Here is a 57,671-nt window from a genome sequence, read left to right as displayed (position 1 = left end):
AGGATTTTACCCGGTTTCAGCAGTTTTGGCTGATGACCATATCATGGAAGTAATTAAACCTGGACAGCATGGTTCTACCTTTGGTGGTAATCCGCTTGGTACCAAGGTCGCCATGGCAGCTTTAGAGGTGGTGAGGGACGAGAAACTGGCTCAGAACGCTCGAAGGCTGGGAGAGATTTTCCGTGAAAGAATGGAAAAACTCGTAGAAAAGTATCCCATTGTAAAACTCGTAAGAGGTAAAGGTTTACTGAACGCGGTAGTAATTAATGATTCAGAAGATAGTAGCACGGCGTGGGATATTTGTGTGGCACTTAAGGAGAACGGCTTGCTGGCGAAGCCGACTCATGGTAATATTATTCGTTTCGCTCCTCCATTGGTTATGACTGAAGATCAGCTTCATGAGTGTTGCGATATTATTGAAAAGACAATTAAGAATTTCTAATTAAAAGGAGCCGAAAGGCTCCTTTTTTACTAATGCGCTATGATTGAAGCAGTGATTTTTGATATGGACGGGGTTATTGCCCATACCAACCCTTATCATTCCATTTCTTTTAAGGAGTTTTTTGCCAGATACGGGATATATCCTAGCGAGGAGGAGTTTAGGGATCACATGTACGGGAAGAACAATGGGTATATTTTGAGTCATTTTTTTGGGAGAGAAATAATCGGTGAAGAACTGAAAAGACTAGAGGCCGAAAAGGAAGGGATGTTTAGAGAAATCTATTCTGAACATGCTACATCTCTTCCAGGATTAATTCAGTTTCTGGAGGAACTCCAGGAGGGTGGTATTAAAATGGGAGTGGCTACTTCAGCTCCCAGAGCAAACCTGGATCTGATTTTAGATAAGCTTCAGATTAGAGATAAATTCGGGTCCTTACTATCTGAAGAAGACGTAGAGTCACATAAACCTTCGCCAGAGGTGTATTTGAAATCAGCAAAAAATCTGAAGATTTCTCCTGAAAATAGTTTCGTCTTTGAAGATTCTTATTCAGGGGCCAGTGCTGGGCTTAATGCAGGCATGAAAGTAATTGGCGTTCTCACTACCCACTCCAAGGAAGAATTACCAGACTGTGATATTTATATTAATGATTTCACAGGGATGACTATCGACAAGCTGGTCACCATTTAATTTGAGTGGAAAAATTATTTGATGATAATTTTATCTCCTGTCTTTTTAATTAAATATAAAAATATGGGTTTTAAATATAAAAAAACGAATCCTATTTTGAATTTTAAATATTTTCCATTGAATTTTAATAAATAAATACATTTTTTATTCGGTCAGTTTCTTTCAATTGTAAATGAAAGTTGCTAATTTCTAGGCACTTATATTTTTATCGTGAACTGGAATCCATTTTTTGTATGGCCGATATTAAGCATCCCTTCAATTCTCTTCTGACTGAAACTGGTATTGGTCAACTCAAAAGCAAGGTTGATGACATCCTCGCTGACCCTACAGATACCTTGGTTTTAGTATTTGATCATTTTGAAGATCAAGCCAACCTACCATTCGAAATCCCTGTCGATGTCAAAAAGGAAGGAGCCAAGTACATCATCGAACTTGCTGCTGACCTCACAGACGAAGCCAAGGATTTCAAATTGCAAAACTTACCCTCAGAAATTGAGCAGCTAGTACTTTCTATAAGAGAGGCGACCAATGAGATCGAATCTCTGGTATTAGATGTAAAAAGCGAATTGGAGTCTTTACGCGATCGAGTGCAGGATGAGCTTGCAAAGATTCCTTACAGGATCGAAATCCAAGATGATAATGGCACCAAAAAATTCCATATTGTACAGACGGCTCTAATTGAGGCTAAGCTCCATGGAATGGATATTGACCTCAAGAGCTCAAGCATAACTTTTGATACTTCACAGATAGATCAGCTGGAGATTTCAGCAGATCTTTTGTTTCCAGGTCTTAAGGCTGAAAATGGAATCGATGATCACAAAGTCAGTTTAAGTCTTAATTGGGATGGTACTACCTTTACTGGGAATGCTCAAAATATTCCGGCCGCAAGACTTCAAGGATTAAATGCCACCATTGCTCAACTAAACCTAGTCATATCTGGGGGTAACTTTCAGTCTGGCACTCAAATAAGCGGGGAGTTTGTTTTTGATTTTCTGGATCCAGGTCAGAATGGTCCTGGAACAATCAACTTCCAGATCGAACTTCTTAATAATGGTGATGTTCGCTATTTTGCTGAAAATCCAGAACAGCAAGAACTTCGGAAGGGTCCAATTCAGATTTTCTTCCAGGAAATCGAAGTTGTCACACATACCAATGCTCCTATCGACGTCACGATAAATGGTTGGTTACAGTTGGAGGGGGTTAATAATTCCTCTGGTCAACCAGTCAAGACAGATTTTTCTCTTCAGTACGCAGATCCCGTTTTTGATTTTGTTGTTTCAAATCTCGCTCCGGTTCCCTTAGGATTTGGCATAGTCTCTTTTGAAACCATAGCTCTTCAAATTCATAAAAATGGTACGCTTCAACAAAGCCAATGGGAAGGAGATTTAAGTTTTCCATTTTTCGATAATGGCTCCGTTGATTTCAATGTGCAGTTTCTAGATCCACAAACCGATGAGTTAAAAATATCTGTTTCTAATGATGCTGAGGAAGTGATAAAAAAGGGAGATTTTGAGCTTCTTTTAGACCAGTATGATATGCATTATCAGAATGGTCTTCTACAAAACATTACAGGAAATGGTGAACTCAAAATTCCTCAGGTTAATAATGGTGAGGAGATAGAACTCGGTATTTCTTTTGTCCGGAGCGGACAAAATGAAACGCTGAAAATCGAAGGGGGTAATTTTGGAACTCCAAGCATAGTAGGTTTAGAAGTCAATTTTTCAAAAATCCTTTTCCAATTCCTGAATGGAAATTTCCAGGAAAGCGATTTGGAAGGAAGGATTAAGCTTCCTGATACCACAGATGGGGCAGGACTTGCCTTTGATATAGAGATTCTTAATGAAGGCAATGATTATAACATCAACTTAAAAGAGGATGTACCTGATAACGAGTTGGTCTTCGGACCGATTAAACTAGAAGTAGAGAGTTTTCTACTGAGTGTCGTATCCAATTCTGTTAATCAAGTTAATGGAGCAGGTAAATTAGAGTTACCTGGGTTAAGTCAGAAGTTTGATTTTTCTTTTGATGTCACTATTAATGGTGAGACTACGCTATACAGAATTGAAATCAACAATGTTCAGGCTGAGCTGAGTGGTTTTGAGATAAGTTTCACACAGATTGTTTTATCCAGTCAAGGCGGAAACCAGTTTACCGCGAGTGCAGTCGGTAGCCTAGTCCTTCCACTCTTCAATGAAGGAGGAGATCTGGATTTTGATATGACTTTCTCCAGGGGAAATTCTTATCAGATCCAAATTCAAAGCAGCCAGGATTTTGTCAAGTTTGGAGACTTTGAATTGAAGGAAGTTGCGATGGATATGGAAGTAGTATCCGGAAGTCTTCAAAATTTCTCAGCTACCGCAAAATTACTCATTCCATCTTTTGAGGATTCCGTAGCCGTATCCTTTGACTACACCGCTCTGGATGAGAGATACCTGATAAGTTTATCGAATCCCGTGCAGCAAGAGATTTTTGGTGGTGAGATAAATGTGGATTCACTTTCAATCGATGTAAGAGAAGGCAACCTTCATGAGGGTACTGCCAAAGGCTCTTTCAAGCTCCCTGAATCAACTGGTGGGGCCGGTATAAAATTCGAAAAGACCATCGGTTCTAATGGGAAGAATTTCACTCTTTCTTTGGATGGTACTGCAGGGGAAAGCACAATTGAATTTGGGGAGCTGAAGCTTGAGTTTTCCAGTTTTGATTTAGTAGTTCAGAACGGTGATCTTCAAAGCCTCTCCGGAACTGGTTCTTTAGAAATCCCTGGAATGGATCAGCCATTTAGTTTTTCTATTTCGTTCTTGAAGGATGGTCAAGACACCCTGTTTGTCATTGAGGTTGAGGAGGCGGTAGCCAGTTTGGAAGGTTTTAGTCTCGATTTTGAATTGATAAAAATTCAAAGTAAGTCAGGAGATTTTTCAGCAGAATTAAACGGGGATGTGACACTACCGGTATTTGACGGAAACCCGTTTGGATTCGATATTTCGGTTGATCCGAGTCAGTCGAATTATTCTTTTGAAATAGATGGTACTGGTCAAAGTGCAGAGTTTGGCATGTTTGTCCTGAGTGATTTGGTACTTGGTGTAGTGGTCCAGGGTGGACAAGTCAATAATGCCAACGGAGCAGCTAAAATCCATATTCCTGAACTCACAGAACCCAATACTCCTTTTGCTATTAGTGTAGCCTACAGCAAAAATTCACCGGAGGTTTTTGAGCTTACAGCCAATTCTCTTCCTGAAGTAGATCTGGCAATATTCACCCTCGCGATTCAAACTTTAAGTTTCCGGATCGAAGATGGAAGTTTCGATTCAGGAAGTCTTACTGGAAGCATGACTATGCCGGTCTTTTCTGGTGGTGATTTGAACTTTGCGGTGGTAGTGGCAAATAATGGAAATTCCTATGCCGTTAATATTAGCTCTAATGGTACCTTGTCAGGAGGTTCTTTAGAGTTGAAAGATGTCTCTTTGGCTATTGCGGTAGTCAATGGTAGTCTACAAAGTTCAAGTGGCTCGGCGAAATTTAAACTTCCGGCAGCTGAAGACTTTACATCGGTTTCGGTAAGCTACGCCAAAGCCAATGACAAAATCACCTTCTCAGCACAATCTCCTCCTCCTCTCACTTTAGGAGATCTAACGCTAACCTTCACTCAATTCGGGTTTTCCATTCAAAATGGAAACTTGACGGATGCTGACTTTGCAGGAAACCTGCAATTCCCAGCCTTTGATAATGGTCATAACACATTGGCGTTCAATTTTGAGTTGAGCGAAAGTGATACGTACACCATTCAGGCCAATCCGGGGAGTCAAGTGACCGAATTAAAAGCTGGAGACATTATCGTTTTGGTGGAGAATTTTGATCTGCAAATCCAAAATGGGGACTTGGAAAGCATAAGTGCTGAGGCGGGTTTAAGATTTGAAGGAATAGATAATTCGGATGGCACTGAGCCCGCTGAACTTTCTATCGATTTTTCCTATGAAAAGAGTTCAGGGAAATATGAAATAGGAATTGAGAATAATCAGGAAGTAAGTATTGCTGGATTTGAACTCACCATCGAACAATTGACCTTGGCTTTTACAGCCGATCAAATTACGTATCCATTTGTATTTGCCGGGAAGTTGAAAATCCCTGGATTTGAGGATGGTGATGGAGAAGATGCTGTAGTCGGGGTAGAATTTGAAATCACGTCCGATTCTAATTGGTCTGCATCAATTGAAAACAATGCGGTTATCAATCTGGGCTCTATTAAGGTCACAATTAGTGAAATTGAAATTTCGAAGGATCAGGGAAAACTGAAGATTGAATTGAAAGGAACTCTGGAACTAGAGGGTCTGACAGGTATGGGAGGAGATCCAGCCGCCATTTCAGTGGATATCATGGTAGATAGTGAGGGGGCTTTCCATGTGATTGGAGAAGTTCCCGATAATAATGCCATTAAGGTGGTGGATGCACCAAATATTGTACGGATTTATCTCAGTAAAATTGGTCTGAGTAGATCTGCCTCTAATGATTGGGACTTCCTACTGGGAGGTTTGATCCAGAATGAGATAGTTATTCCTGGCATGGATGATCTTTTGCCAAGTGAGCTTCTACTTCGGGAGTTGGAGATTGGTTCGGATTTCGGGGTGGATATGGACATCCGCTGGCCTTCTGGAATGAGTATTTCATTTGGGTCTAGCGAAGGTGAATTTCTGATTCCTGTAAATGGCAAATTTGGTAATGCTGTAAAGCTTGATGCCTTAAAAATTACATTCCAAGACAAGGGAGCAAATGGTTTGGATTTTGGCGTTTCCTTCTCCGGGGCGAGCATAACTCTTGGGCCTGTGGCAGCATCGGTGGAAGGGCTTGGAATTGAAGCAAATATCAAAAAGGCTGTCATTAATAATGGTATCCCTCAGGGGAATGCCAATTTTGGAATAGTAAATATTGATATTTCCTTCAAGCCACCTACAGGTCTGGGAGTTTCTTTAGATACCCCAGTCTTTACAGGCGGCGGATATTTGTTCTTTGATAGCGAAAAGGGAGAGTATGCTGGAGCAGTAGAGCTCTCCTTCATGAAAATGTTTGCTGTTTCGGCCATTGGTCTGATTAATAGCAAAATGCCGGATGGCAAACCAGGTACTTCAGTATTGTTTATCGTATCTGTAGAATTTTCCCCAGGAATAGCGCTTGGTTTTGGCTTTTTCATCTCAGGTCTAGGTGGGATTCTGGGAATTCACAGAACCATTCAGGTGGAGAGACTCAGAGATGGTGTCAGAACCGGAACCATCCAAAACATCCTTTTTCCGAAAGATATAGTAGCAAATATCAGTAAGATTCTTACCGATATCCGTGAAGTTTTCCCAGTCAAGCGAGATCAGTTTGTATTGGGTCCAATGGCAGCCATTACTTGGGGGGTACCCACTATCTTAAGGGTGGACCTTGGGGTGGCGATAGAGTTTGCAAACCCTGTTCGTTTTGGAATTTTGGGTGTTTTGCGGGTGATTTTACCAGATGAAAATGCTGCCTTGATCAAGATCCAGGTGGCATTCTTGGGAATGATCGACTTTGAAAAAGGGATGCTCAGCTTTGACGCGAGTCTCTTTGATTCGAAGGTGCTTACCTTCGGTCTCGAAGGAGATATGGTTCTAAGAATCGGATGGGGAGCAAAGCCTGATTTCGTGCTTTCTGTGGGTGGTTTCCATCCAAGATTTAATCCTCCAACCCATCTGCAGATCCCGCCGATGAAGCGTTTGACCCTGAAAATTCTTTCAGGTAATCCAAGGCTTACGCTAACATGCTATTTTGCCGTGACCTCAAATACCGTCCAATTTGGAGCGGGAATAGACTTTTATTTTGGGGTAGCAGGATTCAAGGTGGTTGGTGAATTTGGATTCGATGTACTATTCCAGTTCTCTCCATTCAGGTTCATAGCCGATGCAAGAGCTAGGCTAGCTGTAAAAGCTGGAAGTACAACCTTGCTTAGTCTAAGTCTTGAATTCTCTCTGGAGGGACCAACTCCTTGGAGAGCGAAGGGTACAGCTAAATTCAAGATTTTGTTCTTCTCTGTAAAAGTAAGATTTGATGTTACTTGGGGAGATAAAAAGGATACCAAACTACCAGATATCGCAGTGCTTCCATTAATTGAAGAGGCACTCAATGATGATCAAAACTGGAGAAGTATTGTAGTTAATGGCTCTCCGGGTATGAGGATGAAGGGCATAAAGGCTGATGAAGGATTGATTTTGACTGCAAATGGATCCATCGAGCTAAATCAGAAGATAGTTCCTTTAAAAGTAGAGATTACCAAGTTTGGTCAATTTAATCCTGCGGACTACTCTCATTTCGAGGTGATTGAGGTGAAAATAGGGGATACAACTATCCAGACAAAAGATGTCAAATACATCAAGGACACCTTTGCTCCTGCTAATTTCTTAGATCTCAAAAATGATGAGAAACTTGCCCTTCCTTCATTCAATGAACAAAATTCAGGAGTCTCACTGGAAGGAACAGATCAACTCAAAACAGGAACGGTGGTGGATCGTCAGGTTAAGTATGAACAACTAATCATGGACGAGACAATAACGAGGTTACAAGCTTTAAAAGGAATGTCACCTTCTCATATGACTTTCTTTAGTAAAAGAGGTGCGGTGGCGCAGTCTGCCCTTTCATCTTACATGTCTAAGGTCGTTAATCCAAATAAGGTGGTTCTTCAGAAACCCGGTTTCGCCGTTGTAGGAACAGATGATTTGAATCCTCTCGAAGAAGCAACGAATCTCAGTTATATGGATGCTGTGCAAATGGCAAAGACCTCCTCCATCACTGGTCGTGATAGTGTACAAGTAGTAAGTAGTGACGTTTTAGCCCTTTGATTTATGTCGGACACTTTAGCTAATTATTCTTTTTTACCCTGGGTACGATTGGGACTGGGAAATGAGATTCTCGAATCTGATTTTTTAGGTGGAACTATTCCAGGGAATGCCTCAAAAGAAAGACCCGAAATTCAGGTCAAGGTCAAATTAGAAGCTTCCAAAGAGGGAAATAGTACCACCAAGGATGTCAGCAAGACGGTAAAGGTTCAAGGCCCAGGGGACGTTTTGGGGATAAATTCTCAGTCAGTTATCCGAGCTCATCCCAAAAGAGGAGTTCGAAACTTTGAAACAAATAATCTGGCCTATCTGGAATTTTATGAAGAAGATTTACCCTGGAGATTCACCCCAGCAAAACCAGTAGGTCAAAAACTTCGACCTTGGTTATATCTTGTTTTGCTAAGAGAAAACGAATTTCAAAAAAGCAATGGAGGGACACCGACACCTTATATAAACATCGAAACTGAAGCACTTTCAAAAGTCTTCTGTAATGAAAGGGACACCTATGTACTGGCTCATGTTCATGTGCTTGAGGACCTAGGAATAAATAGCGGTGATGCCTCTTCACAGCTTTCTTCAAAATTGGCAAAGGATCCTGATTTGGCTTTATCACGGGTTCTTTCTCCCAGAAAACTTGAATTCACAAACCCTGATCCAAGCCTTGATTATGACCCCAATGTCTATCATGGGTTTTTGATTCCGGCTTTTGAGACAGGAAGGCTTGCAGGTTTAGGTCTTGACACAAAAGATGTTCCTGCCCAACAATCTTCATGGACTAAGGCAAAAATCCAGAATGGTACCAACCCAGGGACTTACCCATATTATTATACATGGTCGTTCAGAGTTGATAGTGGAGGAGACTTTGAGACTCTGGCTGAATTACTTACTGCCAGAGAACTGCCTGAAGATATTGGGAAAAGAGAGATGGATTTAGGTGATATGGGCTATGGAATCAAGCCTATCGGTGATGACGCTATTGGCTATGTGGAAGGCGCCATGAGGCATCCGGATTATGTCACTGCGCCTTGGCCTGTAAGTGATATCCAACTAAAAGATCAACTCCTCGAAATCCTAAACTTATCTGCCAATCTTCAGGATACCTTCGACACCTTCAATGATAGCATTTTTTATTCTCCTGCGGCTCAGCAGGACCCTATTGTGGTGCCTCCAACTTATGGGCAGTGGCACAATGGGCTTAGAATTTTGAATGCTAATAACCAAAACTGGATTCACAAGCTCAATCTTCATCCAAGTAATCGAGCTGCAGCAGGACTTGGGGTGCAGGTAGTTCAGAAGTATCAGGAAAAATTTATGGAAATCGCTTGGGAGCAGATTGGGGAGATCAATGAAGCCAACCAGAAGATTCGAGAGAGTGAATTGATGAAGAGAACTACCAAAGCCCTGGCTGTTAAAAAAGTCTTTAAACTAGGTCAATTCGACTTAATCAATGCAGCAGGAAAATCTTTTGAAACGCTGAAGTTTGATGATTCTGGAACGATTAAAAAGTTACTAAAATCTTCTACGGTACCTACCGCCATAAAATCTGGTACCTTTCTAAAGGTTGCAAATAATTTTACACCCACAGTTTTGATGTCAAAGGATGGAAAAGATGGTGCTCAAGAGATTTTGAGCACAGCATTTTTTCAAAAATTGAACCTGCCAGATGATGACGAGAATAAAATCTCGGCCGCTCCTAAAAAGAAAGAACCCTCAATGTTCTTGCCAGCTTCAGTTGCGATGCAGGCAATCACAACCATTCTAGAAAACCAGAAAAAATCCTTCATGGAGGACCTAACTGATGGGATTTTAGCCGTGAATAAAGTTCCTTTTACTACTCCAGAAGTTATAGCCAAAATGAGCCCTGAAATTCTGGCAGAACAAAAAGAAAGAGCAGAGGATATTCTAAATAATATTGTTACAAATGGTGTTAAATCAGGAGTAGATCATCACCTAGAAATTACGATCAAGGCTAAAACATTTGAAGAAAGGATAAGCGAAGATTTTAATCAGGCAAGTTACGGTTCACATAAGAAAATCCTTTTTAAGAAGGGCGAAGAATTGAGCCAGATAGTTTTTCTGAATCATAGTCTGGTTATAGAAAATAGAAATTTATACAAGACAACATTCAAAAATAAGTTTGTTGTGGAAGCCCAGCCCGGGATTTTTAAAGCAAAAATTTTTAAAAAACCTGTCAGGAAACTGCTCCCTGTAGACCTTGATGTAAGTATTCGATCGAAGCTGAATCCTTTTCCAAACTTCAATAGAAAACTGGCTTCTTTCTTTGCTCAAAACCGGGCCAATAATGCCAAGCCTATAATGGCTTATCCTAGATTTCCAATTCCAATGTATGACTACCTTAAGGAGATTTCTCCTGATTATATCATACCGAATGTTAGTGATATAGAGCCAAATACCATCACACTGATGGAAACCAATCGGGAGTTTATAGAATCCTTTCTGATGGGTATGAATCACGAATTTTCGAGAGAGCTGCTTTGGCGTGAATTTCCTACAGATATGCGGGGTAGCTACTTCAGACATTTTTGGGAATATGATAACGATCCGGATGCAGAAATTCAGCCAGGTGAAAATGTAGAAGATTACGTTGATAGAATTATTGAAGATCAAAATTTAAGATCTGACATTAAAGAAATTCATCAATGGAATAAACCACTTGGTCAAAATGAGGCTAAGCCTGGGCCTGATTTGGTGCTTTTGGTCAAAGGAGATTTACTCAGGAAGTACCCAAATACATTGGTTTATGCCCAAAAAGCAAAATACCCCGGAAATGTCCTGACGGCAGAAAGAGAGTTGGATGATTCTGTTCCTGTAATGTGGCCAATTGTGACCGGAAAGTTAGAACCAGATGTTTATTTCTTTGGGTTTGAACTGTCACAGGAGGAAGCCAATGGAGACAGGAGTAAATTAAATAAACCAGGTTGGTTCTTTGTTTTAAGAGAGCGTCCGGGGCAAATAAGCTTTGGCCTAGATGACCTAGGGAATGAAAGTCTGAATATGACGCCTGATAATTGGGATAATGTGACCTGGGAGCACCTTACAGGAAACCCAAACCAGCAACCCAAAACACTAAAAGTACATGGTGTAAATATTTCTCTTAGTAATTCCGGAAGTGGCCCTAGAACTGCGACTTGGGGTGCCAGTAGCAGTGATATGGCTTATATTCTTTATCAATCACCTATACTTTTTGCACGTCATGCTTCGACCATGCTAAATGACCAGTAATCATGCCGAACCCACATTTTATAGCTAAATATAACGACCCTATTTTTCATCAAATCAAGACCTCTTTTAACAATCGGTCGGATGATTACCCCGTTTTGATGCTTCCTGTTAGGCTTGAGACTAGGTTTATGAAATATTCGAGGGTTGTCCCCGCCCTAACTCCATCTCACGTCAAGGTCCAGGATATTATCCAGGATATCTACAAGCTAAGTTTCGATATTCAGCTCTATTTTGATGTACCTGAGGACCCTGAGAACCCAGATAGAATCAAATTCTTTTCAGATAGTGAAAAACCGAAGCATAAGTCAAAGTTGCTAGGGTTTAGGGACTCTACTTATGGTATTATCTCAAAGATTGAGAAGATCCCAGAATTACAGAGGATGGATAAGTCGGTTTTGAGAGATGCTGGTAAGGACCTCGCCTTCATCGGAGATTCAGTTCCTGAGATGACAGGATTAAAATCGAATAGAAATTTTCTGATTACAGCTATTAACTCACTTATTTCCAAAATCGACAATATCAAGGCACCTTCTCTAAAGGTTCCAAATATTGGGAAGGATTACCTGTCTTTATTGGGTGAACTTCAGAAAAGTATTGAAAAGATCTTTGTGGTCACAAAGGTGAATGCAAAGACGCTTGAGCCTGAATTGGAAAAAATCGACACAATACTAGGGGAAATTGATAAGCTAGCTGAGTCACCATATTTTGAAGCCACAGATGCTACCATAAAGAAAATCGAGAGTCAGATTACTTTTATTAAAAAGCAGCATAAAAGCGGGAATGTAAGACTTCAAGATTTCAAAAATGGATTTACAGGAGAAAAGGACTTGCGAGCCGAAGAACATGCTTTGCGAAAAAAGATCAATGATCTCCAGAAAAAGATTAAGGAGACTCATGCTCCAGCCCTTGAGGCAAATAAGCAATTGAAGAAATTTCCGGTTTCTCAATTACATGCCATGATTACCAAGCTCACCCGTCTGTTGATGGCACTCAACCGCAAGAAACTGTCATCAAAAACCTACCTGAGTCAACAAAAAAGCATCGTAAACCAACTGAAGCAAATCGAGGCTAAGGCAAAAATTCCACTTGATGGGTCCGTAGAAGAAATGAACAAAATGAAATCTTCCTACGGAAGTTTGAAGAATCAGGCAGTCAGCTATCAAAAGAGAGCAAGCAAAATTCCATTGATCAATCCAACTGAGAAAAGATCAATGACCATTTTGAATAACTCCATCACACAGCTTTTAAACTCCCTTCGAGAACTAGAACCAGGAAGGATCAAGCTGGATACTCAAATCCTAGGCACTGAAGCTTTGAAGAGAAGTGCCATAGCTGGTTTTAATACCAGAAACACTATGATCACGGCGAGGAATCGAATCAAGAAACCTACTACAGATCATAAGAAGCAGCTGGAGGTATTGAAGAAAGAATTGGCTGAGGTTCAAAAGAAAATCGAGACTTCTGCTTCCAAAACTCCTATTCTACCTAGATCTCAGATGAACAAAGTAAAAAGTTCATACTTCAGCCTTAGGGATCAGGTAAATAACATTCTTGAAGCCAATCCTTTGCCATCTGCTCAGGAGACCAAAGAGCAAACAGATGAAATGCTTTCAAGAATTGAAAACAGCATTTTGGATCAGTTGACTGATGTAAATGATCCTAAGGATAGATTTCATTCAGTTTTAAAGGACAGGGTGGTTTTTGTTCCCAAAACAGTTGAGGTAAATGAGCTTTGGGTAAGGATTTACCCGGATGATGTAGCTATTGATAATCATGACGAGCGAATCACTAAAGAAGAAGAATCGATAGCTAAAGATTTCTATTATGAAGTATATCGCAATACAGGAAGTGCAAGGGATGAAGCGAAAATTGGAGCTTGGCGAGCCGCTGCTACAAGTCTGGGAGTTCGGAGAGGCGCTTACATCATTAAGGCCATGGAACCGGATGAGGTGAAATCTGATAAGGTGCCAGTAATCCAGAATGAGTTAAAAGAATTCTTTTTTGAATCTTTAGATCTAAAAGGGAAGGAATTTCCTGTGAGAGACCCAGGTGATTGGTTAAAAGAGACAAAGAAACGATTTAACAGTTCAGCAGAAAGAATCAAAAAAATCCTCAAATCGAATAAATTCTCTCCTTGCCTTGAGAATAAAGCTACCCTTGACGAGGGATTAGAATATTTGCGTCTGCTTTTGGATCACCTCAAAAAATTGGCGATGAGTTCAAAAGATCGTTTGATCATTGAAGAGGCAAAATCATTGGCTGAGATGGTGAATAAATCGGGGAAGATTATTTACGAATACTATCAAAATAATCTTGAGAGTTTAAATCTTCCTTTTAAACCAGAATTGACTTTCCCGAAGTCTCCAAAGATTGAAATCAAAGAGAAGAGCTGGGATAAAGGAGCAACAACCGACGCCCTTCCAGACAGGTTTGTAGTGGTGACAAAGCGAGGAGGTCATTATCAGCACGTAGTTACCGGAAAACTAATTCCAAACCCCTTACCCATTGGGTTGGACCCTAGCAAGGATCAGGTCGAAGGGTTTAAGCACTTGCCAAATGGAGATTTAGAAATTCCTGATAAAATCAAGTGGATGTTTGATTTTGAAGAGGCGGTAGAAGCAGGAATGGCAGTTAAGATTCCCTTAGATGCGGATGACCTGGCAAATGGCTTTGACTTCGTGATGGCTTACGGTGTTCAAGATACTACTGCGAATGAGGGGCAGAAAAAGATCGATGCACTATTTAATGGACATTTATATAGCGACGGAGGACTTGAATTTTTACCAACTGGAACTGCTACAAACAATACAGACCAGGTTAAATCTCCATACAAAACATTGGACAATGATTTGGATGGAGTGTTTGAAACGTTCTTTGGCCAAGAAAAACTTGATCATCCTAATAGTTTCATCGATGATTTTGAGCTCAGTATAACAGATGGCCAGTTTTTTAAAGAAGGACTAGGGCTTCCAAAAGATCTCACGGATAATATTCGAAATCATACCAAAAAAGATATTTGCGAGGGAAGAGCTATGAATAGGGCGCTTTATTATAGCACTTTGAATTATTTCTTCTCGGTTTTAGCACCTGAATTATTCAATAATACGGACAAAATCGAGACCATGCTTTTCATGCTACATCACGTGTCGGCTTTTGGGACTCTTCCTATTTTCAGAGTTGATAGTCAGCCCTATGGAGTGACTCCAGTGAGTCCGATTAAACAATTCCGTATCAGCGGAACTACAAAAAAAGGTAGCGAAGGAAGTTATCTCAAGAATTTGTCATGGTTTCTAAAGCAGACTAAAGCAGCTTTTTTAAATGACAAAAAGGTTGAACCTGCATTAAGTGTGACAAGTGGCAAATACTCGAAAGATCCTCAAGCAGAGTTTATGAGGGTTTTGGGACTAGAGCCTTATTCTAAAGAATTCTTTTTTCGCTTCGGTGCAAATGCAGCTAATCGCTGGCTAGAGCCTGAAACTGAAGGTAATGAAGAGCACAAAATCAATTGGGATAATATTAGCAAAGTCTATAGCCCAAGTGAACTCGCCAAAACCTATAGTCAATTATTGGTAGGGCTTGGCCATAAAAGCACATCTACCCAAACCGCTGCAATATCAAAAACCGGAGTTTATAAAAACCGATATAATGAAGGAAATTTTGTGTTGGGAGATTTGGTTCAAGATCCAAGTCTTTCGAAGGAAGGATTGGTTGAAACAGATAAGGGAAGTAATTATCTGGAATGGTTAAAAACTCAGAATACTCTGGCTGCAGCTACTAATTTAACTTTCGAAGATCTTCCGAAAGTAAATATAGATGGAGAAAATAAAACCCAATATACCATCTTGCTTACCTTGGTGAGAGGTGCCTTAGTTTATGAAAAAAGTAGAAGTTTTGCAGATAAGGCACTAGATGTCATCAAGGATCTAGATGTTCCTACCCTTGAGAGACTAGTTTCTTCGCATTTGGATTTAATCAGTTACAGATTGGATGCGTGGCTTACGGGCTTGTCAGATTTCAGACTTCGAGAGCTAAGAAAGAAAAAGGCAACAGGTACCTATTTAGGTGCATACGGTTTTGTCCATGATTTGAAGCCTGAAGTAAATGACGATAAAATTTCGGAGGTGAGTAATCCGCCAGAAGGCTTAGAATCACCTAATGGAAATTCAATTAAAAGAAGAGATAGTAATCAAGGGTTTATTCATGGTCAAAGTTTAAATCACGCGGTAACTGCTGCGGTGTTGAGGGCGGGTCATAATTCTTTAATTGGAAAAGGAGAGAATGAAAACGCCCTCGCTATAAATCTCACCTCTCAAAGAGTTCGAAAAGCGCTACATCTTCTTGAAGGTGTAGGAAACGGACAGGAAACAGGGGCCATGCTTGGTTACATGTTTGAGAGGGCTCTTCATGAAAAATACAAAACCGAATCAGGCGAGCCGCTTGAGATGGACGTTTATATTTATCGGCTAAGAAGGAAGTTTCCTACCTATTCTGACGCTGATGTAGACCCTACCAAAGTAGCCCAATCCGAGTCGTTAAAAGCGGCTAATGTGGTCGATGGATTAGCCATGATTGATTATTTTCAGACTAAAGCCAAAGGTATTCCCAATTACGATGAGGACAAGACCTTAGTGGATAATCTTGTCGTAGTAAATAATAATAGTGTAAGCTTTAATGGAGCACCTTGGGATCTTGCACAGCAGCTTCCAAACCCTTCGAATCCCCCACAAGGTTCAACTCCGAATTTAGAGAGAAAGAAGTTGAGAGCAATTATCCATGAGATTGATAATATGGCAGATGCTCTAGATGCCCTTGGTGACCTGGTTACTGCTGAAGGGGTTTATCAGCTTGTCAGAGGGAATCATGTAAGGGCCAGTGCTGTATTCAATGCCATTGCTGAGGGTAAGGTGCCTCTTGATCCAGAAATTATCCGCAGCATGCGTGAAGGGTCAATGGTAACTCACAGGGCTATTGTTCAAATTCCCAAAATAACCAATACCGATAGTCCTTGGACGGGTGTTGATCCAAGTCCCAGAAGTGTGATGGAACCTTCCCTGAATAACTGGCTTGCCGCAAAAATCGGTGATCCCACAAAAATCAGTTGGATGCTGAGCCATGGAAATTCGGAATCTCCCATGACTCTTGTCGACTTGAATATGCAGCCAATAGATTTGGTTCTTTTGATTACCACTGGAGGAGAGGAAAGTCAGGAAGAACTCAACGCTAGATGTGTCGACTTTTTGAAATCCTTGCATCCAGGAGAAGATGGAGATATTGAAATTAAGTTTAATACCTCTGCAGCCTCAGGTGATTTAAGTTTTGGTGAGACAATTTCCCTAATTCAGCATTTGGGTAAATTAATTGGTTCTGCTCGATCCTCTGATGCCCGAGATTATAAAATACCTGAGGATGAAAGTAATTTCGGTCCGACAGCTCCTGGGATTGACACCACAGAACTTAAAGGAAGAATAACCCAGGCATTAACTGAGTATTCTTCGATTTTAGATTCTTTGGCTCCTTTTGAAATGGGCAAAACAAGCTATTCTGAGTCTGAAGAAACTTTGGCAGTCAATTCTCTTATCACCTTGGCGGGTTGGGGTTTTGCTGGTTATTATCCTAGCGATCGAGAGGAAAATATTTTGGGTATGGCCCAGCGTCTCATTGCCGCAAAAGGTAAAATGGCCGAAAACATTGCCTTCGCAGAGGAGGGCCTTGCTGCTCTAGAATTTGAACCTGATCATGGAAAATGGATTAATTTCAGTGTGGAATTCGGCACCAAATTTTTTGGTAGTGGCTTTAAAGTCATGACCCATGTGACTGTGTCGAATCATTCAAATCTTAATGATCAATTGAATATGCCATGGTCGGAAGGACCACTTAGACATCATGATGAGAATTTTCTTCAAGATTGGCTATCGAGTGTATCACTAGTTAGAGACAGACTTTCAAATGTAGATTCTATCGGGTTCCTCACTGAAATATTTGGGACTGAAACGATCAGCTTTAAGCCTTTGCAACTTCCTTTTGATCCATCCAATCAGCCACCTGTTGCGGAAAGGGAATATTGGTTAGGAGCTGAATACCCTGATTCTTATCAGCCAGAAGGAGATCGTTTGTCTCTTTTGATTTTTGAAAAAGAAAACCTTCAAGGCCAAGCCTGTGGATTAGTCCTTGATGAATGGATGGAGATTATTCCACAGAAAAATCAAACTACTGGCATCGCTTTCCATTACAACCAACCCGACTCACGGGCTCCACAGAATTTACTGCTTGCTGTTCCTCCTGAAAAGAGAGGTAAGTGGGATTTTGAAGAGCTGGGTTTATGTGTCGAGGAGGCATTTGAGTTAGCAAAAATCAGAGCAGTGGAGCCAGATCAGCTTGATGAGTCTATGTATGCCCAAGTGCTTCCTGTAACAAGTGCTTTAGCATTTGGAGATACAGAGTTTGCTAAAAGGCTAGCCCAAGATAAGCCTGAAGGTGCCGATCTGGATGAATTGGAGGATGAGGAGACAAAACTTGGGTACTTTATTGATTATACACACTTAAACACTGGTCACGAACCAGAGGAGGAATAGTATGTCTAAGGATCTTATAAATTATCATCCCTGTGAGCCCTTTAGGGCTTACAATCGGCTCGAAGGAAGGCCCAGGGAAGAGGAGCTTGATGATTCTCTTGCAGCCAAGATAAATGACCCACTCTGGATGTTGGCAAGGCAATATCAGTTTGGTGAGTTGAAAGGAGAGGATGCCGGTTCGGCGATTTTTGCCAAAGTAGCGATTAATACTATTCGCATGACCTCCTATAAAGGAGGTAAAACAAAAAAAGAGCCCTATTCAGATGATATTCCATTAGAAACGAGGGTGGAACGAATTTTCCCAAAGTTTGATCTAAAACAAAGTGCGCGCTATGGGAGAAAGTTTTTACAACTCTTGGATGAAGAGGGAGCCAAAGCACAATTAAGTTTAGGTTATTCAGAGGGCATGTATAAAGATGCATTTATTGCGAAGTTCCCTTTTGAAATACCTGAGGTGGATCCAAATCCTGAGAAAGATAAACCAGAAAAAAGTATTCCTTCCGCCAGAATGCTTAGCCTTCAGCAAGCCACGTCATTTTTAAGATCACTTTCAGGGCGTGCATTAAATGGTGCCAATCTATGGGCATTTTTAGAAGGAGAAGATTCAGTATCTTCTAGTTTAGTTTTGGCAGCAAATCAGAATCCAACGAAGGACAAGTTTGTGTTGATAAAACATAAAAGTCTTTTGCAGAATGCTTCAAAAAGATGGATCGAATTTCTTCGCAAGGAGCTGAATCTTCCAATGACTGAGAACGAGTCCAGTTGGTTTCAGGAAAGGCTTGAGTATAGTTTTGAAGCAGAACTTGATGAAGGTGATGATTCTAAAACGACCCTAACCGCAGAAGAATATTTTCATGGCCATTTGGATTGGTATTCATTTGACATCAAGGAGCTTTCGGATAGTGGTGACGGGCCTAAAAATATAACGACAGTTCCCGCAGACCCTACAATTAAGAAACGAGAGGTTTTGACGGGGATTCCTACCGAGGCAAACTTTGCAGGAATGCCAAACTCAAGGTGGTGGGAGATGGAAGACGGGTCCATTGATCTGGGTAACTTAAAGGCCTCGGATACGGACATAGCAAAAATTTTGGTAACCCAGTATGCGCTTCACTATAGCAATGATTGGCTTTGTATTCCCTATGATGTTCCTACCGGAAGTTTTGCGGAAGTGGAAGGAATTCTAGTTACCGATACCTTCGGTCAGAATCTTCTCGTAGAATCTGCACATAAGAATGGAGATAACTGGAATGAGTGGAATATGTATTCTCTGGTATATGATCAGGAAGAGTTTAGTCCTCCAAGGTTTGATAAAAGATTACTTCTTCCACCATCAGCTGCAAAAACTCTAGAAAGTGAGCCTTTGGAAGAGATAAAGTTAATTCGGGATGAAATGGCAAATATGGTTTGGGCTATTGAATCTCGTATTCCAAATGGTTTGGGTGGAGGCCTTGATGGGTATGAAGCCGCTAGGAATTTAGAGCACGAACTGAAAAGGCTTGTAGAAGAAAGCCAACCTGAATCTGAAATAGCTTTGCCAGAGGTAAACCTGAACCCAGAAGTCAATAGAGCTACTACTTATAAAGCCCAATTGAGGTATCAACTTGGGAATTCGGTAAGTGAAAACTGGATACCTTTTGTGCCAGTGCACCAAAATGGCTCGAATCGAGAAATTCATTTTCAGCGTGCCTCCATGCCGAGAATCACTGAGTTATTTGATCCGCATGCAATTAGGCCAAGAACTCAGCTTTTAAGAGAAGGGATTGATGAAGAAGATGATCAGAAAACTCCCTTTTATATCAATGAAGAGGAGGTTCCCCGAGCAGGTGTGAAAGTGATTGGGACCTATCAGAGAACTAGGTGGTACAATGGAAAAATCGTCTCCTGGTATGGTAGACGTAAACGAACAGGACGTGGTGAAGGAAGCAGTGGATTACGATTCGATGCAGTCTTGGATAATGATTGATAATTTCTTATTTTAGATAGAGAAAAAAAGCGCATTAAGCGCCTAAAGATAAAAGTTCGAATGAACGAGGATTCTGCAAATGAAGAGAAGAAACATGGAAATTGAAGCCTGATATAGCGGTGCGAAGAGTAACGCAAGTGACGATCTTTTAAGCAGTGGCGTCTTCTACGGGAGACGTATTTCCTTTTTAGGGGTATTTGGTTTTAAGTGTAGCAGCTATTTTTTCAGGATCAACTTCACCTATTATTTCAGCATAGCGATCATTATCCTCCATCTGATAAGATTCCCCCTGATCAAAATAATCTATCAATCCTTCCGCCACCAGAGCATATGCTTTCTTTTCCAAGTTAGTAATTAGCTCTTCTGCCTTATCATGCCCTAATTTGTTTCTCAGCCGGGCTATTTCTTCCTTTATTCTTTCATCTCGTACTCCAAAGTATTCCTTAACGATTCGTTTCACACGAATTTCTTTTGGTGGGTCCAGCCAGATTCTTTTACCTGAGGAAACATTTTCCATTAGGTTTAATGGAAGTAGATTTTTACCCAAACTGAAGCTTTCTGCCTCAACGAAAATAGGACGTTTGGGATCGAACCTAGCTAATGAAAAAGTAATTTGTAAATCAAATTCTTCTTGACTCGGTTGCTTGTTGTCTCTGAGGTTTCCAAAACCAGAACCCTTATGCCTTGCGATTCTTTCCAGGTTTAAGGCTTGTGCCCCTTTTTCTTCAAGATTTTCCAGTACCTCAGTTTTCCCTGAACCAGTTTTCCCATAAAGTACAATGAAATTAAATTTCTGCTTAAAAAACTCTTGAGCCTCCCTTAGCAATGCATTAATCCCTCCATGGTATATATAGATTTCATAGTTAGGCTGGAAATGAAGCCAAACAGTTTTTGCAATTAGTAGTTTCCCTTGATCCATGAGGACAAGAGGCTTCTTGCTTAATTTCAATTTATCTAAGCGATAAATTCTTTCCATAATGGCTTTCCCCACAGGGTCATTAAAGCCATTTGACTTTAGCCTTTTAAATTCAGATTTGGTACAAATTTTAATATTTGGAAATCCAGGGAGCTCTGAAATGTCATGATTAAAAGGCCTGACATCTAAGATTTCAAGGGAAGAGAATTGATCAAAAATGGAATGGAGGAATTTTTTCAAGGCTTTATCGATTTAGTTAAAAATAATAACTTTCCAGGTTTAGAATGGCTTTAAGATTTTGGAATTTCATTGGTTAGAGAGTTCAGTGTTGTTTGTACCTTTGAAAAAAAATAACTGACTATGCTACAGAGACCAAGAAGAAATAGAAAATCAGCTGCAGTGAGAGATTTGGTAAGGGAAACTAACCTTAGTACGGATGATTTTATTTTCCCTCTATTTCTGGTGTCTGGAAGTAAAAAGAAAATAGAAGTGGACTCCATGCCTGGGATTTTTCGTTTCTCAGAAGATTTAATGCTCAAGGAAATTGAAGAGTGCCTTAAGCTAGGAATTAAGGCATTTGATGTTTTCCCTGCTTATCCAGAAGAGCTCAAGGATAGCTTAGCAACTGAGAGTTATAATCCGAATACTTTTTATTTAAAAGCCTTAAAAACCATAAAGCAAACCTTTCCAGAGGTTTGTCTTATGTCGGACGTGGCAATGGACCCGTATAACAGTGATGGACACGATGGTATTGTGAAGGATGGTAAAATCCTTAATGATGAAACACTTGAAATTTTAGCCCGGATGTCTCTTGCCCAAGCGGATGCTGGGGTAGATATTCTGGGACCTTCTGATATGATGGATGGAAGAGTGGGGTTCATTAGAGAGGAGTTGGACAATGCAGGGTTTATTGACACTTCCATAATGTCCTACACGGCAAAATATGCCAGCAGTTTCTATGGCCCTTTTAGAGATGCTCTTGATTCTGCCCCAAAGTTTGGAGATAAGAAAACCTACCAAATGGACCCATCAAATTCTCGGGAGGCTTTAATTGAAGCAGATTTGGATGTAAATGAGGGTGCAGACTACCTCATGGTAAAACCAGCGTTAGCCTATCTTGACATCATCCAACTCCTCAGCCAAAATTATGATTTACCAATCGCAGCCTATAATGTCTCTGGAGAGTATAGTATGATAAAAGCTTCTGCAGAAAGGGGTTGGATAGATGGTGGAAGTGCTATGCTTGAGTCTCTTTTAAGTATTAAAAGGTCAGGAGCAAGGATTATTTTGACATACTTTGCTAAGGAATTTGCGTTGATGAAGAGTTAATTCTTACTATCTCACTTTAATCAGTGAAGATGGCAAGGTGTGATTGATTTGTTTCTTCTGAAAATTTCTCATTCTCGAGTTAAGCGAAGTTTTTTTGTCTCATTTTTCACTGAGCAAAGCTTTATTCTAATTCAAGCAACTTTAGGATTTGATTGATAAAAATTTTCAATCCGAATCTCAAAAACTCTTATTTCCTTTTTCGAGAATAAAAATAAGGCAATTAATTTCTAAAAATTCAAGTAAGACGAAAAACAGGGTTTAAAATCACCCTGTTTTTAGCTCAAAAATGTCAAATCAATAATTTATGGTTTGAATTATTGGTAAAAATATAATTACATTCGGACTCTTGATTGCTGTCAACCTATTAAAAAAATTCTGGAAACGTTCAAAATTTTAATTCAAACCTATGAAGTACTTTGTACCCCTATTGGCTAACGAACCAGCGGCAGACTTGCAGCTTGCTTCGGAGATTGCGGAAAACCTTTTCACCACAAATAATCTCTGGATAATGATTTCTACGGCATTGGTGTTTATTATGCACTTGGGTTTTGCCGGAGTTGAAACCGGTTTCGGTCAAGCTAAGAACACGGTTAATATCCTTTTTAAAAATACAATTACTCCGATTTTAGGTTTGTTGACCTATGCCTTGGTAGGGTTCTTCCTAATGTATCCAGGATTTGAAACTCCAGGTTGGTTCGCATTCGATCTTGATGGATGGAAAATGTTTTGGTTTTCTCCGGCAGAGGCAGATGTGACGGCTGGATATGCGGACGGAGGTTATACATATTGGACCGAATTTTTATTTCAAGGAATGTTTGCGGCCACAGCGGCTACAATAGTCTCTGGAGCTATTGCAGAACGAGTAAAACTCTCGGCATACTTAGTTTTTACCTTGTTCTATGTGGGCTTAGTTTACCCACTGATTGGCAGTTGGAAGTGGGGTGGAGGAGCTCTGGACGAGTTAGGTTTTTATGATTTTGCTGGAAGTACCTTGGTACATTCAGTAGGTGGTTGGGGAGCTTTGGCAGGAGTCATTCTAGTTGGGCCACGAATAGGTAAATACGTGAATGGAAAAACCATGGACAAACCTGGAGCTAGTGTTCCTCTTGCAGTTATTGGCGTATTTCTTCTATGGCTGGGATGGTTTGGATTTAACGGTGGTTCTGTTCTTAGTGCAGACCCTGGACTAGTGTCATTAGTACTTGTGAACACTTCGCTAGGAGCTTGTGCCGGAGGTATGGGAGGGTTTATTGCGGCTACCTTTTTCTTTAAGCGTCTGGATTTGGGTATGATGCTTAATGGGATTTTGGCAGGTTTGGTCGGTGTGACCGCAGGAGCAGATGTATTTACACCAGGATCTTCCCTATTAATAGGTTTTATCGCCGGGCTCTTGGTTGTATTTTCCTCTGTATTCTTAGATAAAATGAAGCTTGATGATGTAGTAGGAGCTGTTTCAGTACACCTTACTTGTGGAGTGTGGGGAACCCTTGCCGTAGGCATATTCTCTACCAATCCAGAACATTCCTTCCTTAGTCAATTAACTGGGGTAGCTGTGTGTGGTGCAATGGCTTTCTCTTCTGCTTTCTTAATTTTCTTTATCCTGAAAAAAACAAGGGGAATTCGTGTCTCTGAGGAGCACGAAAGAACAGGTTTGGATTCGCACGAGCATGGTATTAGAGGATATACCATTGTCTACGATGAATAAAAAATATTAAAAAAAAGCCCTGAATCTACTTCAGGGCTTTTTTTATAACTCTTGTTCTCTTTCTAGCATCAGAATGGAATGCTGCGGCACTATGAAATATTTCTCATTTTCATAGATCACTTCATGTGCGCCGGAGAGAAGAAAGATTGCTAAGTCTCCCTCCTTTGCTTGTAAGGGCACGTATTTCACCTTTTCTTCTGAGTCCAGCCATGGCTCTTGGTCTTCTGTGGGTAGGGGAATTGGATAGCCAGGGCCAGTTTTGATAATATAACCCTGCTGCACCTTTTCTTTTTCCTGAACTCCGGGAGGCAAATACAATCCTGATCCAGTTTTCTCATTGGGTTTTTTCAATCGAATCAAAACACGATCCCCAACCACAATGATTTTCTTCAGTTTATTGTCTGCCGTTAACTCCATTATATTTTCCTTTTGGGATGAAACCAAGAACGGCACCCGAATATCGGATGCCGTCAAGTTGGTTTAATAATTTAGATTACTTCTTGTCTTCTTCGCTTACTTCTTCGTAATCCACATCTGAAACACCATCATTGTCATCAGAGGCTCCGGCTTCAGGATTAGCTCCTGCACCTGCAGCAGCGCCTTCAGCACCTTGAGTTGCATTGTAGATTTCTTGAGAAGCTGCTTCCCAAGCCTTGTTTAGACCTTCCATCGCAGAATCAACTCCTGGAATATCCTGAGACTGATGCGCAGACTTCAAGGTTTCTAAAGCTTCACTGATTGCAGTTTTGTTTCCTTCCGAAAGCTTATCTCCGTATTCTTTCAACTGTTTTTCAGTTGAGAAGATCAAACTGTCAGCCTGATTGAGCTTATCGATTTTTTCCTTTTCAGCCTTGTCAGCTTCTGCATTTGCTTCAGCTTCAGCTTTCATTCTGTTGATTTCATCTTCAGTGAGTCCTGAAGAAGCTTCGATTTTAATCTTTTGCTCTTTTCCAGTACCCTTATCCTTAGCAGATACATTCATGATACCATTTGCATCGATGTCAAAAGTAACTTCGATTTGTGGTACACCCCTTGGAGCTGGCGGAATATCAGAAAGCTGGAATCTTCCAATTGTTCTGTTGTCCTTAGCAAGTGATCTCTCACCCTGCAATACGTGAATATCCACAGCAGGCTGATTATCGGCAGCTGTAGAGAATACTTCAGACTTTTTAGTTGGAATTGTGGTATTTGCCTCAATGAGCTTCGTCATAACTCCACCCATGGTTTCAATTCCAAGTGAAAGAGGAGTCACATCCAAAAGAAGTACATCCTTCACTTCACCAGTCAATACACCACCTTGGATAGCAGCTCCGATAGCCACCACTTCATCCGGATTTACACCTTTTGATGGTTTTTTACCAAAGAAGCTTTCTACTTCTTCCTGAATTTTAGGAATTCGTGTAGATCCACCAACCAGAATCACTTCATCAATATCTGAAGCAGAAAGTCCGGCATCCTTGAGAGCCTTTTTACATGGCTCCATGGACCTTTTCACCAAATCCTCTGAAAGTTGTTCAAACTTCGCACGGCTTAGATTTCTAACCAAGTGCTTAGGACCCGATTGCGTAGCCGTAATATATGGAAGATTAATTTCGGTAGAGTTAGAGCTTGAAAGCTCGATTTTGGCCTTTTCAGCAGCTTCCTTCAATCTTTGTAGAGCCATAGGATCCTCTCTTAAATCCATATTCTCCTCAGACTTGAACTCATCCGCGAGCCAGTTGATGATTACCTGGTCAAAGTCATCTCCACCCAAGTGAACATCTCCATTGGTAGAAAGTACCTCAAAGACACCATCTCCAAGTTCAAGAACAGAAATATCAAATGTACCACCGCCAAGGTCATACACAGCGATTTTCATGTCTTGGTTTTTCTTATCCATACCGTATGCTAGTGCAGCAGCGGTAGGCTCATTTATAATTCTCTTTACCTCAAGACCTGCGATCTGTCCAGCTTCCTTAGTTGCCTGTCTTTCTGAGTCATTGAAGTATGCCGGAACGGTAATTACGGCTTCAGTTACTTCCTGACCAAGGAAGTCTTCTGCAGTACTCTTCATTTTTTGAAGAATCATTGCAGATAGTTCCTGTGGCGTGTAAGATCTTTCGCCGATTTTTATGGCTACAGTATCATTAGAACCTTTTTCTACTTTGTAAGAGGCGTGCTTTTTCTCTTCAGAAACCTCGGAGAATTTTTTGCCCATAAATCTTTTTACAGAGGAAATAGTATTGGCTGGGTTAGTGATAGCCTGTCTCTTTGCAGGATCACCTACCTTGCGCTCTCCATTTCCATTATCTAGGAAAGCCACTATAGATGGTGTGGTTCTCCTTCCTTCGCTATTTTGAATGACTACAGGCTCGTTACCCTCCATTACTGCGACGCAGGAGTTGGTGGTACCCAAGTCAATTCCAATAATTTTTCCCATAGTTATAGTTATTTATTAAGTTTCAAATTTTAAGTCACCACCCCTACTTCAACTCATGTGCCATTACCAAAAAAGATAAAATCTGTGTCACAATGTCAGACCAATTGACATTCATCAATCCAAATCCACCACAGAATGTCACAGGATACCCTTTCAAGTGAGGATTTTGTCAGTTTTATTCTTGGCTTGCATCCTTTGGAACCTCTAATGCATCTTATTATTGTGAGAGATTTTTTTCCAAGGAGCAAACGTAAACAGCAACTGAAGTGGTTGATAATGACTTTTATGGTTCTTATTATATCCCAACTCGATTTACATTTTCATTTATATTCCAAAGCGATGCGCTTGGCAGAATTAAAAATCACGGAACTGATTCAATATTTTAGCTGATTCCACCACATAAACCTTTCAATCTTTTACTTTTGCGGTATGCAAAGTCAGCTCAAGGTTTCAGGGCTATTCATCTATCCAATTAAATCGCTTGGTGGAATTTCTTTAGATAGTATTGAGGTTCAGGAAGCAGGATTTAAATACGATCGGAGGTGGATGCTTGTGGATCAAAACGGGATGTTTATTACCCAGCGGAAACATCCTAAATTGGCGCTGCTGAAAACTAAATTAGAGCATGATGGCTTAGTTGTATCTCAAAAGGATGATCCAAATCATAAGCTAAAAATCAATTTCTCAGACCAGGCCATAGCCAAAAAGCGAGTAGTCATCTGGGATGATGAAGTCGAATCCGATTTACTTTCACCAGAATATAGCAAGTGGTTTTCGGCCTTTCTAGGGTTTCAGGTGGATTTGGTAAAAATGCCAAAAGATGGGCAAAGACCCGTAGACCCAAAATATGCCGAGAAGAGAGAAAATGTGAGTTTTGCAGATGGAATGCCCTACCTAATCATAGGTGAAGAGGCCTTAAATGATTTAAATGGTCGATTGGAAAAGCCAGTGCCTATGGATAGATTTCGTCCAAACATTGTTTTTTCAGGAGGTTCAGCTTTCGAGGAAGATTCCTGGTCATACGTGAGAATTGGTGGGGTCAAGTTTAAGGTTGTTAAACCATGTGCTAGATGCGTTTTGACAACAGTAAATCAGGACACGGGTCAAACTGGGAAGGAGCCTTTAAAAACGCTTTCCACTTATCGAAATTTTGGGAATAAAGTCCTTTTTGGGCAAAATGCCCTGGCCCTCGAATCAGGAAAAGTGAGTGTGGGGGATCAGATAATTAAACATGATCAGTAGAAGATTTTATCGCCTGATTGCCCTTTGGGTATTGGCTGAGACATTCCTTGGTGGAATTTTGCATGCCTTTCGAGTACCCCTGATGGGGGTGTTTATAGCCTGCTTTTCAGCACTTTTTATTTCGTTGATTTATTCCGCCACTGGTAGTTCCAGAAAGGTGATCCATGCTACCTTGATCGTTTTGGTTTTCAAAATGCTACTCAGTCCACACGCTCCCATGATCGCATTTATGTCCGTGGGATTGCAGGGTATTTTTGGAGCACTGATTCTGCATGCTATTCCTTCGACAAAAATAGGCCGACTTCTGGTGGCTGTTTTCGCATACATGCAATCCGCAACCATGAAGCTTTTGAGTCTCACCATCATTTTTGGAATGGGATTTTGGGATGCTTTAGATGAGTTTATGGTTTCTATCGTACAGTATTTCCCGGTTCTATCTAGTATACTGAGTGCCAAGAATTTAGTGATCAGTTATCTGGGTATTTATCTGATTTCAGGAATTATAGTGGGGCTTATGATTGGAAGGGTTTCTCTAAAGTCCAGAAGAGGTGACCTAGTATTAGAAGGTATTCATTCAACACCAGAGCGAAGTCGTAATAAAAATACTGGTATGGAATGGCCGCTAATTTTAGGACTAACCGTGATCTATTTTATTCCGTTGTTTCCAGATTCCTTCCGTGAAATGAGCCTTAGGGCTGCGATAATCCTTACTGCCTGGCATCTCTTCCTCGGACCACTTGTGAAAAAGCTGCTTTTTAAGTTCTTGGGAAATAAGAAATCCGGAATGATCCGTGAAATAAACCTAATTGAAGGGATATTGCCTGAACTTCAAGATAATCTTAAAGTATCTTGGCAGGCCGCATCTACCCAGAAAGCTATCAGGCGCTTTCCTTATTTCATTAAAACTTGGGTCCAGATTAGTCTTTAAAAAACTAGCTGAAGCTCTTTACAGCTTGAATGAAATCTTTTACCCTTTCAGGATTGATATCGGGATAAACCCCGTGACCTAGATTAGCGATGTGACGACTTCCTATGAACTGTTTCATCATTTTTTGCGTCGCAGCCACCACTTGATCAGCCGTACCATAGAGGGCAGCTGGGTCAAGATTCCCCTGCAGAGTTTTATTACTACCAATAAGAGCTCTTGATTCTTTTATCTCCATGTTCCAATCCAGTCCAATTGTTTCGCAGGGTAAGGAACCCATGTCTTTTCTTGCGAAAAAGGCGCCTTTGGCGAACACAGTTTTGGGTACTTCATCTATAGCTTCGCAAATAAGTCGAATATACTTTAGAGAAAACTCTTCGTACTGATCTGGACCCAAAATTCCGGCCCAGCTATCGAAGACCTGCACTAAATCAGCTCCTGCAGAGATCTGAGCCTTCAGGTAATTTATAGTACTCTGAGTGATCATTTCCAATAAGCGGTGGGATAAGGCGGGTTCTGTATAAAGCATGGCCCTAGCTTTTGAGAAGGTTTTACTCCCACTTCCTTCTATCATGTAAGCGAAAATAGTCCAAGGTGCTCCAGCAAAGCCAATTAATGGGACTCTACCATTCAAGTTCTTTTTGGTGATTTCAATCGCCTTAATCACATAATCCAAATCATTGGCTCCATCTGCTATTCTAAGCTTATCGAGGTCTGAAGCAGTTTTTACAGTGTTTGGAAACCAAGGACCACGTTTTTCTACCATTTCGTAGGGGAGCCCCATGGCTTCTGGAATGACAAGAATGTCAGAGAAAATGATCGCTGCATCCACTCCAAGAATGTCAACAGGCTGAATGGTTACTTCTGAGGCAAGCTCGGGAGTTTGCGCAAGTTCAATAAACCCTGAAAGGGAATTTCTTATGGCCCTATATTCGGGTAGTATTCTACCGGCTTGCCTCATGAGCCAAACTGGCGTACGTTCCACTTCTTCACCTTTCGCAGCTCTCAGGAGCAAATCATTTTGTAATTCCATCCTTCAAAGATAACCTCCAAATTTTATTTGGCAGGTAAAAAGTAAGCACAAAAAAACAGGAGCCAAGCAATACTCAACTCCTGTTTGAACTGTATAGTTGGTTTAGGTAATTATTTTATTTGGATGTTAGCTTTACAAAGTCTTCATTTTTAATGTTAAACATTGACATCACGGCCTCATAGTTGGAGTAATCAATTCTTCCTGATGGAAAATCTGAGGGTACTACGACAATTCTAAAAACTTGTTGGTCAGTCCATTCTGGATCAAGAATCGAAAAATCAATGGGTCCATCCAGAAAAATAGCAAAGTCAACCGTGGTAAAGTCAAAATTGTACATTAAGACTCCTTCCTCAAAGAAAATGGTTTGCGGTATTTGTCTCCAGACTGGACTTTCGGTCTCAGGAATGAAGCCGCTTAGCCTATAAACGAGTACAACATCGCCCTCGAATAACTCTTCTGGAAATTCAAAAAGCTCACCGTAGTCATTTTCTGCATTAAAGTTTGCTTCAGCCTCATAAGTAGTCCCGACAAAATTAAACCCATCCTCACCGGGAACACCCTGAAGACCCTGAGGGCCTTGTGGCCCAATTGGACCTGGAGGTCCTTCCGGCCCCTCACATGCTTGGAAAATCATTAAAAATGCCAAACCGAAAATTGGAAATAGTTTTTTCATAAAATAAAATTTGGTGGTCAAGTACTTCTTAACACGATAAAAATTCCAAATGGTTTGGCTAAAAATTCTTAAATACCTAATGCCTTAATGGAGCGATTACCTGTACTTTGCTATCACTCAGGATTTTATCAATAAAAACACCTGATAGAACTAGATTTTTTTCATCAGCAAAAGCCTCTATTTCTTCCTTTACCCGGTTAGGTCCAGGCATCACCCAGCGATTTGCCTCGATTGAGGCAAGCAAAAAAGAGGATTCTTCAAACTGCTTGAATTCCAGACTATCGATTTTAAAGCTTTGGTCAAACCCAATAAATACTCTCATGGTATCCAGTTTGCCTGCTGGCTCCACTTCGTAAATAGTATGGAGTTTTTTTCCTGGATTGACGGAAAGGATTGTCTCAATTCTATCGAAAGCTTTGCCCAATCTTTCATCCTGAGGGGTGCCTTCATAAGTAATTCCTGCTAGCGATGGAGGCACGTCTTCGATTTTTTGAATCACTATTGGGTTGTTTCCCCCTAAACTCACAAAAATGGCATACGCGGCGACCACTAGTGCGAAGAAAGCAGCCCCTGCAATTAAAACCTTATTTCTCATTGCTAAAAGATATACCGAACACCAATTCCACCCTGTCCTTTCATATGACCCACACGATCCAAAAGTTCAAGAAAAAGACCAGCCTCCCCAAAAATGCTTATGGGCACATCATCAAAATAATATTCGAGGCCTACAAATGCTTCTGGCCCAAAATCCACATTGGTTCTTTCTTCCTGAAGACCAGGTTGCTGTGGATCAATTTGGTCTACAGTGTAAGTGTAGGTGACATTGGTGCTTCGGAACTGAACGCCTGCACCAGCATATCCCAAGATGTATCCTTTTTCTATTCCAAATGTTTCTGAAAAGTCCTCATGATACGCCAATCGAGCGTTTATCGAAACTCCTTTCTTTACCGAATTACTTCTGTAAAATGCATTTCCGTCAGGCGGATTATTTTCAAAGTCACGCTGATAATACGAGTTACTATTCACTCCTGCGCTCCCAATCATTCCTTCAAAAGAAATGTAATCGCTTATAAAATCTTTATATGTGATGGAGAAGGGTTCTCCAAAACGGACTCCTATTCCCCGCTCTTGAGAAAATGACATAAATGGCACCATCAGAAGAAGGAAAACAACTGCTTTTTTCATGAATTTTTTTAGGTGATAAAGGAGCAAGAATCGGGCTAGATAGCCATTGTTTTCAGCTGCATTTGATGCAATAGGGTATAATGCCCACCCAAATCGAGTAATTCTTCGTGAGTTCCCGTCTCCACAATCTCCCCCTTATTGAGTACTATTATTTTACTTGCTTTTTTAATCGTAGATAGCCTATGAGCAATGACAATTGAAGTTCTGCCTGCCATCATCTTTTCTATAGATTCCTGAATCAGTTCCTCTGTCTCAGTATCTACGGAGGAGGTTGCCTCATCGAGAATGATGATCTCAGGATCATAAACCATAGCCCTTACAAATGAGATTAATTGTCTTTGTCCAACAGAAAGGGTACCTCCGCGCTCCATTACGTTATAATCCAATCCGCCTGGAAGTCGCTCGATAAATTTTCTGGCTCCCACCATTTCTGCAGCTTGCATCACCTGCTCTTTGGAAATATCAGGATTTCCAAGGGTGATGTTGTAATAAATGGTATTGGAGAAAAGAAAAACATCTTGAAGAACCACGCCGACATGCCTTCGGAGGTTATCCAAACGGTAATCTCGAATATCGATTCCATCAATGGTGATTTTGCCATCATTGATCTCATAGAACCGAGAAAGTAAATTTATGATAGAGGATTTACCGGCACCTGTGGCTCCTACCAAGGCCAATGTCTGACCAGGCATCACTTCTAGATTTATGTCCTTAAGGACATATTCATCGTCCACATAAGCGAACCATACCTTTTCGAGCTTGATGTGCCCCTTCATGACCTCGGTAGTGTAGGCCCCTTCATCGCTGATATGTTCGGTGCTATTCAGCAACTTGAAGATTCTTGAAGAACTCACCACACCCATTTGAAGGGTATTGAAGCGATCAGCGATCATCCGTATAGGCCTGAAGAAGAGCTGCAAATACATTATGAAGGAGATTAATACCCCTATTTGCAATTCCATTCCTAGGACCCCAACAGCGCCATACCAAACCACGAGTCCAATACCAATAGCCTGAATGATTTCAGCTACTGGAAAGTAAATGGAATAGTATAAAACGGAACGGATATGGGCGGCTCTATGCTCTTTATTAATCTCTTGAAACTTCTCGTATTCCCGTTTTTCCCGATTGAAAATCTGAACGATATTCATCCCGGTTATGTGCTCCTGCAAAAAGGAGTTTAAGTTCGAAACGGCATTCCGAACATCATTAAACGTCACTTTGATTTTCTCTTTAAAAATGTAAGTGGAGATTACCATTAATGGAAGTGTACACAAACTGACTAGGGTAAGTTTCCAGTCAATGTAAAACATGACTCCAAGAATAGTGACTAGCTGAAGCAAATCACCAATCATTGCGGCGAGTCCTTGACTAAAGACATCAGCCAGGGTTTCTATGTCGGAAACATTTCTTGTGACTAGTCTTCCTATTGGGGTATTGTCAAAAAACTTCAACTTTAATCGCAGCAAATGTCGATAAAGCATGGTTCGAATGTCTCGTATGATCACCTGTCCAATCCAGCCCGAATAGAATGTGTGGGCCCACTGAACCAAAGCTTGGAGCAACATTAAGCCAACAAGTACCAATATGATTTGATATAAACCATTGGTATCTCCAATTGTCACATAATCATCAATGGCAACTTGGATGAAATAGGGTCGGGTGGGAGCCAAGGCCGCTAGAGCCACCGTTAGGAATATTAGAAAATAGAATTGAAGCTGGTAGGGTTTTACAAAAGTGTAGAGCCTACGCAAGACTTTGGTGTCGACGATTTCGCCAGAGGATGTTTTTTCTTTTTCTAAACTCAAGATTTACAAATCTAGATAGATTTCATCTGGGTAGACTACTCTATCCAGAAAAAGTCCATGGGCGGGAGCCGATTTACCTGCTCCTGCTCTACTTTTTGATTCAATAATTTCTGCCATGCTTTCAGGTGATCTTTTTCCTAGCCCTATTTCCACCAAAGTTCCAACTATGGCTCTCACCATTCCACGCAAAAAGCGGTTTGCAGTTATATGAAATAACAATTGTCCCTCCTTTTGTTCCCAGTGAGCAGCTTTTATTTGACACCTAAAGTGATTTACTTCTGTGTTCACTTTGCTAAAAGCTTCGAAATCCTCATATCTAAGTAGCGTTTGAGCTGCTAGGTTCATAATTCTGAAATCGGGCTTAGCAAAAGAATACCATGCCTGGCCTTCAAGGAAAGGGCTTTTTTGAAAAACCATACGATAGAGATAGGATCTTTCGATGGCATCAAATCGGGCATGAGCATCTGGCTTCACCTCCCTAATTGAGTGAATTGCAATTTCCCTAGGAAGAATTCCATTCAGACCTTTTATCAATTTCTCCTTATTGAAAGTTTGGGCTGAATCAAAATGAGCAACTTGAAAACTTGCGTGGACACCGGTATCCGTTCGACCACTTCCCTGGATGCTACACTTAGAACGAAAAAAAGTACTAAGCGCAGACTCAATGTGTCCCTGAACCGTTTCTGCATTCTCCTGGATTTGCCATCCATGAAAGGGAGAACCAAAATAGCTCAACTCGAGGAAATATCTGCTGACCGTATCCATGTTTGGCAAAGATAGCATTCCTTGGCGTTCGCAATCCACCTTCGTGACTTGGTAATGAGGTCGGAAGGCCCTTTCTTTGCAAAAAATTTAGAGACATGATCCAACGAATTCAATCTGTATTTCTTCTATTGGTAGCCATAGCCATGGTTCTGACTTTGGTTTTTCCACTTTGGAGTCTTCCACAATTACCCGGAATAGAAGGGAGTTATGAACTTACAGCTTTCAAAATGGACCGATTTTCTGGGTCTGGAGAAATTAATGAAACCGTTTCTAAATGGTATATCGGAGCTATTGCTGCAGTGGTAATGATTCTTGCAATCATTTCAATTTTCCAGTATAAAAACAGAACCAGGCAGATGATGTTCAACATGATCAACTCCCTTTTAATGGTGGGGTTGGTTGCAGCAGTATTTTTAACTACAAATGGACTTGTCTCCACCCTGGAAGTTCAAGATTCAGGTACTTACCAGATTGGCTTCTGGGTGATTCTCGTGGCCATGGTTCTGAATATGCTGGCCAATCGTTTTATCCGTAAAGATGAGGCTTTGGTCCGATCGGTGGATCGAATCAGATAAAAAATATTTTCCAAAAAGAAAGCCTGTGAAAATTTTCACAGGCTTTCTTTTTTTAAGATTCAGTTACCAGAATCGGATGCCGATGGTTGGGTAGAAGGTTTTGAAATTTTCTGTGGCGATGACACCGACTCGAATGGAAATGTTTTCATTTAGTTTTCTCCTATAAAAAGCTTGCATTGTAGTACCCGAAAACAATTGACTATCGTTCTGATTGAGTAGGTATCCTACTCCAAACATATTTCTACGTTGCCTCTGAACATTTCCAAATTCCCAGGAAAATTCAGCATTTGCGAACCAGTTACTGTTAACCTTCACATTTCCATTTTCGCGCTCAGGAAAGAAAATCGTATTGGTAACCGACCCTCCGATGGAAAACTGCCGAAGATTCACATGGGTTCTAAGTCCTACGGATGGTGTAAAATCTCCACCAGTGAAATCCAGGCCAATAGGAAAGGTCAGCTCTATACTATCTAAATAAGGTACATAATTGGCTTCCAAGTCGTAAATGACGCCCTTTGTGCTGCTTTGATAAAAGTTTTCAGTAAGGCGATAAGCAAGGGAAGTAAACTCTGGGAAATCAGTGGCTTTCTCCAAAATAGGTTCAAAAGTCTGTTTCAAAATTTCCTGATTGTACTCGGCATCATTATACAGAAGGAGTAGGGTTCCTTCATTTGGTAATTCGAAAGCCAAGGTATCAGTAACTGGAAAGTTTGCATCAGCCCAGATTAAATCGTTACCGTTTAATTGGTTTTCTAATTTCTGGGCATAGGTATGTTGAATGAAGGCAAAAGCTAGAAATAGGGTAGTGGTTAGCGTTTTCATTTGATGATAATAGTTAGTGGTTTTTTAGTTGGTTTAGTTTTCTGTTTTGCAGTTGTAGTGGTATTGCCAGTAAGGGTTTCAGTAGATTGTGATCCTAATCTGATTTTTGTTTTTTCTTTAAGACCCCATGAAATTGCTACTGTGTGGTAAGTTTCCTGGGGATTCTCTAGTGGAGGGATGAATTCTCCTCTTTTCTCCAAATTCATTCCTTTGAGAGCTATCGAATTTTCCAGATTTAAATTTCTTTCGGTTTCCATTTCCGGTATAAACTCATTCACCCTTTCGATTATCGGGTCTTCTTCAGCTTTGACCGTCAGGTCATCAGAATCTGAGATAATTTCTTCAGAAGGGCTTATCAGGTCTTCTTCCTCCTCTTGAACATCAGGTGGATTACTTGCCACGAGTTCATTTGTCTGCTCAGGAGCTTCAATGACCACAGTTCCCTGCCGGATCAGATAGAAAGCCAGTAGAAATAACCCGGTCAAGGAAGCTGCGATCACAAAGGGTTTCCAAACGAAGGCTCGTTTCTTATTTTCAAGCTTCTGCTCAATTCGAGTCCATACCAAATCCGATGGACTATGACTTGGGAGCTCTTTTAAGTTCTTGTCCAGTTGAGAATCAAAGTCCTTTCTCTGCATGATTTTATCCCATGCATCCTCCCTTGGGCTATATTCCTTCCAATTCTTGTTCATGCCTGGAGGAGTTTAGTGATTCTACTTTTCAATAAGCCTTTGGCGTATTGGTATTGGGATTTTGACGTGCTTTCACTAATTCCCAGAAGCTCTGCACATTCTTTATGAGGATAGCCTTCCACAGCAATAAGAACAAAAACCGCTCTTGCACCATCAGGTAAACTCAACATGGCAGTATCTAACATCTCTGCATCAAACCAGGAATCAAAGTCATCCTTTGAAGGTTCTACTGAATCCAGAGATTCAAAGTGCAATCTCTTTTTACTTCTCCTGATCGCTTTTCTAGCTGCGATGGTTTTCATCCATGATGACAGGGCTTCCGGATGAGAAAGCTTTGAGATGTTTTGAAATACTTCTACATAAGTGTCCTGCAAAACATCGTGAGCCTCATCTTCATCATTAAGTACCCGATATGCCAGTGAATAGATCATCTTTTTGGTCAATTCAAACAACTGAAATTGCGCCTGTCGATCATTTAAAATGACCTGCGAGATCAGCTGATGATTAAGTTTTACTTGATTCATTTTCCTGGCGTTCTAGGTTAAAGAGTCTAGAGTTTGGTAAAAAGTTGGAAAAGCGTGCAAAAAAAAAAATTAAATACTGACAATTTAACCTTCATTCACAGAAAATGCCCAGATTAAATTTTGTGATCAAACATGGTTCTAAGGTAAAATACCCTAATTTTCTAAGCCTATAAAAATCAAATCATGAAGTTAGAAACCCTTGCAATACACGGTGGAAATCAAATTTCCGAAAAAGAAAAACCTGTTGTTCAGCCTATAACTTTAAGCACCACTTTCATGCATCAGGAGGATTCCATGGTTTATTCCCGGGCTAATAACCCAAATCGTCAAGCCTTGGAAAAGTTGCTTACCAGACTTGAATTTGGAGAAGATGCCGCGGCTTTCTCTTCAGGAAATGCTGCTGGAGTGGCTGTATTTCAAGCTCTCGACCCTGGAAGTCATCTGGTGGCTCCCGACGATATGTATCATGGGTTAAGGGCAGCAATTCTCGATCTATTTGATGGAGTACTTGAGGTGGATTTTGTAGACATGACTGATCCTGAGAATGTGTCCAAAGCCTTAAAACCAAACACCAAACTAATTTGGCTGGAAACCCCTTCCAACCCATTACTGAAGATTTCTGATATTCACGCCATTGCGGAGATTTCTAAGGGGGCTGGAACTATTTTGGTATCTGACAATACTTTCGCCACGCCTGTATTCCAAAACCCTATTTTGTTGGGAGCTGATATTGTCATGCATAGTTCGACAAAATTCTTTGGAGGCCATAGTGATATCATGGGCGGAGCTCTCATCACCAAGAAAGAAGATTCCTTTTGGAAGAAAATAAGAAACGTTCAAAAGATGGGTGGGGCGGTGCCATCTCCTATGGACTGCTATTTTCTATGCAGAAGCATTAAGACCTTACCCTACAGAATGAAAGGTCATGCAGAACATGCTGGTCAGCTAGCAACTTTTTTAATGGCTCATCCTGGGGTGGAAGCGGTTTACTATCCAGGCCTGGTGTCTCATCCGGGTTATTCGGTAGCCTCGAAACAAATGTCAGGTTTTGGAGGAGTTCTTTCCTTTTTGGTAAAAAATGGGGCTGAAGCAGCTGACCACCTAATTTCCAATCTGAAATATTTCACTAATGCCACCAGCCTGGGAGGAGTAGAAAGTTTAATCGAAAGAAGAGCGGAATCAGAAAATGCAGAAACCTTAACTCCCCAGAATCTCATTCGGGTTTCAGTCGGGCTAGAGCATTTAGATGATTTATTAGCAGATATGGATCAGGCTTTGGCCGCGATTTAGATCGTATCGAGCTTCGATCGAGTGAGATCACTTGGTTCAGTTTCTCCTGTATTCACAGTACTCGCAGGTTCAAAAAGCAAAACGGAAACCTCTTTTTCAGCCACTGGTTTATGTTCCACACCACGTGGTACAATCAGGAACTCACCTTGCTTTACCTGTACCGACTTATCCCGGAATTCCATAGTGAATTCACCATCAATCACCATAAATAGCTCGTCCTCATTTGCATGGGAATGCCAGACAAACTCCCCTTGAAATTTGGCAAGTTTGACCTGCTGACCATTGAGCTCACCAGCTATTCTTGGATTCCAATGATCAGAAAATAGATTGAATTTCTTTTTAAGGTTGACCGCCTGAATTTCCATGATTTTAAGATTTTAATCTTCAGTAGTGAAGTTAAAGATTTTCATCAAAGGCCCTGGAATATCTCCGTTCTCATCATAGAGAATCGGTCCATTTGCGAGTAAAGCAAAGACAACCCCAGAATCAGGATGAACCAGGATAAAAGATCCTGATGAAGGCAATTCCCCAGCATGGAAATAGACTTTTTCACCCGAACTCATCTCCATCATATACCATCCCAATCCATAGAAAACGCGTTCTGAATTGGTTTCTACAAGAGATTCAGTGAATGCTTGACTTTCAAAATATCCCTGTTCCAAAAGGAAGGTTCCAAAAGTAACCAGGTTATCGGTGGTGGAGATCAGGCCCCCTGAAGAATAACTATAGCTCAAATCATATTCCGGTCCTTCTTCCTCTGTGTATAAATAGAATTTACTCTTTCCAGGTTGGCCATTTTTCAAATCACCATAGGTGCTCGACATTCCTGTTGGCTTCCAAAGAACTGAGTCCAGAAGGTCCAGATAGGGTAATTGGGAAGCTTTTTCTAGGGATGCCCCAAGAAGCGTAAATCCATAGGAGGAATAGAAGTAGGCCTGACCAGGAACAGAAACCAATGGTCTATCAATGAAGAGTTCTAGGGCCTCTTCAAGATTTTTATAATTCTTCTGTTGGTAGATTTCATCCAGACTTTCTTCCTGGTAATCAGGAACACCAGCGCTATGATTAGCTAATTGTCTTGGAGTAATTTCTTTATACGCTTCAGGAATATCAGGTAGAAGCCTTCCAATGGGAGAATCGAGAAATGCCGAATCCTCGAGACTTGCTCTAAAGGCGGCATAGGCAGCCATCGTTTTTGAAACACTGGCGATTCTGAATTGAGTATTTCTATCCACAGCTAAGCTATCTGAGATGTCTTTGTACCCAACTCCCTTGGAGTAGAAATTATAACCTTCTTTGCTCAGGGAGAACTGAAGCCCAGGGGCCGGATATTCTTCTGAAAGATATGCCATGATTTCGTCTATTTGGCATTCTATGCTTTCACAATCTTCTTCTTCCGGTAAATAGTCTAGTGAATTACTGAAAGTAGCTTTGGCCGAAAGCACTGCATTATCCCTATTCCAATCACCAAAACTGTTGGACCTCGTATAGGTCAACATCCCTTCATTTTTACCCTTAATTCCAGTCACGCCGAAAGCTGTTCCGGCTACAAGTTCATTGATTCGAACATCTATGATTTCTTCTCCATCTACGATGGCCGTATCGTAATGGACTCTTTTGGGATATTCATTCATGAAATCCTCATAGGCGTTATAGATATACTTTCGATCTTTTAGATCCAGAATCCATTCAAAAACCATATAAAATGGTTCTTTTGGTTCCAAGGCATAGGGTCTCAAATCAAAATCTAACCAGCCCTTCCGAATTCCTGACTTGATGATTACGTTTTCATTGAGCAGATCCTTGCCAGGCTTTCCTTTGTTGCTTTCATCCACATCCATCATCCGAAACCTGACCTTGAATTGAGGTAATTTGCTTATGGCGATTCTCAGTGAGACCCCAGTCATGTAGTTTAAATCTTTTGACTCACTTGGATCAATCAGGATGGCCATTGCACTACCACCAGAAAGTGTGTCGTAAGCAAGCATGCCTCTAGTTAGGAAACTCTTCCCGTTTCCTAGCTCAATACTCTTTGGTCGTATTTTTTTATCCCAAACCGTGACGGCTTCTAGTGTGATCTCTTTGGGCGAAAGCTGTATTTTTAAAGGTTTGGACTGATCAATTGTCGAGTACGTTCGACTTTGAGTTTGGTATCCTAGCGCAGCAAAAAGAACCTCAAATCCATCTTCCGGCTCCTTGATGATCAAGTCGAAATCGCCGTTTTCTTCTGAAATAGTTCCATACTCCGTACCCGGTATCCCTATGCTAGCATAAGCAAGAGCTTTTCCTTCTGTATCTGTAATATTTCCTTTGAGATGGATTTGGCCATGAGCCAAAGCCATGTGCAGTGAGACAAAAAGTAGGAGTAGTAATTTTTTCATTTTCCTAAAAATATCCTGTCCCAAGTTGTTTGTTGCAAATAAAGAAAGGGATTTAATCTTTCTTAACGAAAGACGCCGAAGGGCTCAGACTTCTCAAGATAAAAACTCCTATGATCTTCTGACTTTTGTCATTTTTTATCCAAACAACTGGACTTATCCTTGTGGAGAATATAAAGAAGACAAATATGTCAAAGCGAATAAATAAAGAAAGTATACTCAGAGCCTCAGAAATTAAACAGCAGCTTCAGATAGAGGATTTTGAAAAGGAAATATCTGCCTTGAAGAAGGAGATTTATGCCCATTCCGAGACGCCTAGTCAGGGAGACTCCAGTGCTGCTGAACGTACGGAAGTCCTACAGAGATACGAAAGCGAGCTGGGTTTCCTGAAAGATGAGTTGGATTTTTTGGATAGAATTGATACCGATTCTGAGATCTCAGAGATCGGTATGGGTGCTGTGGTGATCACAGATAAAAAAAATTTCTTCGTAAGTGTCTCTATTGAGCAGGTAGAAGTAAATGGTATTGATTTTTTCGGTCTTTCTACCAAAGCCCCGATATTCCAAGTAATGCGAGGGAAAAAGTCTGGAGAAAACTTTGATTTTAATGGTATTCATTATAAGATCAAAGACGTTTATTAAAGAAAAGAAAAGCCTGCTTTAAAGCAGGCTTTAGTTAATTTGAAGGGTACCAGTTACGAAGTCGAACTTCAACATTGGCATTTCTCTCGTTTACCATAGTCCTGAAACTTTCCACATCGCTTAGACCATCGGGCCCCCGATAATGATATGGATAAACTATTTCTGGCCCAAACTCAGAAACTGCACTCGCAGCTTGGTCCACACCCATAGTATAAGGAAGATTCATGCAGACAAAAGCAACATCAATATCCTCAAGACTTCTCATCTCAGGAATGTCCTCTGTGTCACCTGAAATGTAGATTTTCTTATCCCCAAAAGTAAGGATATAACCATTTCCGCGACCTTTAGGATGCCTTGAATCTTCAGTTTCGGGAAGATTGTACATTGGGATTGTGGTTATATTAATTTTTCCCATTTTCCATGACCCACCGTTGGCTAAGGATATCACTGATTTATAGTTTTCCTTTGGCAGTTTTTCAGTAACGGCTTGCGGGGCTATAATGCTCGCGTTTTCCAAGGCTAACCCGTCTAAAGTTTCTTGATTATGGTGATCCCCGTGAATGTCAGTTATCAAAACATAATCTGCGTTTGGTTGGCCTTCAAAAGCTGAGGCTCCGCCATAGGGGTCCACATAAACAACGATATCATCAAAACTCAAAACCAAGGTACCGTGGAGGATTGGTTGGATTTTTATATCTCCCTCATTAGACTGAATGATGTCTTGGGCATATGAGAAATTTGTGAATAGAAATAAAAGGATGAAAAGTCTTTTCATATTTTGGTGTGTTTGGTTTGGACTTTAAACAAAATAAAAAGAAGAACATCCGCTACATTGTTCAAAAATTAACTGTGTTTTATGAATTAATTAAATAATACATTATCTTCTAATCAAAATTTTTAACAATTCCGCGAATGGCAGGCCAGCCTATTGAATTAATTTTAGCAAGGCAGTTTGGAGATACTTTAAGTCAAGCCGTTTTCTTGGTCGATCCAGAAGGCAATCTTTTGTTTTATAATGAAAAAGCAGAGATGATTTTGGGTGTTCGTTTTGGAGAGACCGGAGCAATGTCTCAAGAAGTCTGGTCCAAAATGTTTCATCCCAAAGACGAAAAAGGTAACTCACTTTCTGCAGAAGATTTGCCTTTAGTACAAACAATAAAAAGTCATAAGCCTGCACGTGGCTCATTTTATATAAATAGTGCCACAGGTGAAAGACACCTATTAAATGTAACCTCCATACCGATTGAAGGTAGACCTCATCGCTTTCTGGGTGCTATGGCATTATTTTGGAACTCGGTTGAATGATGAAGATTAAAGTTTGGGGATGCCGGGGTTCCTTACCCTCTCCTGGTCCGGAAAATATAGTTTATGGAGGGAACACTTCATGTGTTCAAATTATCAAAGATGATTTATGCATCATTTTGGATGGAGGTTCAGGCATCCAAAGGTTAGGAAAGTTTATATCAAAAGATGTCAAAGAAATTCATATTCTTTTGACCCATCTTCACATTGATCACACTATGGGGCTAGGTTTTTTCCAACCCCTTTACAACCCAAATACGCAGGTACACTTATGGGGTCCGGCTACAAGTGTAGAGCCTTTGCTCCATAGATTACGTAGATATTTCTCTCCTCCTCTTTTCCCAGTTCGTTTAAATGAACTCCCAAATCATCCAGAAATCCATGAGATTGGAGATTCTGAATTTTCTATTGGGCCTCTAAAATTTAAGACGAGTTATATCGGTCATGCCGGTCCGACCTTAGGTTACAGGGTAGTTGACGGGAACAAGACTTTTGTTTATATGCCCGACCATGAACCATCACTTGCTTCGGTTGATTTCCCAAATCTGCCAGAGTGGACCAGTGGCTATGATTTAGCAAAAGATGCGGATCTACTTTTTCATGATGGAGAATACACTCCTGAGGAATATAGAACCAAGATTGGTTGGGGCCATTCTTCAATGAATGATGCTATCCACTTTGGTAGAGTTTGCGGTGTTAAAAAGCTAGCGATATTTCATCATGATCCTTTAAATTCAGATCAGCAACTTGAAAAAATTTTTGATGAAGCTATGGAAAAGGAATCCCCCTCCTTTGATGTCTCTCTATGCAAGGAGGGTGATATTTATGAGATTTAGCCAAGGTCTAGCCAGCCCAGCCCTCTCTGTCCAAACTCCTATATTGAATTGCTTCTGCTAGATGCTCTACTTTAATGTCTTCGCTATCTGAAAGATCGGCAATTGTTCTAGCTACTTTTAAAATTCGATCATAGGCTCTGGCGGATAAGCCTAATCGTTCCATTGCAGTTTTAAGGAGAGTTTTTCCGGCGGCGTTTATCTGGCATATCTGTTTTACCATGTGGCTAGGCATCATGGCATTGCAAAAAACATCCGGATGATCTTTGAATCTCTTTTCCTGCCTTTTCCTACCATTCTCAACCCGGGTCCTGATTGATTCGCTTGATTCTGTTTTTCTGGTTGAAGTCATTTCATCAAATTTCACGGGAGTCACTTCCACATGAAGATCAATCCGGTCCAAAAGGGGGCCGGAAACCTTATTGAGGTAACGCTGCACAATTCCTGGTCCACAAACGCATTCTTTTTCCGGATGATTGTAATACCCACAAGGACAAGGGTTCATACTAGCGATCAACATAAAATTGGCGGGGTAATCGACTGATACCTTGGCCCTAGAAATAGTAACCTTGCGCTCCTCAAGCGGTTGGCGCATAACTTCCAGTACTGTTCGCTTGAACTCTGGAAGTTCATCAAGGAAAAGAACACCATTATGTGCCAAAGAAATTTCTCCAGGCTGAGGATTTCCGCCCCCACCCACAAGAGCTACATCGCTAATGGTATGATGAGGAGAGCGAAAAGGTCTCCTTGCCAATAATGAACTATCACTTCCTAATTTCCCTGCTACCGAATGAATCTTTGTGCTTTCCAGAGCTTCTTGTAGACTCAATGCAGGTAAGATGGAAGGAAGCCTTTTAGCCAACATGGTTTTTCCAGCTCCAGGAGGTCCTATCATTATCACATTATGGCCCCCAGCAGCTGCTATTTCCATGGCTCGCTTTATATTTTCCTGGCCCTGTACATCGGCAAAGTCTATTTCGGAATAATCCTGAGAATGGTAAAAAAGATCTCGAGTATCAGTCACTAAGGGCTCAATCGCCAATTCTCCTGAAAGAAATTTCACCGCTTCCTGAATGGTTTCCACTCCTATGATATCCAGATTATTCACTATCGATGCCTCCTTCGCATTTTCTTTAGGAAGGATAAAACCTTTAAATCCTTTGGTTCTCGCCTCAATAGCAATGGGAAGTACTCCCTTAATTGGCCTGAGTTTTCCATCCAGAGCGAGCTCTCCCATAATCACGTATTTCTCAAGATCTGGAAAAAATACCTGTTCGGAAGCTTGCAAAATGGCTAGACCTATGGGTAAATCATAAGCTGAGCCTTCTTTACGAATATCGGCGGGAGCAAGGTTTACGACCACTTTTTGCCTTGGCATTCTATAGTTATAGAATTTTAAAGCACTCTCTACTCGTTGCTGACTTTCTTTTACTGCACTGTCGGGTAAGCCAACTAAAAAAAAGCTGGTGCCTTGACCTACATTAACCTCAACGGTGATCAGGTTAGCATCCACGCCAGACACAGCGCTTCCAAAAGTTTTTGATACCATAATAAAAAAAGGACCTGATGGTCCTTGAATATAACTAAATCATAAATAAGATTTAATCTTCAGTGTATTTTTCATTCTCGTTTTTGGGTTCAACATCTCCGACTTTTTTTGTGTCCACTGGTTTTACTTTTTCCTCCTCTGTTTGAGGATGCTCCAAATCGTAGACTTTTGCCTTTACTTTATTTAATTCTAACTCTTTCTTTTCAAGTTTAGAAGCGAGTCCGCTTACTGTTAGATAATGGAAAAGCCAGGATGCCAAAAATATGATAAAGCCTATCAGCATGATAGTAACCATGTTGTCAGAGCTTATTTCATCCATTCCCACCCATCCTCCAAGGGTCTCAAAGGCAATAAAGAAGATCAGGAATAGCCCGAAGAAGATCAAAAGTAAAATCTGAAGGAATTTGGCAAATTTCTGCATATGGAAGCATTTATTGGTTGAATATACTAAACGGACTGAATACTAGAAAGCTTCTGATACATGCCTTTCTGATTCATAAGGTCCGTATGAGTTCCACTTTGTATGATCTCTCCTTTTTCAATCACCAGTATCCTGTCCGCGTGTTGAATTGTACTTAATCGGTGGGCAATTACAAGAGTCGTCCGGTTTTCCATAAGTTTGGTTAAGGCCTCCTGCACGAGTAGTTCCGACTCACTGTCCAAAGCTGATGTTGCTTCGTCCAAAATAAGAATGGCGGGGTTTTCCAAAACTGCTCTTGCAATGCTGATTCTTTGTCTTTGACCACCTGAAAGCTTGCTTCCTCGTTCTCCAATAGAGGTCTCATACCCTTCTTCCAAGTCCATAATGAAACTATGTGCATTAGCGATTTTGGCAGCCTCTATCACCTCTTCTTCACTTGCATTTTCACTTCCAAAAGCAATGTTATTATACACTGTATCATTGAACAAAATGGACTCCTGGGTTACTATCCCCATTTGCTTCCTTAGGTCCTCCAACCGAATTTCTCGTAAGTCAAGGCCATCAATAAGAATTTTTCCCTGACTAGGGTCATAAAATCTCGGGACCAAATCTGCCAAAGTAGATTTTCCACCACCAGATGGTCCGACCAAAGCAATGGTTTTCCCTTTTTCTAGAATGAAGCTTACATCTTTTATCACCAACTCACTTTCATAACCAAAGCTCACATTTTCAAATTGAATACTCTTTCCAAATGATTTAAATTCCTTTGGGTTTGATGGGTTTTTAATTTGGCTTTGAGTATCAATAACCTCGAAAATTCTATCTGCAGAAGCAATTCCTCTTTGGATATTACTTACGGCCCTTGAAATTTCTTTCGCTGGATTTAAAACTTGGGTGAAAATTATGATGTAGGTAATAAAATCACTGGCACTAAGTGAAGATTCACCTGATAAAACAAGACTACCTCCGTATACCAGAATTCCGGCTACCACGGTCACTCCGAGAAACTGTGAAATAGGTGAGGCCAGCTCATTTTTCCGAGCCATATTTATGTTAACACCTGCATATTGATCTGTTTCTTCATCAAATTTCCGGCCCATAAACCATTCGGCATTGAAGGCTTTGATTACTCGCATTCCGCCAAGGGTTTCATCCAAAATATTTACAATTCTCCCTAGAGATTGCTGGCTTTCTACGGCTTTTCTCTTTAGCCTCCTAGTGATCCCTCCAATTATTGCACCTGAAATGGGTATAATTAAAATTGTAAAAAGCGTGAGTTTGACAGACATAAAAAAGAGAACTGCGAAATAAAGAATAATGGTAGCAGGCTCTCTAAAAACAACTCTCAGTGACTGTACAATGGTATTTTCGACTTCCTGAACATCATTGGTCATTTTAGACATAAGATCACCCTTACGCTCATTTGAAAAATATCCAATATGCAGGGTACTGACTTTTTCGAAAATGTCTGTTCGCATCCTTTTAATGACTGTGGCACGAACCTTTGCCAAAACTACACCTGATAAATACGTGAAGAGGTTTGCCAGGAATACCGAAATAACAATTATGATACAGACGTAGTAGAGGGTCCCTAATTTGCCATATTCCTCAGCTACCTGGAGAAAATAGTGATTGAATAAATGGGAAAAATAGCCAACTGAAAAACTGAATTCCGGTATTTCCTTGTACGTTGAAAGTACTTCAGAGTCTACCTGCTCGAATATCACATCGAACAGTGGCTTAAGAAGCGTAAAATTCAATAAGCCAAAAATGATCGCCAAAAGCGCATAAAGGATATAGACCGGAACGAACCGACCGTATGGCTTGGCGTAGGAAAGAATCCGGAGGTAGGTCTTCATGTATTTTTACCAGGGAATTTGAGCGCAAGTTACGTAAAAATTGATCCTTTGGACCCTCAATAGTTGTAATCAGGTCTGACGAAATTCCATCTCAGGGCTAGCTGTAGATAACTACTCGAAGCAGGAGCATCCAAATCTTCAGCCGTTCTCCTTCTGAAAGTGGCTCCTGCATCGATGAAGAAATTATGCTTTAACATGTAGCTGGCATTGAGATTGGCCTGGATGACTTGATTTTCTATTCCCTGCCCTATGAAGTTATCGAATAGGCCCGTGGGACTACCTTCAAGCCGATTTTTCAAAACATCTCCTCCCCAGTTCGTTTCTGCATCTGGGTCAGCGCCATAAAACTGGTACATACCTAATAAGGTCATATTCAATTTGGGAATGGGCTGATAACGTATTATACCCAGAAACTCTCTAAAATTAGCCCCTCTTGGATGGGTGAGAGTAATTCTCCAGTTACTGTAGGATTGAAAATCTTGTTTTTCCTGAAAGGTATAAGGTCTCGCTGAATTGAATTCTAACTGTAGATCTAGATTGGACAGGTTAAATACATTGATGTACTTGAAGCCGGCTTGAACCCCGTACTTATTCCGTTTTGATTTTTTTCCGTCAATTCCGAAAAACTCATTGAATACAAATTCATCGAGTGCGAATTGCCCGTAAAGCTGCATACCGGGAAGGAAATTCCACTTGGCATCCGTTCCCAGCATGACTTTGTCAGGAGTCCCGAGTGACTGCTCCACCCAGCGGAAAAAGATGATAGGGTTGAAATAATTAAAATTGGCCTGATCGGTCATCACTGATTCGAAAAATCCAATATTTAATTTCTTTCCTACGTCAAAGCCCAGCCGATGGAGCGAAAACCATTTTTGAGGATATCTTCCATCCGTGGGTCTTCCCCGATCATAGAAAACATCGGCCGTCATTTGGGTCCAGAGGTTAGTTAGCTGAAACTTCCAAACTTTCGTATTCAACTTCACAAACATGTATGGGGTAGAAAAATCGGAAAGTAGAAAGGACCGGTAGCCCTCACCTACGAAATTCCTATCGTGACCTATTTGTGCTTGAATGTTTTTTGTAAAGTGGAAATTAACATGGCCTTGCGCCGAGAAGTAGCTGTAACCATCACTTTGGTATTCTTTCCAGAAAGCCTCACCAGGCACCGCCCCATTGTATTCAGCGAAATCCTTTACCCAGGTTGGGAAAAAAGCTTCGGAGCTGGTAAACTGAGTGAAGAAACTCACTTTCTTGTCAATGGCTCCCCGAACCACAACTCCTCGGGTCAGGCGGTTGGGATTTCTGTCATTTTCTGATTCAAAACCTCCATTTAAGTAAAACACCGGACTTAAGTGAATGTCAAATTCCTCACTATAGTAATGTGCAAAGTCTCCAGGCCTTCTATAAAGACTCTTCAAAAAGGGTTTTTTGGATTCAGGTGTTTCTCTTTTTATGAACTCCCAATTATCCTGACTTAAATAGTCTAAGTTGAACTGGTCAGATCGCGATCTGAATACTTCAGTTTTTGCCAGGCTATCGAGGTATTGACTAAGTATGTCCCTCCTCACAGGCTTAAATCCTGTCATTAAAAATCCATTATTTCCGCCTTGGAGAATTTCATATCGTTCGAACCGATGATAATAATCCCTATCAAATGGCACATAGCTTCCCTGAGATTTTGAAAGAAAGGGAAGAAACAGAAATAAAAACGGTAATAAACTTCTTAAGAGCCGGGTTTTTGGCATTTTTGCAAAAGAATTAAAGTTCAATAGTAAGAAAATCCTATGCCTAATTATCTCTCTGAGATCCAAAATCTTAATAAGTATTTTTTATCCTGAGAAATAGCAAACAAAGATTTGGTGATTTTTTGGAAAAAGAATAACTTTGCAGTCCAATTGAGAAAATAGCATTTAATTTCAAGACATATGAAAAGCGATATTCATCCAAACTACCGTCCAGTGGTGTTCTACGATACTTCTAGCGAGTTCAAGTTTTTGACTCAGTCTACCATTGAGACTTCTGAAACTATCGAGTGGGAAGACGGAAACGAGTACCCGCTTTACAAAATCGAAGTGAGCTCTCAGTCTCATCCATTCTACACAGGCAAGAAAATGATGCTTGATACTGCAGGTAGAGTTGAGAAATTTAACAGAAGATACTCAAAGAAATAATCGAGTAATCCTTCTTCTTAAAAGTCTTCCAGGGCATAGATTCTGGAAGACTTTTTTATTTTTGCCCCATGGAGGAATTCGTACTGTTTGATGATCCGGGTATTCGTGGATCATTGCTCCCTTTTACTTTTACGCGACCTGTTGCAGATATTCGAATCGGGATTTTAAAGATTTCAGAAAAGTGGGAGCATTTATTGCAAAGCCAAGCCAGGTTTCATACTCAGGAATACCTTCAGAAAAAATTCCCTCCCTCACAAAAAGAAACACTTTGGATCAATGGTGCTTGGATTCCAGATACTGATAGTTTGGCAGCAATTAAAACTCTCTCTAAATCCCAAAGTCTTTATTCAGGCAAAACTTTGCTCGCAGCATACATTGGAGAAACGGAAAAAAACCTTAGCAATCTGAGTTCAAAAGAGACAATTCAAATCGAATCTGAACCCACGCTGCTCCAAAAGACCTGGAATATCTTCCAATTCAATGGAGAAGAAATTGTAAAGGATTTCCATTTACTCACTGAGGGAAGGAAATCGGCGAGGATCGAGGACCCACATACCATAGTTTACAATGAAAGCCAGATTTTTCTCGAGGAAGGGGTCAAAGTAAAAGCAGCTGTTCTAAATGCTGAAAATGGTCCGATTTATCTGGGTAAAGGCTCAGAGGTTCAAGAGGGCGCAATAATCAGAGGACCTTTTTCCTTGGGTGAAAGTTCCGTGGTGAACATGGGGGCAAAGATCCGAGGGGATTCTACTGTCGGGCCTCATTCCAAAGTAGGAGGAGAAGTTGGAAACTCAGTGATTTTCGGATTTAGCAATAAGGGACATGAGGGTTATCTTGGAAACTCGGTTTTAGGTGAGTGGTGTAATCTGGGGGCCGATACCAATACGAGTAACCTTAAGAATAATTACGCTCCAGTTAAAGTCTGGGAATACACCAAAGGAGGCTTTGCCAATACTGGCTTACAATTCTGTGGTTTAATGATGGGAGACCACTCCAAATGCGGAATTAATACGATGTTCAACACGGGTACAGTAGTAGGTGTGGGAGCAAATATTTTCGGATCAGGATTTCCTAGAAATTTTGTCCCTTCCTTTTCATGGGGTGGCTCTCAGGGATTTTCCACATTTAGATTTCCCAAGTTTAAAGAGACTGCTGAGGCCGTGATGAAGAGAAGGTCTGTGATACTCGATGAAGTAGAGGAAAGCCTTCTCAAATACATTTACGATAACACAAAAAGTTATAGAATCTGGGAGAAATCCTCTTGAATAAGCCTATGAGATTTTCTTCGATTCCAGGTCTGTTGGAGACCAAAAAAAAGCTGATAAACTCAGTAAAAAATAACCACCTCGCACATGCTCTGCTTTTTCATGGACCTGAGGGCTCTGCCTCACTTTCCATGGCTTTGGGGTTAACTTCTTACCTCTATTGTGAAAATCCAACGGATGAGGATTCTTGTGGAGAATGCGCAGCTTGCCATAGAATGAGCAAGTTGATTTTACCCGATTTGAATTTTGCCTTCCCACAGATTGTCAGGACCAAAGAAGAGCAAAAAGACGATAAATTAGATGATATGGCGAACTGGAGGAAGTTCGCGATCGAGCAGCCATACGGAAATGTGCATGATTTTATTCTCGCAATGAGAATGCAAAAAAAGCAACTCAATATTTCCAAAGATGCAGCGAGGAACATCATCCAGGCTCTTTCCCTTAAATCTTTTGAGGGAGGTTTTAAAACCATGCTGATTTGGGGAGTAGAATATTTGCACCCCTCCGCCGCAAATGCCCTCTTAAAAATAATTGAAGAGCCTCCTGAGAAAACTCTCTTCATTCTTATCACTCATGATCATGAGAAATTACTGACCACAATTTTATCCAGAACCCAGAAAGTGTTTGTAAGAGGTTTTAGGGATGATGAAATCCAAAGCTATCTGGAAAGTAATTTTCAAATTGAATCAGACAAAGCGAAGGAAATCGCGATTCTATCAGATGGCAGTTTAAGAGAAGCTTTTCGGCTAAGAGATGAAGTTAGAGATAATCAGGTGATGCTTATCAGGCAATGGCTTTTATACTGCGCCACTGCCAATACAGATAAAATTTTTGAAAGTGTGGATGAGTTTTCAAAGGCGGATATTGAAGCGCAAAAATCTTTAATGCTCACTGGTCTCTTTGTTATGAGGGAGGTTCTTTTGGAGAAACATTCCCTCAGTGAATTATTGCGCTCGCAAAGTGGAGAACGTGAGTTTATAGAAAAGCTAAGTGCAAATACCCTTTCCGAATTTGATGTCAACTTTATTTATGAGAGGTTCAACGATTCCTTTTATCATCTGGAAAGAAATGTAAATGCAAAATTCGTCCTAACCTCTCTATTGATGGATATTTTAGGGCTAATTAGACGAAAAGCCAATAGATCCTGAAACCGGAGTTTAATCAGAAGCATGAGTAAAAAAATAAAAATTGGAACGCGGGGTAGTAAGTTGGCCCTATGGCAAGCTTACCACATTCAGGAACTACTTGCAGCAAAGGGTCTCGAGTCAGAGATCGTGATTATCGATACGAAAGGGGATAAAATCCTTGACGTTTCCATTGCAAAGATTGGTAGTAAAGGAGTGTTTACGGAGGAGCTGGAAGATCAGCTTCGTGATGGGAGAATTGATTTGGCAGTTCATAGTGCTAAGGATATGCAGTCATCACTTCCTGATGAATTTGAGATAATCGCCTTTACTAAAAGGGAAAAAGTAAATGATACAATCGTTTCGGATAGTAAGGACATCGATATCAGTGACTCATCAAAACCTCTCACACTTGGGACTTCGAGTACTAGGCGGGTGGCTACCTTGAAGCATTTTTATCCACACGTAAAAACTGTGGAGGTCAGAGGAAATCTTCAAACCCGGATTAGAAAAATGAGGGATGGGGCCTGTGATGCACTTTTATTGGCTTTTGCAGGAGTCCATAGGATGGGTTATGATGATCAGATCGTCTCTCTACTTTCCCTGGATGAATTTACGCCTGCGGTGGGACAGGGTTCAGTTGCTGTTGAGATAGCCAAATCGCTTCCGAAGGAGGACAAAACCCTGATAAAGGATGCTTGCAATCATTTGGAAACTAGTTACCAACTCCGAGCAGAGCGAGCCTACCTCCGGGTTTTGGAAGGAGGTTGTAGTATTCCTGTTTTTGCGCTGGCGCAAAGCGAAGGCAAGAAACTAGCTTTGAAAGGAGGGATTGTAGACTTAGAAGGTAAGGAAAGGATCGTGAAGGAGGTTTCCGGACCCGTTGAAGAGGCGGAAACTTTAGGTAAAGAATTGGCTGCTCAGGTGTTAGGTTCAGGAGGGGATGTCATTCTCAAAGACATTAAAACAAAACTTGGAAAATGATGAAAAATCATTGCTTTTGGGTTTTGATGGTTTCTATAATGGGGTTCGCTTGTAGCTCAAGTACCGATGAATTAATCATTATTAAAACTCGTCATGGAGAAATGGCCGCCATTCTTTATGATGATACACCTGTACATAAAGAGAACTTTCTTAAGTATGCCAGGGCTGGTCGTTATGATTCAACTGAATTTCAGAGGGTAATGAGGAATTTTATGATTCAGGGAGGGGATGTTTTTACCAAAGAAGATCTTCCACCTGAAGAATGGCCCACTTTGCCTCATGAAATAAAGCCAAATAAGTATTTCCACAAAAGGGGAGCTATAGGAGCTCCCAGGCAACCCGATGCGGTAAACCCGATGCGAGAGTCCAATGGCTCACAATTTTATATTGTGGATGGGAGAACTTACACTGAGCTTCAAGTGACCACCGATATGCAGGCTTTGCAAAAGGCAATCTTAAAATACATGGAATTAGGGAGTCAGTCGGATTTGAAAGCTACCTACACTCGACTATATGAGGAAGGGAAATATGATAGTTTAACCCAGTTGGTGCTTTCCAAAAGAGATGAGATTGCAAGCTCTCTTAACATTAATCTTACCAAGGACCTAAGGCCTGATGAGATAGAAACTTATGAGAACTGGGGGGGAGCAGCCCACTTGGATGATGAATATACCGTATTTGGAGAGGTCATTGATGGTTTTGATGTTATTGACAAAATTGCGGCAGAGGCAACGGACGGAAAGAATAGACCATTTCAACCTGTGTATATGAAGGTGAGGGTGGAGGAGCTTTCCAAAGCAGAGATAAGTCAAAGATATAACTACAGCTATCCTGATGAATAAAAAGAAAATTCTCATCACTGGTGCAAATGGATTGTTGGGTCAGAAACTCATCTCACAACTGGTGGCGGGTAAAGAGTTTGATGTATTGGCAAGTGGTAGAGGACCATGCAGAATTCCTGGAGATGGTTTTGATTATGTTTCCATGGATATCACCAATAAGGCAGAGGTGATTGAGGTTTTTGAAACTCAGAAGCCTGAAATAGTCATCCATGGAGCCGCCATGACCCAAGTGGATGACTGTGAACTTCATCGGGAAGCCTGCTATGAAGCGAATGTGATGGCTACCGAGAATCTTTTAGTAGGTGCTCAAGGCTGTAATTCCCATTTCATTTTTGTGTCTACTGATTTCATTTTTTCTGGTGATAAAGGTCCACTCACTGAAGATGAAGAGGCTTCACCAGTAAATTACTATGGTGAAACAAAGCTACTGGCAGAGGAAAAAGTCAAGGCATCTGGTTTGAAATGGGCTATCGCCAGAACCGTGCTGGTTTATGGTATTTCACATGATATGAGCAGGTCGAATATCATTCTTTGGGTCAAAAAATCCCTAGAGGAAGGAAAGAGTATCAAAGTAGTCAATGATCAATGGCGAACCCCTACACTCGCAGAGGATTTGGCCGCAGGCTGTATCTTAATAGCTCAAAAAGAGGCTCAGGGAGTATATAATATTTCTGGAGAGGATTTTCTAACGCCTTACGATATGGCTATGATGACTGCAGATTACTTTCATTTGGATAAATCACTGATCACTAAGGCTGACTCGAGCACCTTTACTCAGCCTGCCAAACGACCACCGAAAACAGGTTTTATCATTGATAAAGCGAAAAAAGAGCTCGGATATCAGCCTAAATCTTTCCGAACGGGAATAGATATATTGGCAAAACAAATTATCTTAGCCCGTTCGTAAAATTTCGAAAATCACCACTATAAACTCAAATCATCAATAATGGCAGTAAGTGCAAACCCCGAAGGAAGGGGACAATGGGGATCTAGTCTAGGATTTATAATGGCAGCAGCGGGTTCCGCTGTTGGACTTGGTAACATTTGGAGATTTCCTTATTTGACAGGTGAAAATGGAGGTGGAGCCTTTGTTTTCGTTTACATCATTTGTGTTCTTTTTATCGGGATCCCACTTCTTTTCAATGAAATCGCGTTGGGTAGAAAGTCCGGTAAAAATCCAATTGGCGCCATCCGCGAGACAGGAGGAAATAAGTTCTGGCAATTAGCCGGAGTTCTCTGTGTACTGGTTTGCTTCTTTGTTTTCAGTTATTACTCAGTGATTGCAGGTTGGACTGTGGGCTATATTTTCACAGAGATAGTGAACCTTCCTGTAGATTTCAATGAGTTCACCCAAACTCCTCAATATGTAATCCCTTTGACTTTCACCTTCATTCTAATGACGATTTTGATCGTTTTGGGCGGTATTTCGGGAGGTATTGAAAAGGCGGCTAAATTCCTTATGCCTATCCTTTTTATCATTATTATTTTCATCGCAGGTCGATCAGTGACCCTTGAAGGTGCAGAGGCGGGGATTCAATATTACCTAAACCCAGACTTCTCAAAGATCAATGGAACAGTGATTCTTCAGGCATTGGGCCAGGCTTTCTTTTCCATGTCGGTTGGTTGGGGCTTGATGATTACTTTTGGATCGTATCTACCTAAGAAAGCCAATATCATTCAATCATCTGGATGGATTGCAACCATGGATACCACTGTTGCTTTATTGGGTGGATTGATGGTTTTTCCGGCTCTATTTGCTTTGCTTCCAGGAAAAGATCCAGCAGCAGGTCCAGCTTTGGTTTTTGATGTACTTCCTAAAGTATTTGATGCCATGCCAGGTGGAGGATTTATTGGAGCAATGTTCTTCCTACTTCTTATGGTAGCAGCTTTGACTTCAACTATTTCTATGCTTGAAGTACCTGTGTCTTATCTGATTGATGATAAGAAATGGAACAGAAAGAAGGCTACCTGGATAGTAGGTATTGCAGCGATGGTGATGTCAGTCCCATCTGCACTTTCTTCCATTGAAGGGAATTTCTTTAACACTATTAGCTTTAACTTCCTAAGTAACCCAATTCAAGGTTTCTTCGGTGCGATGGACTTTATATTTGGAACCTTTGCGGTAATAGTGATTTGTTTAATGCTTTCACTTTATACTGGCTGGGCAAGTAAAATTTCCGATTTCGCGGATGAATTAACCAGCGGGGCTCCAGCATTTAAAGGAATCTACAGAACAGGCTGGATTTTCTTTATCAAGTGGGTATGCCCGATTGTGATTATCCTTCTTATTTTGAATATGGTAGGTATCTTCGGCGCCCCTCAGGCGGCTTAAGCATTTCATCAAAGACTTTTAAAAGGGACCAAATTTGGTCCCTTTTTTTATGGTATGGTTATTGAAACTTTTGCAGATAATCAAATAAATTCCCAATGAGAGTCCTGGTTGTTGAAGACGATTCCGTTCATAGATTCATTCTAACGACTATTTTTCAAAAGTCGGATGATCAGGTAACTGCTGCCAAAAATGGGAGGGAAGCATTGGATATTTTGGCTGAAGATCAGCAATTCAATATCATTCTCACTGATATCCAAATGCCTGAAATGGATGGAATAGAGCTTCTTTCCAGAGTTCGCTCCAATCAAATAACTTCTATGATTCCAGTCATTGGCTTTACGGCTGGGGATGTAAATATGTATCGAGAAAAATCGGCCACTCTTTTTGACGCCTTGATAGCAAAGCCAATGGACTTCTGGGATCTCCACACCCTAGCTAAAAGATATGTGGAAGGGCCGACAAATTAACTTGGAATATAAGGATTGGGCTAAAGAATCGTTTAGACATAAACCAACGAATATACTCATGAAGAAACTACTAGTAATTGCCCTTTTGATGCTGAGCGGAGGAATTCTACAAGCTCAAAACTTTGCATTTGGTCCTCGAGCTGGACTTAGTCAAACCAAAATCAGCCTGGAAAAGGGAAACTTTACTCCTGGTGATGCGGAAGTTGGTTACCATGTGGGAGTTTTTGCAAGACTTGGAGGAGCTGGACTTTATGTTCAGCCTGAAATTCTATACACTCAGACCAGTGGTACTTTTATCTTTAACGGGCCTACGCCAGGAGGAAATTCATCGTTTAATGCAGAATTCAATCGTTTGGATATACCTGTGATGGTAGGGTTCAAATTATTTAAAATTCTAAGGCTACAAGCAGGTCCGATTGCAAGTATTGATATTAACTCAAAACTCAAGGATGCAGTTAATGTAGTTCAGGAAATAGACTTCAAGAGTTCAACTTTAGGATATCAAGCAGGTATTGGAGTGGATGTTGGAAATCTTTATTTAGACGCAAAATACGAGGGAGGCCTTAGTTCAGTTACTGATAATATTGGAGATTTTGAAACTGATCAAAGGATAAATCAATGGGTGTTTTCAGTAGGCTTTAAACTTTTCTAATAAAAACAGATCACAAAAAAACCGAATGGGTCTCATTCGGTTTTTTTATTTCTCTTGATCGATACTATTGCATGACCATATCCTTTGGCTTAGCCAAATCATGAATTGCTTCCAATTCAATTACGTAGACACTTCTACCATGAGTACCAACAACCAAATCGTTCTCCCTAGCTTGAATGACCATGTCATAGATGGCGACATTTGGTAGATTGCCCTGGTAGAGATTCCAATTTGAACCTCCATCCATCGTTACATATAATCCATGATCTGTACCCAGATAAAGAATCGAGGGATTCACATGGTCTTCTATGATGATATTGTTTGATTCATTAGGTAGATTTCCTTGAATAGATGTCCAGGTAGCTCCATAGTCTTCACTCTTATAGACCATAGTCGCAAAATCATCATATCGATATCCATTTAGAGTGGCATAAACCAAGCCTTCCTGGAACTTAGATGGGGAAATGCTGCTTACCCATCGATTTTGTGGCAATCCAGAATCAATCCTATTCCAAGAGCCTCCACCATTTCGGGTTACCCAAATATTCCCGTCATCTGACCCAGCGTAAAGGGTTCCAAATTCCAATGGACTTTCTTCCACCACTGTAAGCGTGGCATATGGAACATTTCCGCTTTTCTCATTTTTCGTAAGATCATCCGAAATTCTTTCCCAGGTTCTTCCTTGATTCATGCTTCTATACACATACTGGGAACCCATGTAAATGATGTCTTGATTGTGGATACTTAGTCGAGCTGGAGTTCTCCAGTTCCATCGATTAGGTGCTGTACCGATTTCATGTCCTGGGGTGATTCTACCTCTATCACCATTCTCTTTATCGATCCTAAAATAATTACCAAATTGAAATCCTGTATAGACTATATTGTTATCTCTGGTGTCAACGGCCACTACCATTCCATCACCGCCCATCAGGGGATCCCAGGGTCTATCAGGGGTGCCTATAGAGCTTCCATACCAAACACCATTATCCTGCATTCCGCCGTAAATATTGTAAGGTTGGGCATTGTCTGTCATGATGGAATAAAATTGAGAAATGGGCATTTGGGTATTCAAATGATCCCAGCGATGACCTCCTCCGTAGCTTCGGTATAAGCCGCCATCATTTCCAAGTAGAATGTGATCTGAATCCTCTGGATTGATCCACATGGACTGATGGTCCGAATGGGGTCTGCCAATG

At 40.8% G+C, this 57,671-nt stretch carries 44 protein-coding genes (2 of these 44 running past the window's edge); 24 read left to right on the top strand and 20 right to left on the bottom strand.

All coding sequences use genetic code 11. The features are described 5' to 3' along the window. The 6 genes from rocD to QVH07_RS03140 all read left to right on the top strand — a co-directional run. Positions 1-442, top strand: partial view of an ornithine--oxo-acid transaminase gene (gene rocD, locus QVH07_RS03165; protein WP_289998679.1) — the 3' end only. 824 nt of this gene lie to the left of the window's left edge; only the last 442 of its 1,266 coding nucleotides appear in the window; its start codon lies off the left edge, out of view; the stop codon is at positions 440-442. Between the two features lie 39 nt (positions 443-481). Beyond that, positions 482-1,129, top strand: coding sequence for an HAD family hydrolase (locus tag QVH07_RS03160; RefSeq protein WP_289998678.1), 648 nt, complete (start codon positions 482-484; stop codon positions 1,127-1,129). Positions 1,130-1,362: 233 nt separating this feature from the next. Beyond that, a complete protein-coding gene (locus QVH07_RS03155) occupies positions 1,363-7,974 on the top strand; it encodes a DUF6603 domain-containing protein (protein WP_289998677.1) in 6,612 nt (2,203 codons plus the stop codon). Between the two features lie 3 nt (positions 7,975-7,977). Further along, on the top strand, positions 7,978-11,214 hold the full coding sequence (locus QVH07_RS03150) for a hypothetical protein (RefSeq protein ID WP_289998676.1): 3,237 nt from the start codon (positions 7,978-7,980) through the stop codon (positions 11,212-11,214). 2 nt (positions 11,215-11,216) lie between these two features. Then, entirely contained in the window at positions 11,217-17,786 is a 6,570-nt protein-coding gene (locus tag QVH07_RS03145) for a coiled-coil domain-containing protein (protein ID WP_289998675.1), read from the top strand. A gap of 1 nt (position 17,787) precedes the next feature. Next, positions 17,788-19,752: a hypothetical protein gene (locus tag QVH07_RS03140; RefSeq protein WP_289998674.1), complete on the top strand. Its 1,965-nt coding sequence runs from the start codon at positions 17,788-17,790 to the stop codon at positions 19,750-19,752. Positions 19,753-19,939: 187 nt separating this feature from the next. Here the strand turns inward: QVH07_RS03140 and QVH07_RS03135 are convergent, their stop codons facing one another. After that, the gene (locus QVH07_RS03135) at positions 19,940-20,908 is read right to left on the bottom strand and encodes a tRNA 2-selenouridine(34) synthase MnmH (RefSeq protein ID WP_289998673.1); all 969 of its coding nucleotides are present in this window, start codon (positions 20,906-20,908) and stop codon (positions 19,940-19,942) included. 120 nt (positions 20,909-21,028) lie between these two features. On the opposite strand from QVH07_RS03135, the gene hemB reads away from it, so the two are divergent. Further along, positions 21,029-21,997 carry a porphobilinogen synthase gene (hemB, locus tag QVH07_RS03130; RefSeq protein WP_289998672.1) on the top strand — a complete coding sequence of 323 codons (969 nt, stop codon included), beginning with the start codon at positions 21,029-21,031 and terminating at the stop codon, positions 21,995-21,997. Positions 21,998-22,403: 406 nt separating this feature from the next. Then, positions 22,404-23,702, top strand: coding sequence for an ammonium transporter (locus tag QVH07_RS03125; RefSeq protein WP_289998671.1), 1,299 nt, complete (start codon positions 22,404-22,406; stop codon positions 23,700-23,702). Positions 23,703-23,744: 42 nt separating this feature from the next. Here the strand turns inward: QVH07_RS03125 and QVH07_RS03120 are convergent, their stop codons facing one another. Continuing rightward, on the bottom strand, positions 23,745-24,119 hold the full coding sequence (locus tag QVH07_RS03120) for a co-chaperone GroES (protein ID WP_289998670.1): 375 nt from the start codon (positions 24,117-24,119) through the stop codon (positions 23,745-23,747). Between the two features lie 76 nt (positions 24,120-24,195). Then, complete coding sequence (dnaK, locus tag QVH07_RS03115; RefSeq protein WP_289998669.1) at positions 24,196-26,121, bottom strand: molecular chaperone DnaK; 1,926 nt, start codon at positions 26,119-26,121, stop codon at positions 24,196-24,198. A gap of 429 nt (positions 26,122-26,550) precedes the next feature. Between dnaK and QVH07_RS03110 the strand changes: the two genes are divergently transcribed. Further along, positions 26,551-27,363 carry an MOSC domain-containing protein gene (locus QVH07_RS03110; RefSeq protein WP_289998668.1) on the top strand — a complete coding sequence of 271 codons (813 nt, stop codon included), beginning with the start codon at positions 26,551-26,553 and terminating at the stop codon, positions 27,361-27,363. Next, positions 27,353-28,291, top strand: coding sequence for a hypothetical protein (locus QVH07_RS03105; RefSeq protein ID WP_289998667.1), 939 nt, complete (start codon positions 27,353-27,355; stop codon positions 28,289-28,291). The genes QVH07_RS03110 and QVH07_RS03105 overlap by 11 nt, the downstream gene beginning before the upstream one ends. A 4-nt stretch (positions 28,292-28,295) precedes the next feature. On the opposite strand, the gene hemE is transcribed toward QVH07_RS03105, so the two are convergent. From hemE to truA, 6 genes are all read right to left on the bottom strand, one after another. Continuing rightward, positions 28,296-29,321, bottom strand: coding sequence for a uroporphyrinogen decarboxylase (hemE, locus tag QVH07_RS03100; protein WP_289998666.1), 1,026 nt, complete (start codon positions 29,319-29,321; stop codon positions 28,296-28,298). 115 nt (positions 29,322-29,436) lie between these two features. Further along, positions 29,437-29,994, bottom strand: coding sequence for a hypothetical protein (locus tag QVH07_RS03095; protein WP_289998665.1), 558 nt, complete (start codon positions 29,992-29,994; stop codon positions 29,437-29,439). A gap of 76 nt (positions 29,995-30,070) precedes the next feature. Further along, positions 30,071-30,589: a hypothetical protein gene (locus QVH07_RS03090; RefSeq protein WP_289998664.1), complete on the bottom strand. Its 519-nt coding sequence runs from the start codon at positions 30,587-30,589 to the stop codon at positions 30,071-30,073. Between the two features lie 2 nt (positions 30,590-30,591). Further along, complete coding sequence (locus QVH07_RS03085; RefSeq protein WP_289998663.1) at positions 30,592-31,179, bottom strand: hypothetical protein; 588 nt, start codon at positions 31,177-31,179, stop codon at positions 30,592-30,594. 35 nt (positions 31,180-31,214) lie between these two features. After that, a complete protein-coding gene (locus QVH07_RS03080; RefSeq protein ID WP_289998662.1) occupies positions 31,215-32,987 on the bottom strand; it encodes an ABC transporter ATP-binding protein in 1,773 nt (590 codons plus the stop codon). Between the two features lie 3 nt (positions 32,988-32,990). After that, positions 32,991-33,770, bottom strand: a complete 780-nt coding sequence (gene truA, locus QVH07_RS03075) for a tRNA pseudouridine(38-40) synthase TruA (RefSeq protein ID WP_289998661.1) — start codon at positions 33,768-33,770, stop codon at positions 32,991-32,993. 77 nt (positions 33,771-33,847) lie between these two features. Between truA and QVH07_RS03070 the strand changes: the two genes are divergently transcribed. After that, complete coding sequence (locus QVH07_RS03070; protein ID WP_289998660.1) at positions 33,848-34,327, top strand: DUF4293 domain-containing protein; 480 nt, start codon at positions 33,848-33,850, stop codon at positions 34,325-34,327. Positions 34,328-34,390: 63 nt separating this feature from the next. Here QVH07_RS03070 and QVH07_RS03065 read toward each other — a convergent pair whose 3' ends face one another. From QVH07_RS03065 to QVH07_RS03055, 3 genes are read right to left on the bottom strand one after another with little or no spacing between them, the layout of a single operon-like run. Beyond that, positions 34,391-35,149, bottom strand: coding sequence for a hypothetical protein (locus tag QVH07_RS03065; RefSeq protein WP_289998659.1), 759 nt, complete (start codon positions 35,147-35,149; stop codon positions 34,391-34,393). Further along, a complete protein-coding gene (locus QVH07_RS03060) occupies positions 35,146-35,841 on the bottom strand; it encodes a hypothetical protein (RefSeq protein ID WP_289998658.1) in 696 nt (231 codons plus the stop codon). Before QVH07_RS03060 ends, QVH07_RS03065 begins: the two co-directional genes overlap by 4 nt. Then, positions 35,838-36,365 carry an RNA polymerase sigma factor gene (locus QVH07_RS03055; RefSeq protein WP_289998657.1) on the bottom strand — a complete coding sequence of 176 codons (528 nt, stop codon included), beginning with the start codon at positions 36,363-36,365 and terminating at the stop codon, positions 35,838-35,840. Before QVH07_RS03055 ends, QVH07_RS03060 begins: the two co-directional genes overlap by 4 nt. A gap of 183 nt (positions 36,366-36,548) precedes the next feature. Between QVH07_RS03055 and QVH07_RS03050 the strand changes: the two genes are divergently transcribed. Further along, positions 36,549-37,655, top strand: coding sequence for a trans-sulfuration enzyme family protein (locus QVH07_RS03050; RefSeq protein ID WP_289998656.1), 1,107 nt, complete (start codon positions 36,549-36,551; stop codon positions 37,653-37,655). Here the strand turns inward: QVH07_RS03050 and QVH07_RS03045 are convergent. Further along, positions 37,652-38,020 carry a cupin domain-containing protein gene (locus QVH07_RS03045; protein WP_289998655.1) on the bottom strand — a complete coding sequence of 123 codons (369 nt, stop codon included), beginning with the start codon at positions 38,018-38,020 and terminating at the stop codon, positions 37,652-37,654. The two genes, QVH07_RS03050 and QVH07_RS03045, sit on opposite strands and share 4 nt — an antisense overlap. A 12-nt stretch (positions 38,021-38,032) precedes the next feature. Continuing rightward, a complete protein-coding gene (locus QVH07_RS03040) occupies positions 38,033-40,036 on the bottom strand; it encodes a serine hydrolase (RefSeq protein WP_289998654.1) in 2,004 nt (667 codons plus the stop codon). Positions 40,037-40,221: 185 nt separating this feature from the next. Between QVH07_RS03040 and QVH07_RS03035 the strand changes: the two genes are divergently transcribed. Then, complete coding sequence (locus QVH07_RS03035) at positions 40,222-40,674, top strand: hypothetical protein (protein WP_289998653.1); 453 nt, start codon at positions 40,222-40,224, stop codon at positions 40,672-40,674. Positions 40,675-40,708: 34 nt separating this feature from the next. Here the strand turns inward: QVH07_RS03035 and QVH07_RS03030 are convergent, their stop codons facing one another. Continuing rightward, on the bottom strand, positions 40,709-41,449 hold the full coding sequence (locus QVH07_RS03030; RefSeq protein ID WP_289998652.1) for an MBL fold metallo-hydrolase: 741 nt from the start codon (positions 41,447-41,449) through the stop codon (positions 40,709-40,711). A 137-nt stretch (positions 41,450-41,586) separates the two neighbouring features. Between QVH07_RS03030 and QVH07_RS03025 the strand changes: the two genes are divergently transcribed. Both QVH07_RS03025 and QVH07_RS03020 read left to right on the top strand, forming a co-directional pair. After that, complete coding sequence (locus QVH07_RS03025; protein WP_289998651.1) at positions 41,587-41,979, top strand: transcriptional regulator; 393 nt, start codon at positions 41,587-41,589, stop codon at positions 41,977-41,979. Beyond that, on the top strand, positions 41,976-42,812 hold the full coding sequence (locus QVH07_RS03020) for an MBL fold metallo-hydrolase (protein ID WP_289998650.1): 837 nt from the start codon (positions 41,976-41,978) through the stop codon (positions 42,810-42,812). The genes QVH07_RS03025 and QVH07_RS03020 overlap by 4 nt, the downstream gene beginning before the upstream one ends. A gap of 7 nt (positions 42,813-42,819) precedes the next feature. Here QVH07_RS03020 and QVH07_RS03015 read toward each other — a convergent pair whose 3' ends face one another. From QVH07_RS03015 to QVH07_RS03000, 4 genes are read right to left on the bottom strand one after another with little or no spacing between them, the layout of a single operon-like run. Beyond that, positions 42,820-44,358 carry a YifB family Mg chelatase-like AAA ATPase gene (locus QVH07_RS03015; RefSeq protein ID WP_289998649.1) on the bottom strand — a complete coding sequence of 513 codons (1,539 nt, stop codon included), beginning with the start codon at positions 44,356-44,358 and terminating at the stop codon, positions 42,820-42,822. 52 nt (positions 44,359-44,410) lie between these two features. After that, complete coding sequence (locus QVH07_RS03010; RefSeq protein ID WP_289998648.1) at positions 44,411-44,779, bottom strand: hypothetical protein; 369 nt, start codon at positions 44,777-44,779, stop codon at positions 44,411-44,413. 26 nt (positions 44,780-44,805) lie between these two features. Next, complete coding sequence (locus QVH07_RS03005) at positions 44,806-46,638, bottom strand: ABC transporter ATP-binding protein (protein WP_289998647.1); 1,833 nt, start codon at positions 46,636-46,638, stop codon at positions 44,806-44,808. Between the two features lie 56 nt (positions 46,639-46,694). After that, a complete protein-coding gene (locus QVH07_RS03000) occupies positions 46,695-48,383 on the bottom strand; it encodes a hypothetical protein (RefSeq protein WP_289998646.1) in 1,689 nt (562 codons plus the stop codon). A gap of 180 nt (positions 48,384-48,563) precedes the next feature. Here QVH07_RS03000 and QVH07_RS02995 point away from each other — a divergent pair, with 180 nt between their 5' ends. The 9 genes from QVH07_RS02995 (at position 48,564) to QVH07_RS02955 (ending at position 56,475) form a co-directional block, all read left to right on the top strand. Next, the gene (locus tag QVH07_RS02995) at positions 48,564-48,809 is read left to right on the top strand and encodes a type B 50S ribosomal protein L31 (RefSeq protein ID WP_289998645.1); all 246 of its coding nucleotides are present in this window, start codon (positions 48,564-48,566) and stop codon (positions 48,807-48,809) included. A gap of 68 nt (positions 48,810-48,877) precedes the next feature. Next, positions 48,878-50,074: a GlmU family protein gene (locus QVH07_RS02990; RefSeq protein ID WP_289998644.1), complete on the top strand. Its 1,197-nt coding sequence runs from the start codon at positions 48,878-48,880 to the stop codon at positions 50,072-50,074. 8 nt (positions 50,075-50,082) lie between these two features. After that, positions 50,083-51,222, top strand: a complete 1,140-nt coding sequence (locus tag QVH07_RS02985; protein ID WP_289998643.1) for a DNA polymerase III subunit — start codon at positions 50,083-50,085, stop codon at positions 51,220-51,222. A 21-nt stretch (positions 51,223-51,243) separates the two neighbouring features. After that, entirely contained in the window at positions 51,244-52,182 is a 939-nt protein-coding gene (hemC, locus tag QVH07_RS02980; protein WP_289998642.1) for a hydroxymethylbilane synthase, read from the top strand. Then, positions 52,179-53,024, top strand: a complete 846-nt coding sequence (locus QVH07_RS02975; protein WP_289998641.1) for a peptidylprolyl isomerase — start codon at positions 52,179-52,181, stop codon at positions 53,022-53,024. Before hemC ends, QVH07_RS02975 begins: the two co-directional genes overlap by 4 nt. Continuing rightward, the gene (locus QVH07_RS02970) at positions 53,017-53,931 is read left to right on the top strand and encodes an SDR family oxidoreductase (RefSeq protein ID WP_289998640.1); all 915 of its coding nucleotides are present in this window, start codon (positions 53,017-53,019) and stop codon (positions 53,929-53,931) included. The genes QVH07_RS02975 and QVH07_RS02970 overlap by 8 nt, the downstream gene beginning before the upstream one ends. Positions 53,932-53,970: 39 nt before the next feature. Further along, positions 53,971-55,356: a sodium-dependent transporter gene (locus QVH07_RS02965; protein WP_289998639.1), complete on the top strand. Its 1,386-nt coding sequence runs from the start codon at positions 53,971-53,973 to the stop codon at positions 55,354-55,356. Between the two features lie 95 nt (positions 55,357-55,451). Next, complete coding sequence (locus tag QVH07_RS02960) at positions 55,452-55,823, top strand: response regulator (protein WP_289998638.1); 372 nt, start codon at positions 55,452-55,454, stop codon at positions 55,821-55,823. Positions 55,824-55,881: 58 nt separating this feature from the next. Further along, on the top strand, positions 55,882-56,475 hold the full coding sequence (locus QVH07_RS02955; RefSeq protein ID WP_289998637.1) for a porin family protein: 594 nt from the start codon (positions 55,882-55,884) through the stop codon (positions 56,473-56,475). A gap of 64 nt (positions 56,476-56,539) precedes the next feature. On the opposite strand, the gene QVH07_RS02950 is transcribed toward QVH07_RS02955, so the two are convergent. Further along, positions 56,540-57,671 carry the end of a VPS10 domain-containing protein gene (locus QVH07_RS02950; RefSeq protein ID WP_289998636.1) on the bottom strand. The gene runs 1,370 nt beyond the window's last position, so the window shows 1,132 of its 2,502 coding nt (coding positions 1,371-2,502); its start codon lies off the right edge, out of view; its stop codon occupies positions 56,540-56,542.

Origin of the sequence: Algoriphagus sediminis (genome assembly GCF_030403435.1) — a bacterium.
Taxonomy (GTDB): Bacteria; Bacteroidota; Bacteroidia; order Cytophagales; family Cyclobacteriaceae; genus Algoriphagus; species Algoriphagus sediminis.
This window is presented reverse-complemented; position numbering and strand designations above follow the sequence as displayed.

Coding starts and splice junctions, on each gene's coding strand:
- QVH07_RS03150 (WP_289998676.1), top strand. CDS start 7,978: ATGTCGGACACTTTAGCTAATTATTCTTTTTTACCCTGGGTACGATTG.
- QVH07_RS03085 (WP_289998663.1), bottom strand. CDS start 31,179: ATGAAAAAAGCAGTTGTTTTCCTTCTTCTGATGGTGCCATTTATGTCA.
- QVH07_RS03035 (WP_289998653.1), top strand. CDS start 40,222: ATGTCAAAGCGAATAAATAAAGAAAGTATACTCAGAGCCTCAGAAATT.
- QVH07_RS03160 (WP_289998678.1), top strand. CDS start 482: ATGATTGAAGCAGTGATTTTTGATATGGACGGGGTTATTGCCCATACC.
- QVH07_RS03145 (WP_289998675.1), top strand. CDS start 11,217: ATGCCGAACCCACATTTTATAGCTAAATATAACGACCCTATTTTTCAT.
- QVH07_RS03010 (WP_289998648.1), bottom strand. CDS start 44,779: ATGCAGAAATTTGCCAAATTCCTTCAGATTTTACTTTTGATCTTCTTC.
- QVH07_RS03000 (WP_289998646.1), bottom strand. CDS start 48,383: ATGCCAAAAACCCGGCTCTTAAGAAGTTTATTACCGTTTTTATTTCTG.
- QVH07_RS03045 (WP_289998655.1), bottom strand. CDS start 38,020: ATGGAAATTCAGGCGGTCAACCTTAAAAAGAAATTCAATCTATTTTCT.
- QVH07_RS02985 (WP_289998643.1), top strand. CDS start 50,083: ATGAGATTTTCTTCGATTCCAGGTCTGTTGGAGACCAAAAAAAAGCTG.
- QVH07_RS03030 (WP_289998652.1), bottom strand. CDS start 41,449: ATGAAAAGACTTTTCATCCTTTTATTTCTATTCACAAATTTCTCATAT.
- truA (WP_289998661.1), bottom strand. CDS start 33,770: ATGCTATCTTTGCCAAACATGGATACGGTCAGCAGATATTTCCTCGAG.
- QVH07_RS03140 (WP_289998674.1), top strand. CDS start 17,788: ATGTCTAAGGATCTTATAAATTATCATCCCTGTGAGCCCTTTAGGGCT.
- QVH07_RS02995 (WP_289998645.1), top strand. CDS start 48,564: ATGAAAAGCGATATTCATCCAAACTACCGTCCAGTGGTGTTCTACGAT.
- QVH07_RS02960 (WP_289998638.1), top strand. CDS start 55,452: ATGAGAGTCCTGGTTGTTGAAGACGATTCCGTTCATAGATTCATTCTA.
- QVH07_RS03070 (WP_289998660.1), top strand. CDS start 33,848: ATGATCCAACGAATTCAATCTGTATTTCTTCTATTGGTAGCCATAGCC.
- QVH07_RS02965 (WP_289998639.1), top strand. CDS start 53,971: ATGGCAGTAAGTGCAAACCCCGAAGGAAGGGGACAATGGGGATCTAGT.
- hemE (WP_289998666.1), bottom strand. CDS start 29,321: ATGGAATTACAAAATGATTTGCTCCTGAGAGCTGCGAAAGGTGAAGAA.
- QVH07_RS03025 (WP_289998651.1), top strand. CDS start 41,587: ATGGCAGGCCAGCCTATTGAATTAATTTTAGCAAGGCAGTTTGGAGAT.
- QVH07_RS03005 (WP_289998647.1), bottom strand. CDS start 46,638: ATGAAGACCTACCTCCGGATTCTTTCCTACGCCAAGCCATACGGTCGG.
- QVH07_RS03105 (WP_289998667.1), top strand. CDS start 27,353: ATGATCAGTAGAAGATTTTATCGCCTGATTGCCCTTTGGGTATTGGCT.
- dnaK (WP_289998669.1), bottom strand. CDS start 26,121: ATGGGAAAAATTATTGGAATTGACTTGGGTACCACCAACTCCTGCGTC.
- hemB (WP_289998672.1), top strand. CDS start 21,029: ATGCTACAGAGACCAAGAAGAAATAGAAAATCAGCTGCAGTGAGAGAT.
- QVH07_RS03155 (WP_289998677.1), top strand. CDS start 1,363: ATGGCCGATATTAAGCATCCCTTCAATTCTCTTCTGACTGAAACTGGT.
- QVH07_RS03065 (WP_289998659.1), bottom strand. CDS start 35,149: ATGAAAACGCTAACCACTACCCTATTTCTAGCTTTTGCCTTCATTCAA.
- QVH07_RS02970 (WP_289998640.1), top strand. CDS start 53,017: ATGAATAAAAAGAAAATTCTCATCACTGGTGCAAATGGATTGTTGGGT.
- QVH07_RS03040 (WP_289998654.1), bottom strand. CDS start 40,036: ATGAAAAAATTACTACTCCTACTTTTTGTCTCACTGCACATGGCTTTG.
- QVH07_RS03060 (WP_289998658.1), bottom strand. CDS start 35,841: ATGAACAAGAATTGGAAGGAATATAGCCCAAGGGAGGATGCATGGGAT.
- QVH07_RS03090 (WP_289998664.1), bottom strand. CDS start 30,589: ATGAGAAATAAGGTTTTAATTGCAGGGGCTGCTTTCTTCGCACTAGTG.
- hemC (WP_289998642.1), top strand. CDS start 51,244: ATGAGTAAAAAAATAAAAATTGGAACGCGGGGTAGTAAGTTGGCCCTA.
- QVH07_RS03015 (WP_289998649.1), bottom strand. CDS start 44,358: ATGGTATCAAAAACTTTTGGAAGCGCTGTGTCTGGCGTGGATGCTAAC.
- QVH07_RS03095 (WP_289998665.1), bottom strand. CDS start 29,994: ATGAAAAAACTATTTCCAATTTTCGGTTTGGCATTTTTAATGATTTTC.
- QVH07_RS03110 (WP_289998668.1), top strand. CDS start 26,551: ATGCAAAGTCAGCTCAAGGTTTCAGGGCTATTCATCTATCCAATTAAA.
- QVH07_RS03020 (WP_289998650.1), top strand. CDS start 41,976: ATGATGAAGATTAAAGTTTGGGGATGCCGGGGTTCCTTACCCTCTCCT.
- QVH07_RS03055 (WP_289998657.1), bottom strand. CDS start 36,365: ATGAATCAAGTAAAACTTAATCATCAGCTGATCTCGCAGGTCATTTTA.
- QVH07_RS02975 (WP_289998641.1), top strand. CDS start 52,179: ATGATGAAAAATCATTGCTTTTGGGTTTTGATGGTTTCTATAATGGGG.
- QVH07_RS03120 (WP_289998670.1), bottom strand. CDS start 24,119: ATGGAGTTAACGGCAGACAATAAACTGAAGAAAATCATTGTGGTTGGG.
- QVH07_RS02955 (WP_289998637.1), top strand. CDS start 55,882: ATGAAGAAACTACTAGTAATTGCCCTTTTGATGCTGAGCGGAGGAATT.
- QVH07_RS03125 (WP_289998671.1), top strand. CDS start 22,404: ATGAAGTACTTTGTACCCCTATTGGCTAACGAACCAGCGGCAGACTTG.
- QVH07_RS03050 (WP_289998656.1), top strand. CDS start 36,549: ATGAAGTTAGAAACCCTTGCAATACACGGTGGAAATCAAATTTCCGAA.
- QVH07_RS02990 (WP_289998644.1), top strand. CDS start 48,878: ATGGAGGAATTCGTACTGTTTGATGATCCGGGTATTCGTGGATCATTG.